Consider the following 56,939-nt stretch of genomic DNA (forward strand, 5'->3'; position numbering starts at 1 on the left):
AATTCGTGAGCTGATGAAAGCGGTTGACGAGTATATCCCTACTCCTGCCCGTGCGGTTGACCAGCCCTTCCTGATGCCTGTTGAAGACGTGTTCTCGATCTCTGGTCGTGGTACCGTTGTGACCGGCCGTGTTGAGCGTGGCGTGATCAATGTTGGCGACAGCATCGAAATCGTTGGCATCAAAGACACCCAGACCACCACCTGTACCGGTGTTGAAATGTTCCGCAAGCTGCTGGATCGCGGTGAAGCCGGCGACAACATCGGCGCCCTGCTGCGCGGTATCGATCGTGAAGCTGTTGAGCGTGGCCAGGTTCTCTGTGCACCCAAGTCTGTGAACCCACACACCAAATTCGAAGCCGAAGCCTATATCCTGACCAAGGATGAAGGTGGTCGTCACACGCCGTTCTTTGCGAACTACCGTCCTCAGTTTTACTTCCGTACCACTGACGTGACCGGCACCGTGACCCTGCCCGAAGGCACCGAAATGGTTATGCCTGGCGACAACCTGAAGTTCGACGTTGAACTGATCGCGCCCATCGCGATGGAAAACGGCCTGCGTTTCGCCATCCGTGAAGGCGGCCGTACCGTTGGTGCCGGCGTTGTGTCCAAAATCACCGATTAAGGTCGAGTTTCCATAGGAAACTCTGGCCAGTGGTGACAGGTGATTTTCCCCACCGGGGAAATCACGGAGACCCACACAGGTGAATTCTACAAAAGGGCGCCCAAAGGGGCGCCCTTTTTGCATTGATACCGCAGCAGGTGGTAGGCACCATACGGAGCAGGAACAGGACGTAGACGGTTCCCGAGGGGAAGACTAAATGCCGGTTTTAAAATTTCTGTTCTGGATGCTGGTGGGGTGGCAAGGGGCGCTGGTGATCTGGCTGTTCAAACTTGTGCCATGGTGGGCTTTCTTTTTTCTGGCCTATTTCCTGCTAAGGCTCATGGGACCAGAGTACACAAAATACCAAATTGCGATGGATAATGTCGTCGCTGATACCGATCCCCCACGCGCGCCGCTTGTTTTGGTCGAAGACTTTGATGCCAGTCGAGATCTTGGTCCGATGGATGAAATTTTGGTTCAGGCCAGATGGTCCGAGGACCTGCCCGCCATCGCTTTTGATGGGGTATCAGTTTTGGACTTCACAGTGCTCCCTCTGTTGTCCACCGCCGAGGATCGGATTGCGGGGCTCGCCTTTGCCGGAAAGAGCGAGCGTGAGCAGCTGTTGCACCTGGTTCGCGCAGGTTTAGAGGCAGGGGCGCAGCTGCCTCTGCATGGGCGCTACGACAACGTGCCTTTTACTGACCAGCGCGTGCAAAAAGAGTTACAGCGCTATCGCAACAGGTTCAATCGCTTGGGTTACGAGATTGGGGAGCATCTGGTCCTCATCAGCCCCTATCTGGACGGGCGCCGTGCAGAATTGGTTCGGGCAGCGGAAGGCAATAGATTCTGGGCGCGTGTGTTGATGGTCCTGGCGGGCCTCAGCCTTGTCTTTGGCATTGTAAAGCTTGTTCAAAAGCGCCGATCTACCGCGGGCAAGGTCAGCATTGGGAGCTCTTGAAAGTCGAACCTCTTAGGTTGAGGCTAAGGGGGCTTCCTGAGGCTGCTCTGCTATCTTGGTTCGGGGGGGCGCCCGACTGCGAGGTCGGCCCGATCGGTGATCTCATCCAGCGCGGCTTGCAGGCTGAGCCGCAGGGTCTCGGCCTCGTCTTCGCTGGGCTTTTTCGGCACCGGATCGGTCCATTCCTGACAAATCAACACGCCGCGTGAAAAGGGCAGGGGCAGCATCTGCTTGTCCCAGGTGGGCAGCTTCAGCACCCGGGGCTGCGCAAAGGCGACGGTAAAGACCCGGCAACCGGTCATCCGTGCCCAGGTGATGGGCACCCCGGATGAGATGCGCGCCGGGCCACGCGGGCCATCGGCAGCGATACCGATAGAACAGCCCTCCTTGGTGCGCCGCAGCACCTCTCGTGACAGGGCGACATGCCGTTTGTGGCTCGACATCGGGATGGTTTCAAACCCCAGCCGCACCAGAATCTGCCCCGCCAGCCGCCCGGCCCGCGCCGCTGATGTCAGCGCGCAGATGCGCCCGAGCGAGGTGTCAAACAGGTAGGGCGCCATGATCAGCCGCTGATGCCAGAGCACAAAGATCACTGGCTCGCCACGGCTCACGGCCGCATCCATGTCCTCAAACCCAGTGCGCTGCCAGCGCGATGTGCGATGGGCGAAATCAACATAGCGGGCAAAAAGCGCCTCGATCATGCGATTGAAGCGAGGGCTGTCGGCAATTTTCTTTCGCAGGCTCAATAGTGGATCCCTTTTTTGCCTGTCATAGAATAGAAACCGTGCAAGAGCCAGTCTGCCGACTGGGCTAGCCCAGACTGAAGGCGGCACAGGGATTCGCCGACAAAAAACCGCACTATTTCTGCTGATTTCCCCCTTGCGAGTCACGCAGAGGTGGCTTAGGTACACCGGCACTGCAGGGGTATAGCTCAGTTGGTAGAGCGACGGTCTCCAAAACCGTAGGTCTCGGGTTCGAACCCTGATGCCCCTGCCAGTAAAATAAGGGACTTACCGCCCTTTTTGATCTCTACCGAAAAATAGTTTCCCACAAAGTTTCCCACGGTCTCGTTTCGTTTCCGTTCTGTTCGCGTAGTGCTTGCGCCTGCTTTGCGAGGACTTTTTGACTCGCGCCGCGTGAATACTTCTGGATCATGGACAAACTTTTGTGCCCCGTGATGGCTGCGATCTGGTGGTCAGTACATCCTGCCTCTGCCAGCTCGGCAGCGGCACTGTAGCGAAGGCCGTGCAGGCTGTATTCTTCCAACCCAAGTATCTTTTTGATTTTGAGAATCTTTTTCTGGATCAGGTCATAGCGCACCTGGCGCCCGAACTTGTCAGATAGGATGTAGTGCAGGCTTTGACGAGGCAGTGATCGAAGGGTCGCACGCAGACTGGCGGTGAACGGAATCCACAACCTTACACCGGTTTTGTTTTGAGTTACCCAAATGCCATCGTCTTCGACGTCGGACCATTTCATTCTAGTTAGGTCAGAGGCTCGCTGTCCGGTTCCAAGCGCCAGTTCAAATGCCAACAAGGGAAGCCCATCAGCGTTCTTACGAAACGTTGCGATTGCAGATTTTGGCCAGGGCTTGTGGCCGTCACCTGTCTTGATTTTCTCAATCCCTTTGGCTGGGTTGTCGCGCTGCCAATCAAGATTGATCGCATGCTCAAACAGAATCGAGAGCATGTGGGGAATGTAATTGGCAAAGCGGGCTCGATGCCGGTTCGCCATCTGGGCTTGGATCACAGCAGACCGGCGCATTTTGGTTGGTTTTTTTTCCCGATGGTGTCTGACAGGTATTCTAGGACTTTAGAATAATCCGACTTTGTGCGCGGCGCCAATCGTCAGCACTTTCCGAATGATGATGACGTGTTTGGATTTGGTCGAATGCGCCAAGGGCCTCTTACGATTCCCATCGAGGTGCGTCAGGTAATCCCGGACCATCCCTGTGGTAATCTTGGTGACATCATGTTTCCCGAAATAGCAGATCAAACCGTCTTTCGACCGATTCAGCAGCTTATTGTCGCCATCCGACCATTTTGACTGACCCTTCTGCATCGCTATCAGCTTCTTGGCGTAGTGTTCAAAGCTGTCCGACATTTGCGATGCAACAGTCCTGCCCGCCAAAGCTGCCATTCGTTCATCGCGCAGCATTTCAACGGGCTCGTCGTCAGTCAGCGGACAAGACAGTGATGGTATTGCGGGATTTTACAATCAACCTTCTGTGCCGCCCCCGCTCCTCGTTTAAATAAATTAATCTTCGACTAAATGCAGTTTCGCCAAGCAAGTGCCAGAGACTGGCGTTCAATATCGCTCAATTCTCCCCCTTCACGGAAGCCGCCCATGACGCGCGCGGAATCGAGCCTGAAGTCGATCTCTCGGGCACGGGTGACTGCTGTCTTGAGCGCCTCTATTGGAACAGTGATGAAAATTTTGTCATCGCCGTAGCGCAAGGTGAGATCCTGTCGCCCGATCGAATGCTGCTGGCCATCAATCGTCAGCTCGACTGCATGGAGAGGCAGGTCGTCTGGGTTTGGATATGACGGCGTTGCAAGATCCATAGTGAACAGAAGGCTCGGCGTTCCTGAACTCTTGCTGCAAAAGGCCGTAATTTGGTCGAGCATCGAGTCAGACCGGTGCGGCCTGGTTGCTCCTACAAGACCATCTCCGTAGGGTTCCATAAACCACTTTTTCAGCCCGCTTCCTGAGGAAATCGAGAGTTCCTCGAGCTCGGCGGTGGTAGGAAAGTAGAGACCATCGCTCGGGGTGGCGGATGCAAAGGCGACGATGCGTGCATCAACGCCCATCTCGATGGCGTAGAGCACAATCTGGCCGGTTAGAGCCTGGGCGATCGATAGGGTACTGGTTTCGATTTCTGTCACCTGCTCTGCTGTGAGCATGTCGCTCCCGCGCTCTGGATTTCCGTAAAACTGATGAAAGCCAAGTAGGCTGGGGCCCGTGGGGTAGTAGGGAGAGTCCACGAACCGCTCACGGCCACCCAGAAACGCATAGGCGCATGAGCTAGCACAGACGCCGGCCTTCACCTCGTCCCACCAAGTGTCGCAGGAGGCGTTGTAACCCTCAAAGACGCGTTCAGTTGTGCCGATATGTGTTGTCAGACCAGCCTGCCGGATCATGCGTCCGAGCTCCATCCCAGCTGCGAGGTTTCGGTTGGACGAAGAAAGCTGTGCACGACAAAGCGAAACATCCTGACGTGGTGGCCGGTGATAGTCACACCACGGACCTTGTCCCCACGCTTGGCACATTCCAATGCAGCCTTCATGAACCGCTTGTACTCTCTGTCCGTGAAGGTGTGCCTCGGGGTGTCAACGGTTTTGATCTTCGGCATGACCGGCAGGACGTTCAGGAGACCGTCTTCAACGGCAATAGTCAGGACTTTCCGAATGATGATGACATGTTTGGATTTAGTCGAATGCGCCAGCGGCTTCTTACGATTCCCATCAAGGTGCGTCAGGTAATCCCGAACCATCCCCGTGGTGATCTTGGTGACATCGTGCTTCCCGAAATAGCAGATCAACCCGTCTTCCGACCTGTTCAGCAGCTTGTTGTCACCCTCAGACCATTTCGACTGGCCCTTCTGCATCGCCATCAGCTTCTTGGCATAATGTTCGAAGCTGGTTGCCTTCACCTTGGCGTGCTCGCTGTTGGCTTTGCTTCGGAAGCTGTCGGCAAACTCATAGGCCACTTCAATCGCATCGAGTCGCGATCTCTCCTTGGAGGAGCGATGGACGTATTTCCCGGCAATCGGATCTCGGAGGCGGATAAGCCAGTATGGGCTGCGGGCCGTCAGGATGGTGGCCAGCCCCTTACGGAGTTGTTTTGATTTGAGTATTCGGTTTTTGGAAACTTTCGCCAAATCAAGCCCGTAAGAAGAGTGTATAACTGTGTGTAACTTTTACGGGGGAATTTCCAGGGCTTCAACAAACCAAATAAATCAACTATTTCAGTGATTTAGTGGTGCCCGGGGGCGGAATCGAACCACCGACACGAGGATTTTCAATCCACTGCTCTACCCCTGAGCTACCCGGGCACGGGAAAGGCTGTTCGCCTTGGGTGTGGGCCTTCTAAGACGTCCATGCGGCAGTGTCCAGAGGCTTTTTGCAAGAAAAGCACTAATGTCGGATTGGCGCTGAACTGTCGCTGGTCGCTTCAGCGCCAATGGGTTCTTCTATAGCTTTTTCAATGTCTTCGGGGTCGTTGCTGGGGATGGCATAGCTGCCATTGAGCCATTTGAGCAAATCCTGATCGGCGCAGCGTTTGGAGCAGAAGGGGCGGTGGCTTGGCGCGGTCGGGGCGCTGCAGATCGGGCAATTCATGTTAAAAGGTCCGCAAGGACGGTGCGACCGCGCTTGCGTTGCAGTTCAAAATTACCAAGATTGGTCCAGCCAACCAGGATGGTGTCTTCGCTGTCGGCGCGCAGGGCCCCGCGCAGCGCACTTTCAAAGGTGCTGCGGTCCTTCTTTGGCATCGGTGCCACGTCAATCACGATCTGGCCGCCAAGGCCGCGCAGGCGCAGGGCGCGGGGCAGGTGTTTGGCGCAGGCGATATTGGCCTTGGTCCCAGCTGCCAGAGAGGTGTCATTGCCGGTGTTCACATCCACAGCGACCAGGGCGCGCGTAGATTCGATGAACAGATAGGCCCCGCCGGGCAGCGGTTCGCGGATGGAGCGCGTTGTTTCCAGCGCATCCAGCACGCCGTGATGTTCGAAATCGCCGGCTTCGCGGTATATATCGGCAGGTGCGCTCCATTCGCGCCAGGCGCGCAGATGCGGGCCATCGCCTTCGGTCAGCACCTCTGTATCGCCCTCGGCATCAGCCAGAATCTGTGCTGCCAGATCGGCCATGGCTTCGATGTCCTCTGCCACTTCATCGGCATCGGCCCCCGCACAGGCAGAGCGCAGGATCATGCCATGGCTGGCGCCTTCCAGCACCCCGTGGGCGATTTCGAGCAGCCGGTCACGCTCTTCCTCGTCGCGGATAGAGCGAGAGATATTGAGCCCTGGCGCATCAGGCGTGGCAATGGCGTAGCGGCTCTTGAACAAGAGCTTCTGCGTCACCGGAATCGCCTTGCCCGGCTCGGCATAGCCGGTGACCTGGACCAAGAGCATCTGTCCTGGGGCCAAGCCCTTGACCTGGCGCAAAAAGGCGGGGCCATCCGGGGTCGACAGGAACATGCCACCTTGGCCTTTTACGGGGCGGTCGGCGCGGGCGCGGTACACGGTGCCGGGCAGCGGCGCATCGCCATCAATGAAGAAGTCTTCAAGCTTGCCATTCACCATCAGCGCAGCGGCTTCGCGGCCTTGAATGTGGTCCAGAATGATTGAGCGGCCCTTCATGCGGTGGCCTCCTTGTAGAGTGTGCAGCCTGCGGCCAGCAACAGATTTGCGGTCTCGGCCAGGGGCAGGCCAACGATGCCAGTGAAAGAGCCGCTGATCCAGGGAATAAAGGCCCCAGCAGGCCCCTGAATGGCATAGCCCCCTGCCTTGCCCTTCCAGTCGTTGCTGGCGAGATAGGCGTTGAGTTCGACATCAGACAGGCGCTTCATCTTGACTTGGCTGACCACCGCGCGCTGCCAGAGCTGATCACCCCGGCGCACGGCAACCGCCGTAATCACCTGATGGCGACGTCCTGCCAGGGTCAGCAGAAACTCGGCAGCCTGGCCCGCATCGGCGGGTTTGCCCAGAATGCGCCGTCCCAGTGCCACTGTGGTATCGGCGCAAAGCACCACGTCGCTGTCCTGGGCAGGCACAGCAGCAACTTTTTCGCGGGTGACCCGGGCGCAATAGGCGCGGGGCAATTCCCCCTTCAGGGGGGATTCGTCGATATCCGGCGGGCATATGTCATCCGGGGTGATCCCCAGTTGCGCCAAGAGCTCCAGCCGTCGTGGACTGCCTGATCCCAGAATGAACGCCATGCTTGGCTCTCCGCTATTCTTTGTGCCGGGCCTCTTTATCAGTCGGCCCTGTCTGTCAGCCTGTCATAAGCGCAGGCCGGAAAAAACAAAAGCCCGGCGGAACAGCCGGGCTTTGGTTCGATTGGTGGATCAACGGCTTACTTGAAGCGATAGTTGATCCTGCCCTTGGTCAGGTCATAGGGGGTCATTTCGACCTGGACCCGGTCGCCAGCCAGAACACGGATGCGATTCTTGCGCATCTTGCCTGCCGTATGTGCGATGATCTCATGGCCGTTTTCCAGCTCGACCCGAAACGTCGCATTGGGCAGGAGTTCCTTCACAACACCGGGAAATTCGAGCGTATCTTCCTTGGCCATGTTGTCTCCATCTTCGCATTACCCCGCCAGTCTGCGGGAACTGCGCCTAAATGATCCCATTTGGCCAATATATCAAGGGCGCAATCACCGCTTGAGGCGGATTCTAGAGGTTTTTATCCTCTGCTCTTGCTCTGGCCAATGGCTTCGGTTGCGTACTACACCGTCGGCGCGCACATCGGCAACGGTTTTTACGTCGACTTCGGCATAGGTCCAACCCGGCCGGTTGAGGTCTCCTTCAGCCAGTACACCGGTGGCGGGAAAACCGGTGTCGGGCGGGCCAAAGACGCCGCCGGTGCCAACATTGATGTCCACAGATGTGGTCCAGGGCGCCGCACCAACAACAGAGGACTGCACGGTCACACATTGGTTTTCCAGCGCTCGCGACATGGCGCCAATCCGCACCCGCCAATACCCGGCCAGGGCCTCAGTGCATGAGGGCATCAAGAGAATATCTGCTTCGGCCAGCGCCCGCCCCAACAGGGGGAATTCGCTATCATAGCAGATCAACACGCCAATTTTTCCAAGCCCCGTGTCAAATATCTTCAGCGGCCCGCCCGCGCCAATTTTCCACGGGTCTCGCTCAAACATTGTCATGATCTGCTTGTCTTGATGATCCCGTTTGCCGCAGGGGCTGTAGAATTCCGCCCGGTTAACGGGGAGATCATACCCCGCATGGACAGGGGCAGAAGCCCCTAGAATATATACATTATGCTCCGCCGCTAGGGCTTGATGCAGAGCTGAGGCCTGTTCCATACGTTCAGATACTGCCGCAATGGATCGCTGCAGGTCCGCCGCGACATCTTCACCTGCCAGGGTCGATAGCTCCATCGCGCCGTATTCGGGAAAGACAAGGAGATCCGCCCCTTGAGCGGCGGCTTCGGCGACCCAGGCAGAGAGCTTGTCTTCGTACTGCGCCCAGCTGTCGAGCCAATCAAGCGGATATGCGGCAGTTGCAATTTTCATCGGATCAGGCCCTCAAGTTATCTCTGGTTTGGCGCAACAAGACAGAGCGGCCGTGAAATGACAACCACTGCCCTGGCTTTGCGCAGGCTAAGCTGTCTGGCAGAGGGGGCATGTTCAAAATTGCAACGGTCTGTGCCTGGCGGTGCGGCTGCCGAAATCTTTCCAGGGGAAACGGATAATGGCTCCTGCCTGCGGACGATAGACGCGTTTGCGCCGCAAGGGGCAAGCGAGGCGTGATTTGTGGGCCGCATGGGCGCACCGGGGTTCTGCCCCCTACAAAAGCGGTGGGGTGAACCAAAGTTGCAGGCCTGGATACTGCGGCAATAGCAGCGATTCGGTGTCGCAACCACTTGGACAAACACTCGGTCAAATACCTGGGCAAAACTCTCGGCGTGGTCGACCAATGGCGTGCCGGTTGCCGCGTCAACCATCCGGACACCACCAAGGCGCTGGTCAGGACATTTCAGCACTATTGTGATAGCTTCGCGGATGGGAGAGACACCGGCGCATCACAGTCCAGCGCGGCGGCCATGTTGTCGGCGTAGAAGGCCGTGAAATGGCTGACGATGATTGTTGGCTTATGTGATCTCTTGCGGGGTGCCCCAGCGTGCGGTGAGATGCTTGATGATCTGGTCGCGGGTCTGGCGATAGCTGTCCAGCTTGGCCGCACGGGTTTCGCCCAGCCCGGTTGGGTCCATGATGGGCCAGTATTCGACCTCTAGATGAAAGACGCGCGTCAGTTCCAGTGCCCGGCGTTGGCTCGCGGGCGAGAGCGCCACCACCAAATCAAAGGAGGACAGATCGTCGCCCCATTGCTCCATCTCGTCGAAAGAGCGTGACCTATGGCGCGATAACTCCACATCGATCTCTTGACAGACCGCAACGCAAAAACCGTCAATCTCAAGATCATTCTTGACGCCAACGGATTGTACATAGGTGCCAGTGCCATAGAACTTTTTCATGATCCCCTCGGCCATGGGCGAGCGGACCGCGTTGTGGTCGCAGCAGAACAGGATGGACTGCGGCAATTCCTTCACCCGTCAGCCTCCGAAATGCAGCACGCAGATGAGCGTAAATAGCCGACGAGCGGTGTCGGTGTCGACCTCTGCTTTGCCCTCCAGGCGCTCTTGCAGCACCCGGCTGCCTTCGTTGTGAATGCCGCGCCGTGCCATGTCGATGGTTTCAATCTGACTGGGCGGCAGAGTCTTTACCGCAGAAAAATAACTCTCGCAGATCTGATAGTAATCCTTGACCACCTGACGGAAGGGAGACAGCGACAGATGAAATTCCGCAGCTTTCGCCCCAGCTTCGGTTTGCAGATCAAAGACCAAGCGCTTTTCACGAATGGCAAGACCCAGATGGTAGGGGCCGTCAATGCTTGGATGCCCGTCGCGGGCGGGCAGGGTAAAGGAGTTTTCCTCAATCAGGTCGTAGATCGCCACCTTACGTTCCTGCTCGATCTCCGCGGTGGGCAGAGGGAGGTTGCGGTCGTCCAACTCGATTTGGCTGATGCGGCTCATGGCGTTTGATCTCTGTCGGGATAGCGTTTCATTCAAGTCCTAAGCTATGGCGTGATCTGGGGCAAATGCCCAGTTTTCAAAACAGGCATTTGCGCATCAGAAAGGCAGCATTATTTCTGCGTCATTTTTCTATGAAAAATGCACGCATGCCTTCGGCGAGGATATTTAGGGCCAAATGAAGCTGGCATTTGCAATCTAATCTCTTTTAGCATGCCTTAGCGGTACATGCGGGGACGCCGATGACCGCGCCAAGTGAAGCCTCCCGGTTTTGTTTTACGGAATCGGGAGGTGAACCAGGTTTCATTTGGCGAAAAATATCCCGGGGGGAATTGGCCAGTGGCCAAGGGGGGCAGCGCCCCTATTTCTTATTCAATGCCTCCAGGCGAGCGGTGACCGAGAGGCCATGCGCTTCAAGGCTCTCGCTCCGTGCCAGGACCTCTGCTGCGGGACCAATGGCGCGCAGCGTATCGGGCGTCATCTGGCTGAGGGTTGTGCGTTTTATGAAATCCATCACTGACAATCCGGAGGAAAACCGGGCTGACCGCGCCGTGGGCAGGACGTGATTTGGCCCGCCGACATAGTCGCCGATGGCTTCAGGGGTGAATTGCCCGAGGAAAATGGCACCAGCGTGGATAGTTTTTTTGCTCAGGGCGCGTGGGTCAGCGACACAGAGCTCTAGGTGTTCTGGGGCGATGCGATTGGACAGGGCGGCGGCTTCGTCCAGGTTCCGCACCGTGATCACGGCGCCATAGTCACGCCAGCTGGCCGAAGCAATGGCCCGGCGTTCCAGGGTTTCCAACCGGGCTTCTACTGCAGCGGCCACGGCGCGGCCAAAGTCGGCATTATCGGTTATCAACAGCGATTGTGCGCTTTCATCGTGTTCGGCCTGGCTCATCAGATCGAGGGCAATCCAGTCAGGCGGCGTGTTTTTGTCGGCGATTACCAGAATTTCAGAAGGGCCGGCGATCATGTCGATTCCCACCTTGCCAAAGACCCGACGCTTGGCCGCCGCGACAAAGGCGTTGCCGGGGCCGGTTATTTTATCGACGGGGGCAATGGTTTCAGTGCCATAGGCCAGAGCCGCAATCGCCTGGGCACCGCCGACGCGGTAAATCTCGGTGACGCCAGCCAGACGGGCCGCCAGCAGTACCAGCGGGTTCAGCACCCCATCCGGGGTGGGGACGGTGATAGCCAGTCGTTCGACCCCGGCGACCTGGGCGGGGATTGCATTCATCAAGACGGAAGAGGGGTAAGAGGCCAGCCCCCCTGGTACATAGAGCCCAGCGGCAGACACTGCGGACCAGCGCCAGCCCAGCGTGGCCCCTGTGGCATCTTGCCATTCAGCGTCTTCGGGTAGTTGGCGGGCGTGGTAGGCCCGGATTCGTTCAGCGGCCAATTCTAGCGCGGCACGATCCTGGGCAGAGACTGTTGCAATTGCCGCGTCTACCTCGGCGGGGGTAATCGCCAATTGATCTGCGCTCAGCTCCAGCCGGTCAAATTTCGCTGTCAGCTCTAACAGGGCGGCGTCACCCCGGCTGCGCACATCGGCGATGATTCCGGCGACGGCGGCGTCCACATCGGGGCTGTCTTCGCGCTTGGCGTTCAGCAGGGCGGCAAAGGCGGTTTCGAAATCGGCGTCAGATGAATCAAGGAAAACGGGCATATTGGCTCTCTCTGGCTGGTAGTGCGGACATATCGCCCCGAGGGGCCGGCGACAAGCGTTAGCGCTTGGTTCACAGCCTTTTGCATATCTGTCGCATCCGTGGCTTTGGCGGATCCTGCGGTGCAGGGCTGTGGTCGTGTCGGCCTCTGGCGCACCTGGTATTCTGGCCATTATCGCGGCTGCACCTGCGCTGATCTTGAAGGCATCAAAGACATTGGCCGGGCGGCCTCAGCTTTCCGCGCTGGTTGCCGCCCTAGCCTATGGGGGGTCCCCGCACAAAGGAATCAGAGATTATGTTCGGGGGCTGATTTTGAAGGTGCCACATAGGGTTTAGTGACATCCCGCAGCGTGACCTCGAGCGCTTCGACCGACAGGCGGATGCTGCCATCGCCTGCAAGGGTCAGCAGCACATGGCCCGCGCCATCCTCGCCGGGTTCAAAGTGAACCGACAGCAGCGACAGCACCAGATCCTTGTTGTTGCGATCAAGCCCCTGCGAGGCCACGCCTAGTACCGTGTCGATAACCAGCAGCGACTGGACCCGTTCATAGGCGCGTGCGCGTTTTTCGGCGCTTGGCTTGTCTTCCCAGCGGAACCGATTCAGCAGCAGGGCAAAGCGGCGCTGCGAGGCCCGCCAGCTCATTTCTGTGACTGGGAAAACCGCGTCCTGTACTAGGCTGGATATCACCTCCAGATCCTCGGGGCTGAGTGCGCCGAGGTTTACCGGAGCTTCGCGGCCATCATGAAAGCTGGCGTCTGACATTGGCCTAGCTCCCTTTGATACGTTCGATTTTGGCCCCAACGGCAGAGAACTTGCGCACGACATGTTCATAGCCACGATCCAGATGGTAAACCCGGTTGACGATGGTTTCGCCTTCGGCGGCAAGGCCCGCCAGGATCAGCGAGACTGAGGCCCGCAGATCGGTGGCCATAACCGGTGCCCCCTTTAGGCGTTCAACCCCTGTTACCGTGGCGTGCCCGCCCTGTACGTCAATCTGGGCGCCCATGCGAATCAGTTCTGGCGCGTGCATAAAGCGGTTTTCGAAGATTTTCTCTTCCAGTACGCTGGTGCCGTCGGCGGTGCACATCAGGGCCATCATCTGCGCCTGCAGGTCGGTTGGAAAACCGGGGAAGGGTTCGGTGGTGACATCCACCGCCTTGACCCTGTCACCGCGGCGCTTGACCATCAGGCCTGCCTTGGTTTCGGTCACATCAATGCCTGCCGCATCCAGTTTTTCGACAAAGGCACCAATCAGATCGAGACGTCCGCCCAGCAGCTCTACCTCGCCGCCACAGATCGCCGGGGCCAGCATATAGGTGCCCAGTTCAATCCGGTCGGTGACCACGGGGTGGGTGGCCCCATGCAGCCGGTCCACACCTTCAATGGTGATGGTCCCGGTTCCGGCGCCATCAATATGGGCACCCATTTTTGTCAAACAGTCCGCCAAGTCGACGATCTCTGGCTCACGGGCGGCGTTCTTGATCACCGTGGTGCCCTTGGCCAGGGTGGCGGCCATCATGATGTTTTCGGTGGCCCCCACCGAGGCAAAGTTGAGCTCGATCATCGCCCCCTTGAGGCCGCCTGGCGCCTTGGCGTGCAGATAGCCGTCTTTCAGCTCGATCTCGGCGCCAAGCGCTTCCAGGCCGTGAATGTGCAGATCCATTGGCCGCGCCCCAATGGCACAGCCGCCTGGCAGCGAGACCACTGCCTGCCCCAGCCGCGCCAGCATCGGACCCAGAACCAGATTGGAAGCCCGCATTTTGCGCACGATTTCATAATCGGCGACGTGGTTGTCGATATTATGGCTGGAGAGCGCCTGAACCTGCCCGTCCTGCAGGCTGGACACCTCGGCCCCCAGGGATCGCAGCAGTTCGGTCATGGTTTTGATATCGCTCAGCCGTGGCGCATTGGTCAGGGTCAGCGGTTCTTCGCTGAGCAGCGTGGCTGGCATCAGGGCGAGGCAGGCGTTCTTGGCCCCCGCAATTGGGATCTGGCCCCTCAGGGGACCACTGCCTTTTACCAAAATCGAATCCATCTCGCCTCTACCTTTCCGACTCTTCGGTCGTCGTCTCTTGTTTCACTGCGCGTGCCTTTGCCTGCGCCTTTCGGCGCGCCATATTGGCTTTCAATGAGGCTTTCAGTCGATCCTCTCGCTGCGAGGCGGCCGGGCTCGGTTTTTGCGGTTTTTTCTCTGCCATAGACCTTCTGTAACTTAGTGTGAAAAAACCGTCCAGAAGCTCTTGCGCCCTTCTGAGTTTATCCCTAAAAGCCCCTTCACCGGCGCTGCTGTAGCTCAGAGGTAGAGCACTCCCTTGGTAAGGGAGAGGTCGAGAGTTCGATTCTCTCCAGCAGCACCAGTAAAGATGTTCAGCCTAAATAGCCATAAAGCCTTGAAGGTCAACGCAATTTAGGATGTGTTAAATCCCCCGATATAGCCAGCCCTAGGATGATTACGCGTGGATTTTCAACGCCGATTCCCGTATTTGCCAAGGGGTTGATCGGGTCTCTGGGGGGCAGAGGGTCGTTCCGTCCCGGTAGACGTCGTGCCTTCAGGGTCCTTGCATTGAAGCCGCCTGCATAGGCGGCTCAGGTTTTACTGAGCCGCCCTGCATAACTACTTCAACAGGTCGCGGGCGATGATGGTGCGCTGTATTTCCGACGACCCCTCGTAGATTCGGAAGATCCGCAAATCGCGCAGGTAGCGTTCCAGCGGAAAATCGCGGGTGTAGCCGTAGCCGCCGTGAATCTGTAGTGCCCGGTCTGCAATGCGCCAGGCCGCTTCGCTGGCATACAGCTTGGCAAAGGCCGAGTCGGAGGAATAGCGCGCGCCCGTGCCCCGTTTGCGAGCGGCCTGCAGTCCCAATGCCCGCGCCGCCGCCAGTTCGGTGGCGCTGTCGGCCAGCATCCATTGTAGCCCTTGGAAATTGCCAATCGGCTGGCCGCCGACCTCGCGTTCCTTGGCGTAGGAGATTGCTGCATTCAGGGCAGCCTGGGCTATTCCGGTTGCCTGCGCGGCCACCTCGATACGGCCATTGTCCAGCACTTTCATCGCGGTGCGGAACCCCGTGCCTTCCTCGCCCAGCCGGTTTTCCTGTGGGACATGACAGTCAAAAGATATCGGGAAGACATGACCGCCGCGCAGTCCCATGGTCTCTTCGTGGCGACCGATCTCTATCCCGTCTGTCTTGCCTGGCTCGACCACAAAGGCGCTGACCCCGCGCGCGCCCGCTGCGCTGTCGGTTTTGGCATAGACCACGATGAAATCCGCTGCACCGGCGTTTGAGATGAAGCATTTGGCCCCTTTCAACCGGTAGCCGTCGTCGTCTCGCGTGGCCGTGGTGCGCATATCTGCCGGGTTGGACCCGGCCTGCGGTTCGGTCAGCGCGAAGGCACCAAGGAGGTCACCCGCCGCGGCCTGCGGAAGAAAGCGTTGTTTCAGCGCCTCATCCGCCCCCAGCAGCAGCGAATCCGTTGCCAGAAAATGCGCCGTCAGCATAGATGCGGTGGAGCCACAGGCCCCGGCAATCGCCTCGACCGCGTAATAAAGCGCTGGTCCGGACAGGCCAGTGCCGCCATAGGATTCGGGCAGGTTCATCCCCATGATGCCCATCTCTGCCAGCGCCGACTGATGCAGCGTTGCGAACTGTGCTTTGGCATCGATACCGGCAGCGGCAGGCACCAGAACCTCGTTTGAAAACCGTTCTATCTGGCCTATGACGGCCTGCTCTTCACTGTTCAGATCATCGGTCATCTGATATTTCCTTCTTTCAACCGTTGCAGAATTTCCGTGGTGTGCGCCCCCAGTTCCGGGGCCGCCTGTCGCCCGCCACGCGGGGCGCCGCTGAAATGCACTGGCTGTTCCGGCACGGTGAATTCCCCGAGGGAAGGATGGGCAACCGTTGTCGCCAGTTCGCGTGCCTGTACCTGGGGCGAATCCCAGGCCTGTCGCACCGAACACAGCGCCGCGGCGGGAATGCCCGCATCTGACAGCGCCGTAACCACGCTCTGCACGTCCTGCGTGGCGGCCCAGCTTTCGATATGCTGCGCCAGTGCCGGTTCATTCTGTCGCCGTAATGTGTCGCTGGCAAAGTGCGGGTCATGCGCCAGGTCCGGCGCTCCGATGGCCGTCGCAAAGGTCGCAAACAGCCGGTCGTTCAGCACCGCAACGGTAAAGCTGCCGTCTTTGGCCGGATAGGTGCCAAAGGGGGCCGAGAGCGGGTGCTTGCTGCCCGTCCGCTTTGGCATCTCTCCGGTCATCAGCGCCCGGCAGGCCCCCACCGGCATCATGGACACCAGGGAGTCATACAGCGCCAGATCGACATGTCGCCCCCTGCCGCTGCGGGTGCGGTCAAACAGCGCCACCATGGCCCCAAAGGCCGCAAACATGCCGCCCGCCACATCCGCAAAGGCATCCCCGGCCATCATCGGCGGGCCGTCCTCGGCGCCGGTCATATCCATCAGACCGCTCATCGCCTGGATGATGATGTCATAGGCTGGCAGGCTTCGGTTCGGGCCGGTCTGGCCGAACCCGGACACCGAGACATAGACCAGCTGGGGAAGGGCTGCGCACAGTTCATCCGGGCCCAGCCCAAACCGGTCCATCACGCCGGGGCGGAAGTTTTCAATCACAATATCGCACTCGGCCGCCAAGGCCCGCGCCGCTGCGGCCCCCTCTGCCGATTTCAGGTCCAGAACAATGGATTTCTTGCCGCGGTTCACCGATTGGAACAGCAGGCTTTCGCCGTCCTGGAACGGGCCGATGTGACGATAGTCATCGCCTGAGGGCGGTTCCACCTTGATCACCTCTGCGCCTAGATCAGCCATCAGCGCGGTACAGTAGGGGCCGGCCAGCACGCGGGAAAAGTCCAAGACCCGGACCCCCTCTAGCGGTCTGTGCCCCGTCGTTTCATCATGTTTGAACATATATCCACCATCAATTGCTTGCTGGAAGATAGCGCTTGTTTGGATATACTCAGAAATACAAGATACATATAAGGGGTATTCAAAATTGAATATACCGCTGAACTTTCGTCAGGTCGAAATTCTGCTGGCGGTTGCGGATACCGGCAGCACTGCTGCGGCAAGCCGCGCGCTGAATACCTCGCAGCCCGCAGTTTCGCTGGCCATTGCCCGCTGTGAAGAGGTCTTTGGGCAGAAGCTTTTTGTCCGCATTCCCGGTCGGGGAATGGAGCTGACCCCCTATGGGCAGCATAAGGTTGCGCAGCTGCGCGAGCTGGAAAAGCAGGCGCGCTGGGTGCTAAGCGGTGGCGAGGGCACACCGGAGTTTCTGAACCTAGGGGTGTTTTCCACCCTTGGCCCGCGCTATGCGCCGCAGTTGGTGCGCCGCTTTAAGGATACCCATCCCAAGGCTGAAATCCGCATCCTTGAAGGCGATCTGCAAACGCTGTTTGACTGGCTTAGCGAAGGTCGCCTTGATCTTGCATTGCTATATGATTTTGGGGTCCCGTCCGATTTTGCCATCACCCCGCTGATGACGGCGGAACCCTATGCATTGCTGCCCCTGGGGCACCGGCTGGCAGGGCAGGCCAACGTCAGCGCGCCGGAGCTGGCGCAGGAGCCGATCATCCTGATGAATCTGCCGCACAGCCGCGGCTATTTCCTATCGCTGCTGCAAAACGCCCGGGTCCCGGTGCGGGTGGCCCATGAAACCGGTTCGATCGAAATGCTGCGGTCGATGGTGGCCAATGGGTTCGGCGTCGGCTTGCTTGCAACAGACCTGTCAAATGGAGTGTGCTATGATGGCAATACGGTTGTCCGGGTGCCGCTGGCAGGTCGGCCACCGCGGCATCAGATCGCCCTTGCGCATCGCGACAGGGCTCTCAAACGGCCCATCATCCAGGCTTTCACCGCCTTTGCCGAAGCCTTTTTCAGTGCGCCCCCTTGAACGCCAGGCTGCCCCGGCGCGGCCCTGGGACCGCATGGATTGCGCAGGCCCGACCCGATGTCAGCGAAGCATCCTGCCCGCATTTGGTCGGTTGCGATGGCGGAGCAGTGTTGCCCGCCCTGATGGGGCGATGGGGCTGGTTTCTGGCAGGTTAGAAATACTTGCCAAAGGCTTTATAGTCGTCCTTGTAGATCTTCATCAGCTTTTGGCGCTGTTTTTCCGTCAGGTCGCTGGGTTTGAATTTTGGCCCCCCGGTCTGTTCCCGGCCAACCGTGAGCGGCTGCCCGGTGCGTTCGGTGAAATCGCTGACAAATTGCGCCATTTCGGAGAGCAAATAGACGCGAGAAAAATAGTCGGCATCGGTGCCCAGGAAGACCACCAGGGGCCGGGTGTGGTGGTGAATAGACGGATGTGCCTTTTGATAGTCTGCCAGCCGGTCAACAAAGAGATCCAGGTCCGGGGTTGGCTCCAGCTGCTGTTCCTCCAGGCCTTTCCGGGCAATCTGAAGTGAGAGTTCTTTATGGGCGATTACCCGGTTGCCATAGGCTGAAAGCAAGCGCGCTATAGGATCCCTGACAAAAGTCGTGCGGAAGTAATCTTTGATGCGGTGCTCTGGGTAGGCATACCGCAACAAGGTGCGATACCCAACGTTGTGGATGTGCTTTTTGTTGCGGTTGATGGTGTAAGCCTCGAATGGTCTGCCATTTTCCAACTCGAAAAACGCCAGCTTCAGAGAAGAGCACGCGATCTTTGGCGCAGCAGCGTAAAAAAATTTGTGCGTGTCTAGGATTACGGTCATGAATGTGTCTTTCCGAAGATCGAATTTGGGGCGGCCTGAGGTGGGGGTTGAGTAGTCGTATTTGAGTGTTAAGGCAATATGGCAGAGCAGGAGTTGCCCTGTGGGGGGCTATCTTTTTGCCGACAGGGTGGTGACGTTGTCGCGACAAAAAACCTTGCCAGAGTGGCTGGCCCTCTCGCAAAACTTGCAGTAATGGGGGCGTCATGCGCAAGACACTGTACCTTCATATCGGACACTTCAAGACGGGCACGACTGCCGTCCAGGCGTTCTTGAATGATAACCCCAGATTGCTCAAACGGCATGACTTTGCTCTTGCCCAGACGAGGCTGCAGTATTCCAAACATTCCGATCTTGCCTACAGCCTGTATAAGGCGGCAGGGGTTAAAAGCTTTCTGCATGGCTACAAAAAGCCAGAGACACCGCAGCAGGTCTGGGCTGCGCTATTTGATGAGCTGCGCGCCAGTAACCGCTCGCGGATGATTGTCAGCTCGGAAGAGTTCATGCGGCTCGCCTGTTTTCCAAAGGCGGTCAAGACGCTGTCCCGGATCATCAAGTCCGCGCGTGATATCGACTTTAAGGTGATCGCCTTCTTGCGCCCGCCGGACAGCCATTTGCAGTCCTGGTACAACCAGCTGATCAAGATGGGCGTAGAGACGCCCCCCTATAATGTCGCGATGACTGATCTGGTAGAGCCGATCCACTATGATTATGCTCTGGCACTGCGGCCTTGGATCGAGATTTTTGGAGCAGAGGCTGTCACCCTGCGTAGCTACAGCGAGGCCAGCCGCGAAAACAATTTGCTATTCAAGGATTTCCTCTCGGCCATTGGTATCACCCTGCCCAAATTCGGCCTGGTCCTGGCCAAGGCGGATCCAAACCCACGTCTGGACGATACCGTGCTTGAGATGGTGCGCATACTGCAAAACGCTGGAATTCCAAACAAGATGGTCCAACCACTGGCAGCGCGCTTCGTGACCCATATGGCCAGCGAAGAGGCGGGCGACCCTGCCGGGGCGGACGATGCGTTTGCGGCCCTTCGTCAAAGAACGCTGGACGGGCTGAAAGAGCTGCAGCGCGTGGCCCCTGAATTTGACGCAACCCTTGCGCCCTTTCACCAGCATCTGCCCAAGGAAGAGACACAGACCGCGCGTGAGGGCTGGCTTGTCGCCGGATACTTGCTGGGTGAATTACATGCGTTGCGCAAAAAGACGCAGCAGCAGAACCAGATGATGACGAAGCGGCTGGACGCGCTTGAGGCGCGGCTGCCCACTGATGATGGCGACCCGTCGTGAGGGTTCTTTACTACAATTGGGTTGATTACCTGGATGCAGAGAACCGGGGCGGTGGGGTGTCGCAATATCAGCGCAATATCCTGCAGGAACTGGATCAGGGCAGCGACATCGACGCGGTGTTTTTGTCTGCGGGGATTTCGTATGACCTGCGCAAGCGGCCGCCACGTTGGGAGCAGACCCGTCACGGTCCGCGACAGGATCGCGCACGGCGCTATGAAATTGTCAACTCTGCGGTCCTGTCGCCTGCGCATTTCTCCTTCGGCAGTGCGGCCCAGTGCGATGACACCGACACCGAAGCGTGCTTTTATGATTTTCTAGAGGCAACTGGCCCCTATGATGTGGTGCATTTCAACAATCTTGAAGGTCTGCCTGCGCGGGTACTGGAGCTAAAAGCCCGCTGGCCTCAAATGCGGCTGATCCTGTCTTTGCACAACTATTACCCGTTTTGCCCGCAGGTGAACCTGTGGTTTCAAGAGCGTGAGAACTGCCTGGATTTCAAAGGCGGCGTCAAATGCGGGAGCTGTCTGCCGCAGGCGCATAACCAAAAGCAATTGCGCCTGGCCCATGCCCTGGCCTATCGGTTGAAGGCTGCTGGATTTGAACCCAACAGCCGGATGTTTCAACTGCTGTACCAGCCGACGATCCGAGTAGGGCGGCGGCTGTCGATTGTGCTGAACGCAGCGCGACGCAGCCTGCGCAAGATCACCGGCACCCGGCGAAAGGTTTCACCAGAGGCGGCGAGCGGCCAGTCCCCGCAGCGCCAGTCGGCCCTGGGCACCGGGCAAAACCCCTTTGCCAAACGGCGGGCCGAGATGGTCTCTTTGATCAACGCGCACTGCGATCAGGTTTTGGCAGTCTCTGACTTTACCGCCGGTGTGGCGCGCCGCTATGGGGTGCATAGCGATCTGTTGCAGACCTCTTATATCGGTACCGCGCTGGCTGACTGCTTCCAACGAACCACACCGCGTCCGCTGCCCATCCAAGAGCAAGAGGTGCTTTCTCTTGGGTATCTGGGCTATATGCGGCGGGACAAAGGGTTCTTCTTTCTGCTGGAAGCACTGAAATCCCTGCCATCGCCCCTGGCGAAACGCATCCGGCTGGTGGTTGCGGCCCGGCGCGGCAATGCGGACACCATGGCAGAGCTCTCGGCGGTGGGGCAGCATCTGGCTGGGTTGGATTATCACGATGGCTATACCCATGACGAGCTGCCGGCGATCTTTGCGCAGATCGACCTTGGGGTGGTGCCGGTGCTGTGGAACGACAACCTGCCACAGGTCGCGATTGAAATGCACGCCAATCATATCCCACTGCTGACCAGCGATCTGGGCGGCGCGCAAGAGCTGTCGAACTGCGACGAGATGGTTTTTGCCGCCGGTGATATCCAGGCGTTCCAAGACCGGCTGCAGGCGATCCTGTCCGGCGCCGTGAACATGGAGGCCTATTGGGCTGGCGCGCGTGTGCCCAGTTCGATGGCGGACCATATGGCGCAGTTGACACAGGTCTATACGTCATCAGACGTCACCGGGTGCGCAGGAACAGGCCTGGGCTAGGTAGGCTGCGCGCACGGCGGGGACTGGGCGCGCAGTTGTTGTTCGGCGTCTGGCCTAGCCTAGGCCTTCTCGAGGCGGGATTTGACAAAATCGGCATCCTGCCAGTGCACCGAAAGCCCTTCTTCATAAATCACATCACGCCCCTCTGACATCAGGGCCAGGTATTTCCGGTATTCTTCCGCATCGTTGAAGTGCTGGCGGCGCGCCACCTCGATCTGGGCCTTGCGATAGAAATCGGCATTGTATTTGAAGTGGCCAAAGATCAGCTCGCGGCTGGACAGTTTGATATCGGTGACAAAGTGATAGCCGGCCGAGATCCGCATCCAGGGCTGATATTTCAGCAGAGCGATTTTCTGTGCCACAAACAGATCCATGCGCGAACCGGCAATCAACCGATGCCGCACGGCACTGGTCCAGGTGGGCATGTTGGAAAAGGGTCCCTGTCCGGTCCAATTGGCCAAAAACGGTTCGCGGTCGACATACCCCGCCTCGGCAAAGGGATCGGTTTGGAAGGTTGCGTCCCCCAAAGAGCCCTTGGGGTACATGTCCAGCATGAAGATGCGGGCGGCATCGGCCCCCTCAAAGGCGGCGGTTTGCAGCAGGGCGGGCAGGCTTTGCTTTTGGGGGGTCTGCCAGACCAGTAATTCATCGGTATCGGCAATCAGACTCCACTTGCCGGGACGGAAGGCTGCAATCATTGCTTGTTGCCAGCCCGCGCCATAGTGCGACAGGCTGTAATCGGTATCGACAGAGAACAGCGCCACATCAGGCTGTTCCATCAGGTATTCCAGGGTGCCATCATCAGAGCAGTTGTCGGCAATGAGAAAGCTCTCGACGCCTAGGCGCCGGTAGTGGGCAAGAAACTGCGGCAGCATGAACATTTCATTGCGCATACAGGCGACCACTGCGACCTCTGCGCTGCGCGCGGCATCCAGCCGATCTTCGCTGCTGATCAGTTCCAGCGCATTGCTTTGATAGACCAGGGCGGCATCCTGATAACTGGGCCAGATTTTCTTCGGCGTCAGGCTTGGCGCTGATAGTTTGGCGCAGGCCTGGGCCTGGCTTGCGTGTTCATCCAGATGCACCATAGAGACCGGCGCGGCCTGACTGGCGTCAAAGCTGTTGACCCAGCGCGAGACCGGTGTCGCCTTGCCCCAGGTGCGGCGGCGAATAGAGGTGCGATAGTCCTCATCCGCAGGATGAATACCCTGTTGTGCCAATAGATCCCCCAGCATCTTGTCTTCCATAAAGGACATCTGGATGAGGTGCTGCCCTTCCGGGCTTTCGCTTGCGGCACAGACTGCGGCCATGGCGGTGCGGCTCAGCGCATAGCCAGTGCCGCCATCGGTGTAGGTTGACGGTTCCGGCGATTTATCCAGTTCCAGTCGCCCTCGATCAGAGGTCGATTTTTCATTGTGCCAGGCCCGGTCCATATCGCCGGGGCGGCGGGTCAGGATCCGGCCGTAATAGTCGAATTTGCGATAGCTTTGCCCGTGAAAGAAGATATCCGGATTCAAGAAGCAGTCGTCATCGATCTTGATAAGATGTGAAAACCGGGTGTTTTCATAGACCCAGGCGATGGTGGCCAGGGTCTTTTGCGGCAACCCTTCGTAGGAGTCGGGTGCATCAAGATGCACGATATCCCCGTCGAGCTGTCCATCGCCATCGCCAACGATGATGACATAGGGGATGTCCAGCGCCTGAAGCAGCGTCAGCCAGCCTGCGCGCATGGCTGGAATGCGGCTGTTCAGGTTGGGCAGGCAGGAAAATACTGTGACAATTGTGTCAAACAGGGGCGAGCCCGCAAGCGCTGGCGCGCCTTCCGGCAACGGGTGGGGCGCTGGCAGGGCCTGGGCGAGATCTGGCAGAATGTCACGAACCCTGGCAAAGAGCGCCTGGCTTTCCGGCGTATCGCGCAGCGCCAATAGTGCCAAACTGGGCGCGGTGGCTTTGCGCATGGCATTCTTTTCTGTTGCGGTCAGATCCTCGATCAGGGCTGTCAGCAGTCCGATAAGGGCCTCCTGCGCCTCTTGCTGGGGCGCATGGGGATGAAGGGCCCGCAGCAGGGCAAGGGTGAGGCCAAGGCCGAGAAACTGACTGCGTTGAGTAGACAACAGGCGCAGATCACGGCCCAGATCCAGGATCTGTGTCGGGGAAATCGGCTGGGTCGCGGCCTGCTTGATCAGCAGGTGACAGCGCTGGCTGACCCTTTGCTGCAATTGGTAATAGGGCGCGCGTGGGATGTCGCGGTAAAACTTGGGCAGGGCGGAGGCGGTGGCAGAGACCAGATCCTGTGCCACAGGTGCCGCACCAGGAAAAGCCATGTGGCGCAGGCCGGCTTCGTCCAGCGGGATCTCGGCACGTTTCAGCGTCTCGACGCTCAGGGGGGCATCCTCGGCCAGGTAGGTGGCTGCGGGGCCAAGCAGCTCTCGGCGCATGCGCACCAGATCGCTACATTGATAGACCTGGAACAGGTCGAGTGCTTGGCTCACCTCGAAAGTTGCCGTTGTCCCGTGTTCGGCGCGGTCGAGCGCGGCTTCGATCACCGCAAAGGCTTGACGCAGCGCCGCTAGCTCGGGGAGGGTTTCCAGGGGGACATGGACATCCATCTGGTGCCAGAACTGTCGGGACAGGCCGTAGGCACGCAGGGTGAATTCCATGATCGGGCGTTGGATATAATCTGTAAAACTGTCGATATTATGCAGCAGATCTACCGCGACACTGGTCAGATCTTGGCAATGGGCCCGTCCCCAGTATTGCCCCGCCTGCCGGTCGACCAGATCCATATAGGCATAGATGATGTGTTCGCGGATCTTTTCCTCGACACCCTTGCCGGTAATTGCCCGGCGTAGCAGCCAGGAAACCGCCGGGGTGACAATCCATCCAGCCGTTGGTTCAATCAAGGAACGCAGTGTCGGGCAGATCTCGCTGTGGCGATCTTCCAGGAACAAAAAGGGCAACAGCGCCGAGCTTTTGTAAAGGTTGCCAGCCTCTGGTGACAGGCTGGCGCGCAACCCTTCGGCGCAATAGAGCTGATGAAACCCGTCAAAATCTTGATCTGGGTGGCTGAAAAACTCGCTGAGGCTGAGAAACAGATAGCAACGTAGATCTTTTGGAATGTCAGGCAGCAGTTCGGTTAGCAGCGCCAGCGGGTCGGTCTCTGGCGTTTTGCGCATCCGCTGGCCAAAGACACCATGGGCGTGAACCACCGGGTCCCGTGGTGCCAGTTCAGGCAGGCTCGCGGCTTCGGGCTGTTGGACGGCGCTGCCTTCAGGAGGTTCGATATAGTCGCTCAGGCCGTAGAACCGCTGTGCGGTTGTAAGGCGGGCGCGGCTTTGGTCGGACAGTTGGGTCTGCAAGCGGCCAAACTGCACATGTTCCAAGACCTGCATGGCGGTGAGAGAATCGCCGCACAGATCCACATCGCTGATAATCTGTTCAATCTGTTCTGCCAGATCCGCTGAGGTCAGGCGCAGGCGCGGGCAGGCGAGGGTGCCATCGGCATGCAGGAGCCCCAAATCCAGGGCGTTATCTTTGGCACGGCCTTCCCAGACACGCCCAGGCAGCAAAACGATGACATCTGCGCTTAGTTCGGTCTTGTCCCTGCGGCGATCTTGGTTGGAAGCCGGGTATAGAATGACCTGTGGCACTGTGTCCACTCCGGGGAGGTCCAGGTGCAGGGCTGGCAGAGTGGATGTGTACTTCACCCGCGCGCGCAGCTCTAGCCGGTTGCTGAGGCACAGCTGCCCTTTGTTGAGTTTGGCCTGGTTGCTCCGGGTGAGCGCCCCAAGAGAGAGCTTCTGGCGCGTGTCATCGCCAAAGTCGATGTCGGCAGCAGCAATACCGCCCTGGTAGGAAACAAAACTGATCTGGTCCAGATTCGGATAAGATCGGCGGATGATATTGTGGCCGAAGCGGAACACACGCACCCCATCTACCGCCACGGTAACATGCGGTGGAGCAAAGGTAATTGTGACTTCAGCCTCGGATTTCGCCAGAGATTTCTTGTAGGTTTTTTCGGCGGCCCATATCTCTCCGGTGCGTTTGTTACAGACGCAGAGTCCCTCGTCCTGGCGCAACGATAAATGGAACAGAATGTTGGCCTGCTCGCGATCAAAAAACGAGATATTGGCGTAGGGCACCTCAGAGAATCTGGCAGTGTAGCGAAACACGGTGGGACCCTGAACTAAGAACGACTGCATCTATTTTTCCATCTGTCTTTACGTGTTTGATCGTATTTCTTGCGCCGGATAGGGCGCCTAGGGACGGCGGCGAAGTTGGGCTTCAATACTAAGTAGGGTGGCTATCCGTTGCCCCTCCCCAGGGTCAAGGGGGCTTTGGGTTCGGGTTAGGCCGCGGCACAGGGCCGCCCAGACTGCGGTGAGGCATAAAAGCCCCAGCTTCAGCCGAGGCAGGGGGGCGCGAATCTGTGCCATGCGCTGCCGCAGCGCGCGCGCAAAGAGACGCCGTTGCCAGCCTTCGGGCAGCTGACAGGACTGACCATCCGCCTGCAACCGGGCAGTCAGTTGATCAAGCGAGCGCACAAAGGCGGCGGTAGTCCGACCAGGGGCATACTGTGCCAGCGCCGCGTCAGATTGGTTCACATCGCAGCCGGGCTGCGCAAAATACAGCGCCTTTGGCGCCAAAAGCGCCGCCTGAAGGGCCAGTTGCCATCCCGGCAAGGTGCCAGTGCCAAAGCCAAGCCCGGCCTGAATAAGAAAGGCACGGCGATAGAGCTTTGGGGAAATCTGGCCATCCAGGGCCAGGGCCAGTTCGGGGGAAAACGCAAAATCAGCGGCGGCCAGCGGCTGCAAGATCTGCGCATCATCGCAATAGATGGCGGCGTGATAGGTGCCGCCCTCTAGTCCCAGACGATAGGCTGAAACGGCAAAATCCGCCTCTGCTGCCAGCATTCCATCCACCCAGTCGTGCAGGGCCATTTCGCCCAATACATCCCCCGGCACAAGGAAGTTGACGTAGCGGCCGCGCGCCGCCGCAAGCCCGGCGGTGCAGGCGGCGGCGATCCCTGTCTCGGTGTGGCGCAGAACGCGCGCCTCTGGGTGGCCGGCCGCAACGAGGCTTGCCTGGGTTTCGGCCTGCTTGGTGTTGCACAGGATCAGGATCTCGCGCCCCGGTGCCCCCTGTTTTGCCAGCGCGTTCAGGCTGATTTCCAGCAGACCCGTATCGCTGCCAGACCAGGGAAGCACCACGCTCAGCGGTAGGATGCCAGTCATTTCGATACCCCAGGCCGCCGAGATATGCGGGTCCCAGTCCGGGCAATAGCGCAGCCCGTGGTGGTCTAGATATCTGGCACAGGCGTCGGCATAGCGGGCACGGCGTTCGGGCACGCGCAGGGCAGTGCTGCGTTCAAACAGCAGGCGGCTGGCGATCTGTTCAAAGGCGGCATCAGCCTCCGCGCGTGGTGCGGTGGCCATCAGGGCCTTGATGCGATCCAGCACCGGGAATTGTTCAAACACCCGGTCGCTGTCGCTGCCCGTTATCTGCCCCTCGCGGGCGCGGGTCTGCAGGTAGAGCGGCGCTTCGATATGCAGCAGGTGATCACTGCGCGCGGCGGCCTGGTAATAGAATTCGTGATCCTCGAACCAGGTCCCTTCACGAAAGCGCAGGTCCGCGATCAAGCTGCGGCGGTACAATTTGTTCCAGGCCGAAGGAAAGTGAACAATCGCCTGCTGCCACGTGGTCAGCGGGTAGGTCCTGCGCAGGCCAGAGCTGTGCCGCGCGGCCTGGCCGTGAATGGCGGAATGGTCACTGTGGCTGCCATCGGGAAAGCAAAAGCGAATACCGCAGGACACCCAGTCGGCGCCAGTGTCCTCAAGCGCCTGCCACAGCTGCGACAGATAGTCCGGGGCCAGTTGGTCATCACTGTCGAGAAAAGCAATGTAATCCGCCTGTGCCAGATCCAGCCCGGTGTTGCGCGCCCCCGACAGCCCCTTGTTGGGCTGTTGCACCAGTCGAAACCGCGGGTCCTGTGCGATGGCCTTGCGCGCCACGTCGGCGCTGTTGTCAGTGGAGCCGTCGTCGATCACCAGGGCTTCGAAATCGCACAGGTCTTGCGCTCGAAGGCTGCGAATGCAGGCCGCCACATGGTCTTCGACGTTATAGACCGGCAGGATGACCGAAATTAGCGGCTTTGGCGTGGAGCTTGGCATTCAGCAGGTTATCTTTTCAAAAGGACCAGGGGGAACCTAGAAACTGCTTTCGTATAGCAAAGGTAGGGGGGCTGTCATCAACCCTGTGGCAACCTGGGCAGAGACCCGCTGCGTACAGGGCGTGGTGGCGTCAAAACAGGCAAACCCAAAAGAAAAGAGGGCGTTCCCGCCCTCTTGCCTTGGTATGCTGCGCCGTATTGCCCGATTGGGTCGACGTTTGATTTACAGGCTGGCCTGCAGTGCGGCCACCACGGCATCGCCCATCTCGCTGGTCGAGATCGGATCAACACCCTCTTCGCCCAGCAGATCTGCGGTGCGTGCGCCATCGGCCAGCACTTTTTCAATGGCGCTTTCCAGCCGGTCAGCCTCATCACCCATGTCAAAGCTGTAGCGCAGCGCCATGGCAAAGCTGAGGATACAGGCGATCGGGTTGGCTTTGCCCTGACCTGCGATATCAGGCGCCGATCCGTGTACGGGTTCATACATCGCCTTGGGGCGACCATTGGCCATGGGGGCGCCGAGGCTGGCAGAAGGCAACATGCCCAGGCTGCCGGTCAGCATCGCGGCGCAGTCGGACAGGATGTCGCCAAACAGGTTGTCAGTCAGGATCACGTCGAATTGCTTGGGGGCCCGCACCAGCTGCATGGCGCCGTTATCGGCATACATATGCGACAGCTCGACCTCGGGGTAGTCCTGGCCCACGCGGGTGGTGACCTCGCGCCACAGGATGCCGCTCTCCATCACATTGGCCTTCTCCATCGAGCAGACTTTTTTGTTGCGACGCATCGCCAGTTCAAAGGCAGAGCGGGCGGCGCGTTCGATTTCGGACTCGGTATACCGCTGTGTGTTGATGCCGACGCGCTCGTTGCCTTCTTCAAAGATACCACGGGGTTCGCCAAAATACACGCCCGAGGTCAGTTCGCGCAGGATCATGATGTCGAGGCCGGCAACGATGTCACGCTTGAGCGAGGAGAAATCTGCCAGCGCGTCAAAGCACTGCGCCGGGCGCAGATTGGCATAGAGATCCATTTCCTTGCGCAGGCGCAGCAGGCCTCGCTCGGGCTTGACGCTGAAATCCAGGTTGTCATAGGCGGGGCCGCCAACCGCGCCAAGCAGAACCGCGTCTACCTCTTGCGCCTTGGCCATGGTCTCATCCGCGAGGGGCACACCGTGCTTGTCATAGGCCGCACCGCCGACCAGATCTTCGCTCACATCGAACTGAATGCTGCGGGCCTCACCAAACCAGGTGATGACTTTGCGTACCTCGGTCATGACCTCGGGGCCGATGCCGTCGCCGGGCAGAATCAGAATCGATGGATTGGACATGTGTGCCTCCTAAAAATCAGTTGGGATTGGCCTACCTCTCTGTGGCTGCGGGGTCAATAACAGGGGACGTTTCGGGAGGCTGAGGCGTTGATTTTTGGGTGTTTTGCAACGCCTTTGCCAAGAGGGACCAGACCCGCCGGATGCGGGGCGTCTCTCGCATCGCGCGGTGAGTGGTCAGCCAGACGGGCAGGGGCGGGATGTCAACGCCAAGGGACAGCTCTTCGATGCCGGGATCGGCGTGGGCAACCGCAGTTTGGCAAAACCCGATGCCGCAGCCCGCCCGCACCAACTGCCAATAGGTCGCCTGATTGTCACAGCGCAGGGCAAAGGCGGTGCGCTCGACCTGCCAGCCGATGGCTTGCATGCTGCGAAGGATCAGATCGTTGCTGTCGTAGCCCACCAGGTCATGCTGCCACAGGTCCTCGGCGCTTTTCGGACGGCCCCGCCTGTCGAGGTAGGATTTGGCAGCAAAGATCCCCAGCGGCCAATCGGTGACATGCTGGGTGATCACATCAAGCTGGCTGGGGCGGTACATGCGCAGGGCAATGTCGGCGGCGCGATACAGCAGGTTCTCGCTGGCATCTGTCGGCACCAGTTCCAGTTCTATCTGCGGCTCGGCGATGCGAATTTCGGCAAGGATGGGTGGCAGCAGATAATGGGCGGCAAAGACGCTGGCGGTGATGCGGACCGTGCCGACCAGCGCTTCGGATTGGCCCGCCGCCTGCAGCGACAGGTGGTACATCTGCTGCTGCATCTCGCGTGCCATTGGCAGCAGGGCGGTGCCAGCGGTTGACAGCTGCACCCCGCGGGGATGGCGTTCAAACAGTTGCTGGCTAAGCTGCGCCTCAAGGCTTTGTATATGGCGTCCCAGTGTGGGCTGGCTGCGCCCCAGCTGCCGGGCTGCCGCGGATAGCGACCCGTGATCTGCAACGGCAAGGAAGCTCTGGATCAGAGACCAATCGGTGATTTTTGTGGCATCCATTCAATAATGAATGGCAGATCAGAATCTTTTGGCAATGTTTAGTTTGTTTTGAATGGGTGAAAGTGCCTGCAGGAGATTTAAACAGGAGACAAGAGGATGACACAGGTTGCACTCATTTTAGGGGCCTCGGGCCGGTTTGGCCGGTCAGCGGCAGAGGCTTTTGCACGGGCTGGCTGGCAGGTGCGGCGCTTTCAGCGGGGGACGCAGGACCTGGCTGAGGCGGCAAGCGGCGTGCAGGTTATCGTCAATGGCTGGAACCCGGCCTACCCGGACTGGGCGGCGCAGGTGCCAGTGCTGCATCGGCAGGTGATCGCTGTGGCCGAGGCCAGTGGTGCGACGGTGATTGTGCCGGGCAATGTCTATGTGTTTGGGCCGCAGACCCCGTCACCCTGGTGTGAAAACAGCCCGCATGCGGCGCAAAACCCGCTGGGGCGCATTCGCATTGAGATGGAGAAGGCCTACCGGGCCTCCAGTGCCCAGGTGATCGTGCTGCGAGCTGGAGATTTTCTGGATACCGAAGCTTCGGGGAATTGGTTTGATACCATGATCACCGCCAAGCTGCACAAAGGGAAATTCAGTTATCCTGGGCGATCGGATATTGCCCATGCCTGGGCCTACCTGCCGGATGTCGCCCGCGCCGCAGTTGGCTTGGCCGAAATCCGGGCCAGTCTGCCGCGCTATCTGGATGTGCCTTTTGCGGGCTATACCCTGTCGGGGCAAGAGATGCTGTCAGCGATTAACAGACATCTGCGCCAACCCGCCCGGCTGCGGCAGATGTCATGGCTGCCGCTGCTGCTGGCCCGCCCTTTCTGGCCCATGGGGCGATGCCTGCTAGAGATGCGCTATCTATGGAATACACCCCACAGCCTGTCGGGGGATCTGCTGCAACAGCTCTTGCCAGATTTCCGCGACACGCCACTGTGTCAGGCCCTGCCGCAGTGCCTGCCAGAGGCGCTTTTGTCGGATCCCGGGCCTGCGCCGCTGGGCAAAGATCTGGCGGTTTGACCCGGCAATTGGGCTAGTCCAGGGTGATATCAACCCAGACCAGCCTGTGGCGGCTGGCCGTTGCGGCAGCAGAGACTGCACCGTCGGGCCAGACCACTCCGCCGCCGGTAACCTGCCAGTCGCGAGATGGCAGCACGTAGTCCACCCGCATACGGCGTTCATCGCCCCAATCGACAGTCTTTGTGCCCGCCTGTGACGAGGCCGGGCGCGGATCCTGCAGCCTGGGGTCTTGCAGCAGGGCAGCAATGGCCGCGCGGTTGCCATCGCCGGTGTCGGGATCCAGATTGGTGCCGCCGACCAGGACAAAGGCCTGTGTTGGTGGCGGCCCAAGCGTGCTTGGCAACTGCCCATCCAGAAACCGCTGCCAGAGGAGGATTTCATCCGCGTTGCGCAGCCCGTTTCGATCTTCGGGGCCATCAAACAGCGGTGGCGCGGCCTGAAAGCTGAGCAGGGTCAGCCGGGTCTCTGCATCCAGGGCGATTGGCAGGACCCAGTGCGCGGTCGAGGACAGGCGTTGGATGGCCTGGGCCTGGGGGGATGGAAAGGCACTGCCATCGGGGTGTCGTGGCAGGGTGGCTCCGGGTATATCGCGCCACAACAGCGGCGTCAGGTCGCTGATCTCTTCGGTTCGGATGGGGTATCTGGACAGCACTGCAATGCCGCCGCGTCCGGTGTAATTGCCATAGCCCTGGGAATCGCCGGCGCCGCCGCGCCGCTGATCGCCGTCCAGATCCAAGGGAGTGGCAAGGCCCGCATTGGGTTGCTGGGCAAAGAGATGCGGATAGGGCGCGCCAGCTGCGGCGAGACGCTGCTCCAGCGCCTTTAGCGCCAGATTGTCATAATCCCAGTCAATCCCCTGCAGCGCCAGAATATCGGGCCGGGTGGCTGCGATAACGGCGACCACTGCGGCGATCTGGGGATCCTTGCCCCGGTTGATATCGCGTAGCAGCAGGCCGGGGCCGGGTCGAGAGAGTTCGGTGTTGAAGGTTGCAATCCGCAGGCTGCCGGGGGCAGGCGCAGGGGCAGGGTCTGTTTGCGGGTCAGCCAGCAGTGTCGGGGGGAACAATAGGGGCAACAGGAGCTGCAGAAACCGCAAGATAGAGAGGGCGCTCTCTGCTGAAGGGCGCATCACACGGCCTGTAGCGTTTCGGCATGGGCATAGGCCGCCCGTCGTTTCTGCGCGATCAGCTCTGCAACACGCAGAAAGGCCAGGCCACGCATGATCATCGACACAGGGATAAAGGCCCAGGCGGCAACCAGCCAGATCAGCATCTGGGGTGTCGTCAGATGCGTAACATCGATAAGGCCGGATATCAGCTTGATACCGGCAGGAATGGCAAAGGGCAGCAAAATCCCCATGATAATATTGATGCGGCCATCACGCTGCAGCCGGGCAACCACATCGCCGCCCGTGGTCGGGTCAAACAGTGGCAGGTTCACCCAGACGTTGAAGGCCCCATTGGCAACGGGCCAGTTTCCCAGACGGATGGCCAGCACAAAGCCCAACACAGTCAGTCCGGCGACGAGATAGGCAATGCTGGCCGCGCTGCGCATCAGCTGCAGGGTCTCGCTTGCGGTGTCCAGCGGCAGCATCAACACGGTCAACTGCACCGGGGAATAACTGAAATCCAGCGCCGCGCCCAGGTGGGTTCCGAAGGCTTGCACCAGCGCGGTCAGCCCGGTGGGGTCCAGCGCATGGCGGGTCAGCAGGCTTAGTAGGCCGACCATGGCAAAGACTGCAATATAGCGCATTCGGTTCAGCGGTGGAGCTTCGCGGAATTCTACAAAGCTGGGATAATTGGAAAAATACTCGGCAAAGGTCAAAGCTCCGCCCAGGATCGCCATCAGGGCGATGATCTCTGGAGATTCTGTGGCAGAAACCGGCAAGAGCAGCGATGGCATTACAATCAGCAATGCAACCAATACCCCGCGGGTTGCTGCGCCTGTTATGCGAGCAAACACTGCTTATTTTCCCTTTCAAACTGGACTGGACGGTACTTTGCCGTGCCTTTGTTCCAACTTGATGCACTCTGGAACTCAGAATGCGCGCCTCAATTTCGCCCTATTTGTGCATGGATTGGCCGCAGGGCTCAAGTTTGCATTGATGCGAAATTCACTTTCGCTCTGCAAACCTCCCGGTCTGGTGCCGGAATGCATCAATATTCCCCTGTCGAAACAGTGGGTTTTGATGTGGTTACTATATCTAGTGTCTGTTTTGCCGCCGTCACCAAGCCCATCGGCGCGGCTGGCAGTGGCGATGAAATGTGGCGTCTTTGTGTCAAATTGACCTCAGCAAGGTGGAATCACCAGTTGGGGTGATGATCGGACGACAGGGGCGTGGCCTGGCACGAAAAAACCCGCCCCAGAGCGCAGGGGCGGGTTTGGTCTGTGTTATTTGGCCAGGGGGCAGGGCCGGTGCATTAGGCCCGGCACCTGATTACCGTCCTCAGACCCAGGGGCGTTCCTGGGCCATCTTGCCTTCATAGCTCTGGACTGCTGCCTGCTTTTGCAGGGTCTGGCCGATGTCATCCAGCCCTTCCAGCAGGCACTGCTTTTTAAAGGCGTCGACGTTGAACTTGATGACTTCACCATCTGAGGTGGTGATTTCCTGGGCTTCCAGATCAACGGTCATACGGGCGTTTTCGCCGCGTTCTGCATCTGCCATCAGCAGGTCGACTTGTTCTTGTGGCAGAACAATCGGCAGGATGCCGTTCTTGAAGCAGTTGCTGAAGAAGATATCGGCGAAGGAGGTCGAGACCACACATTTGATACCAAAATCCGCAATTGCCCAGGGCGCGTGTTCGCGTGAAGAGCCGCAGCCGAAGTTGTCACCCGCAACGAGGATTTCTGCGTTGCGATACTGCGGTTTGTTCAGCACAAAATCGGGAATTTCCGATCCATCACGATTGTAGCGCATCTCATCGAATAGGTTCTTGCCAAAGCCGGTGCGCTGAATGCTCTTCAGAAACGCCTTTGGAATGATCATGTCGGTGTCGATGTTGACCAGCGGCATGGGGGCCGCAACGCCGGTGAGTTTTTCAAATTTGTCCATTACCAGACTCCTAGATTTCGCCCCACAAGACCGTGGGTGCCCCGCACATGGCGGGGAAGATCCGTGCGCTGGGGGCAGGCTGTGTGTCAGCCCCAGCGTGGTTATGGCGGCCCCTTTGGTCTGCCGGGCGAAACGCCCTGACCGGGATTAGGCCGCCCTTATTTCTTTTTGTACGACGCGGAGGAAAAGCGCGGCAAACAGCAGGCCAAAGCCGTTGAACAGCATTTCAACGCCCAGCAAGATGCCAATCAGGTTCAGCAGGGATGCAGGTTCCGCCGCAGCGTTGGTCCAGATTACTCCGGCCAGAAGCAGCGATAGAATGCCCGAAATCAGGGTCGGCCAGTAATACGCGGTGCCGCGCATCTGGAACGACAGGTAGATCCGGGCAAGCCCCCCGACGATGAACAGGATCAGCACCAGAACCGATAGCGAAATGGTGCCTTGCAGCGGATTGGAAATGAACGACCAGCCAAGAAACAGCAGGACAGCCCCCATCAGGATGGAGGCAATCTTGCTGGGGGTGCCTTCGACCGAAAGCCCACCTGCGATCTGCAAGCCGCCGCTGATCAGCAGCAAAATGCCGGTGATTGCGGTGACCGCGATAGAGGCCACAACCGGGGCACCCAAGATGAACACCCCAAAGATGATGGACAAGATCCCCATCAACAACAGTTTTTGCCAATCGTTCATGACGCTTTCCTTCTCAAATTGCTAAATCTGAGATCAACCTACAGCATATTTCGGATATCTGTCAGCTTTCCTGTGAGCGCAGCCGCGGCGGCCATGGCTGGCGATACCAGATGGGTGCGTCCCTTGTAGCCCTGACGGCCCTCAAAGTTGCGGTTGGATGTGGCGGCGCAGCGCTCACCTTCCGACAACTGATCCGGGTTCATCGCCAGACACATGGAACAGCCCGCGAGGCGCCATTCAAAACCTGCCTGTTCAAAGATTTCGGCCAGGCCTTCTTGTTCGGCCTGGGCCCGCACCAGGCCAGAGCCGGGTACAATCATGGCGCGCAGGCCATCCTTGATCTTTTTGCCTTTGACCACTTCGGCCACGGCGCGCAGGTCTTCGATCCGGCCATTGGTGCAAGAGCCGATGAACACGGTGTCGATTTCAATATCGGTGAGCTTCTGCCCAGGGGTCAGCCCCATATATTCGATCGCGCGTCGCGCCGCTTCAATCTTGCCACCCTTAAAGTCGTCGGGGTGCGGGACAACGCCTGTGATCGGCAAAACGTCCTCGGGCGAGGTGCCCCAGGTCACAACTGGCTGGATGTCTTCGCCGCGCAGGGTGACGACCTTGTCAAAATGGGCGCCTTCATCGGTGAAAAGAGTTTTCCACCAGTTCAGAGCAGCTTCCCATTGGGCGCCTTTGGGCGCATGGGGGCGGCCATTGACGTAGGCATAGGTGGTTTCATCCGGCGCAATAAGGCCCGCACGGGCACCGCCTTCGATGGCCATGTTGCAGACGGTCATGCGCCCTTCCATTGACAGATCGCGGATCGCTTCGCCGCAGTATTCGATGACATAACCGGTGCCGCCGCCGGTGCCGGTTTCACCGATCACGGCGAGAGTGATGTCCTTGGCGGTGACGCCGGGGTTCAGCTTGCCGGTGATTTCCACCTTCATGTTGAGCGATTTTTTCTGGATCAGCGTCTGGGTCGCAAGAACATGCTCCACCTCAGATGTGCCGATGCCATGCGCCAAGGCACCAAAGGCCCCATGGGTGGCGGTGTGGCTGTCACCACAGACCACGGTCATGCCGGGCAGGGTCCAGCCCTGTTCGGGGCCGACGATATGCACGATGCCCTGACGGACATCTGATACTGGGTAATAATGCACGCCAAATTCGCGGGCGTTCTTATCCAGGGCTTCGACCTGGATGCGGCTTTCTGCAGTCATCTGTGCAGGATCGTTGCGGCCCTCCGTGGTGGGCACGTTGTGATCGGGCACCGCGATGGTCTTGTCCGGCGCATGCACGGTACGGCCGGCCAGACGCAGACCTTCAAAGGCCTGCGGGCTGGTCACTTCGTGGACCAGGTGGCGGTCGATATAAAGAAGGCAGGTGCCATCCTCTGCTTCATGCGCGACATGCGCATCCCAGATCTTGTCATAGAGCGTTTTGGGGGACATGTGTCCTCTCCCGTATTTTCAGGTGTGTGTAGCTGGCGTAGGGCGTGGGCTGCCGATTATAGGCGTGCCAGGACCGTGCGGGCGGCGCCATAGAATCGCTCGCGCAGGCGGGCGCGATCTTGCAATTCGATATTCTGGGCCAATACGAGGGTCATGCAGATCAGATACAGGCGGGCGGGCGTGCGATCAAGGGCACGCAGGGCGCGATCGGCGCAATCTGCCAATCTTTCCTTTCGAAACCTTGTAAATATGGTGCCTTCCCTCTTTCGGTGGCGGCGCAGATCAGGCAGAGAGTGTCGATGATTCGACTCCCGTTGCTGCTTTCATTGAAATGCGGCGCGGGAATTGCTATTTTTAGCACATCCCCAGCGCCGGGGGAGGGTCGGCGCGCCTTACTGGAGGACAGTGTTCTGTCGACCGAACCTCACGCGGCCCCTGCCGCTGATAGCGAGGCAGCCGAGAGTGCTGCCAAGAGCCGCCCAACCAATGTGGAGTTGCTGGAGCGGATCCTGAGCTCCCTTGACGAAGACAAGGCCGAAGATGTTGTGCAGATCGATCTGCGCGGCAAGACGGCGATTGCCGATTTTATGGTGATTGCTACCGGTCGTTCCAGCCGTCAGGTGGCTGCAATTTCCGAAAAGCTGGCTGATCGGCTGAAGCATGAATATGGTATTCTCAGCAAGATCGAAGGCCGTGATACTGGCGATTGGGTGCTGCTTGATACCGGTGACGTGATTGTTCACCTGTTCCGCCCAGAAGTGCGCGAATTCTACCAGATCGAAAAGCTCTGGCAGTCGGGCATGACCCCAGGCCAGGGTGAGGCCTAAACGGACCAAAGGTCTGATCCAATGCAACGCGGTGGCGCCTGACCTTTCGGCGTCATCTCTTTCTCTTCGCGCTGCGATCTTGTCCAAACGGTCCATCGGGCCGCGTCTTGGGCCGGGCGCATAGTTGGGGCAGGCGGTGCGAGGGCAGGGCCGAACAGAGGTGCTTTTCTGATGCGTCTTCACATCTGCGCGGTTGGACGACTGCGCGCTGGTCCCGAAAAATCCCTGATTGACGACTATCTCAGCCGCTTTGACCGCACCGGTCGGGCGCTGGGCCTGGGCCCTGCGCGCCTGATAGAGGTCGAGGACAAGAAAAACGCCGGTATGGGGGCCGAAGCCAGCCTGCTGCGCAGGGCCCTGCCCAAGGGCGCAGTGATCTGTACTCTGGATGAACGGGGCAAGCTTATGAGCTCGCCTGATTTTGCCAAGCGCCTGGGCGATTGGCGCGATACCGGGCGGCACGATCTGGCACTGATTATCGGCGGTGCCGATGGCATTGATCCTGCACTGCGAGCTGAGGCCGATTTTTCGATCTCGTTTGGCAAGATGGTCTGGCCGCATATGCTGGTGCGGGTAATGCTGGCGGAACAGATCTACCGCGCCGCCACCATCCTGTCCGGCAGCCCCTATCATCGCAGCTGACAGGGGCTGATGCGCGCCCTGAAAATGCCAGGGGCACAGGCTTTGTCAGCCCTCGGAGGGTTCGATCATTTCCATGCGGGTGGCATGGCGGCCGCCTTCGAATTCTGCCGCAAGAAACGCATCAACGATGTCCAGCGCCAACCCCTTGCCAACAACGCGCGCGCCAAGCGACAGCATATTGGCGTCGTTGTGTTGGCGGATCATGCGGGCAGAAAAGGTATCGGCACAGACGCCGCAGCGGATGCCTGCAACCTTGTTGGCCGCCATCATTATGCCCTGGCCGGTGCCACAGACAAGGATACCCAGCTGGCAATCTCCCGACGCAACCCGCTCGGCGGCGGCCCGGCCGTGTTTCGGGTAGTCGGTGCTTTCCGGCGTGGTTGGGCCGATGTCGATGACCTCCCAGCCCTGCTGCGCGATATGGTCGGCAATGGCCTGTCGGAGCGGAATGTCAGCATGGTCGCTGGAAAGAACGATGCGCGGTTTGGCAGTCATTGAGGCGGTTCCCGTGTCCTGTGGTGGCATGGTCTTAGGCGTTGAGCCACTACGGCCCGGCCCTTGAGGCAGTGTATCGCGATGCCCTGTGTCACAGGATAGCATGGGCCGCAAGGTGGGTCACCCATCTGCTGGCCGCGCCATGGGGGGCTCTGGGTCACTCCAGCTGGATGACAACAGTTTCCTGGGCCCATCCATCCAGCAGGCAGCGTGCCTGGATTTGCACCTGCGTAGTGCCTTTGGGCAGGGAGACATCGCCAAGCGATCTGGTGAAGGGCTGTTCGTGTTCATGCGGGTGGGCGAGGGGGCGCAGGCCCAGTTCCTTGCCCTGCATGTTCAGCGCGCGCCAGCCATCTGCGTAGTGTTCCCAGCCGGTATCGGGATGCGATAGCGTGACGGAAAACCGCCAGGTCGCACCGGTGCGTTGCGCGTCGACCGCCTCTATCTTGGGGGAATCTGCCAGCGTGGGCAGCGCCCAGAGGCTAGTGAACAGGCAGACGGACATGGGGAGGCTGTGGTATTTCATGCGGCCAGCCTAGCGGCGCTGCGACAGGGGGGAAGTCACGATGGCGTGTGCCGGGGCGATCGGGGCATCGCATGGGGTAAATCCGGGGGCTGACAACTTCAGGCTTGCCACTTGGGGTGAATTGGTAATATATTTTTACCAAATATCACGCCAATCGGTAGCCCCAAAGGAGAGCCCCATGGAGATGCCCCCCCCAGATCCCGCCATTCTGGCCCGCAAGGCGCATCTTGTTGCGCGATTGGCGGCGGTGCTGCCGGGGGATGCCTTGATCCAGGATCCGCGTGAAACCCGCGCCTATGAATGTGACGGGCTGGCGGCCTATCGCTGCCCGCCGTTGCTGGCGGTGCTGCCACGCAGCACACAGGAAGTCTCGGATATTTTGCGGATCTGCCATGAAGAAGGCGTGCCAGTGGTGCCGCGCGGGGCCGGAACCTCTCTGGCGGGCGGTGCGCTGCCGACGGCGGATAGCGTGATTCTAGGGGTGGCGCGGATGAATGGGGTGCTGGAAACGGATTACGAGGATCGGGTGATCCGGGTGCAGTCGGGGCGCACCAATCTCAGCGTTTCGGGCGCGGTCGAGGAAGAAGACTTCTTTTATGCGCCCGACCCGTCAAGCCAGCTGGCCTGTGCGATTGCCGGCAATATCGCGATGAACTCAGGCGGGGCCCATTGCCTTAAATACGGCGTCACCACCAACAACCTGCTGGGCGTCACCATGGTGATGATGGACGGCACAGTGGTGGAAATTGGCGGCGCGCATCTGGATGCGGAGGGGCTGGATTTGCTCGGGGTGATCTGTGGCAGCGAGGGCCAGCTGGGCGTGGTAACCGAGGCCACCCTGCGCATTTTGCGCAAACCCGAAGGGGCACGGCCCGTCCTGATCGGCTTTGACAGCAATGAGGTGGCAGGAACCTGCGTCAGCGATATCATCAAGGCGGGAGTGCTGCCGGTGGCAATTGAATTCATGGACCGCCCCTGTATCGAGGCCTGCGAGGCCTTTGCCAAGGCGGGTTACCCGATGTGCGAGGCGCTGCTGATCATTGAGGTAGAAGGCAGCGAAGCCGAGATCGCCCATCAGTTGCGCCTGATTGTCGAGATTGCCCAGAGGCACAACCCGGTAGAGCTGCGCGAAGCCTGCGACGCGGACGAGGCGGCGCGCATCTGGCTGGGGCGCAAATCCGCCTTTGGTGCCATGGGGCAGATCAATGATTACATGTGCCTGGATGGCACCATCCCGGTGGGCTCTTTGCCGCTGGTGCTGCGCCGCATTGGCGAATTGTCACAGGAATACGGCCTGGCCGTGGCTAATGTCTTTCACGCGGGCGACGGCAATATGCACCCGCTGATCCTGTTCGATGCCAATAAGCCTGGTGATCTCGAACTCTGCGAAGAATTTGGCGCCGAGGTCCTGAAGCTCTGTGTGGATGTTGGCGGCTGCCTGACGGGGGAACATGGTGTCGGTATCGAGAAACGTGATCTGATGCTGTATCAATATACCCCCCGCGATCTGGAGGCGCAGTTGATGGTCAAAGATGTCTTTGATCCCAAATGGCTGCTTAACCCGGCAAAGGTTTTTCCCTTGTCGATCAGCGAAGATCGGCGTCGCGCGGCGCTGGCGGCGGAATAGTTGGACATGAACAAGATGTTGACCCCTCACAGCGAGGCCGAGCTGGCCGAGTGCATCGCGGCGGCCCATGCTCCGCTTCATATCATTGGTGGCGGCACCCGCGGCTGCGCGGTTGCAGGTGATGCCCTGACAACCCAGGGCCTCAGCGGGGTTGAACTGTATGAGCCCGGCTCTCTGACGCTGGTGGCCAAGACCGGAACGCCCCTAGCCGAGATTGAGACCCTGTTGGCCAGCGAAGGCCAGCGCATGGCCTTTGAGCCAATGGATATGCGCGGCCTGCTGGGTTGCAGTGGCGCGCCAACAATTGGCGGAGCCTTTGCGGTCAACAGCTCTGGCCCCCGGCGTATCCAGGGCGGCGCTGCGAGGGATTACCTGCTGGGCGTGCGCTTTGTCGATGGCAGCGGTCAGGTGATCAAGAATGGCGGTCGGGTGATGAAAAACGTCACCGGCTATGATCTGGTGAAATTGATGGCCGGGGCGCATGGCACCCTTGGCGTGTTAAGCGAGGTTTCGCTGAAGGTGCTGCCGATTCCTGAGGCCAGCGCCACCGTGAGCCTGGCTGTGGCGAATCTGGCTGTGGCGGTTCAGGCGATGTCAGCGGCGCTGGGCTCTCCCTTTGATGTGACCGGGGCCGCCTATGATCCGGCGGTGGGGTTGGTGCATATCCGGCTGGAAGGATTTGCGCCGTCTGTTGCCTATCGCCAGGAAAAGCTGACGGCCGATCTGGCACGTTTCGGCACGGCAGAGACCCGGCACAGTTCTGAGGCGCTCTGGCAGGATATTGGTTTTGTTGCGGCCTTTGCGGGACGTGTCGGGGATGTTTGGCGCATTTCGGTCAAGCCCTCGGATGCGCCGCGTCTTGCCCCGCTGCTCGGGGCCGAAGCGCTGCAGTTTGATTGGGGCGGCGGGCTGATCTGGGCGCTGACGCCAGAGGGCGCAGACCTGCGGACCTGCATGGCGCAGGCCGGGGTGATGGGCCATGCCACCCTGGTGCGCGGCAGTGGCGAAACGCTGGCGACGCTGGGGCGTTTCCAGCCACAGGTCAGACCGCTGGAAGAGATTTCCAAAGGGCTGCGGCAGCGGTTTGATCCGCGTGGCCTGTTGAATCCGGGCCTTATGGATACAGCCTCAATGACACCTGGGGTGATGGGATAGATTATGCAGACGACATTCACCGAAGATCAGCTGAAAGACCCAAGTGTTGCGCGCTCGAACGAGATCCTGCGCGCCTGTGTGCATTGTGGGTTCTGCACCGCTACCTGCCCGACCTATCAGGTGCTGGGCGATGAATTGGACAGCCCGCGAGGCCGGATCTATCTGATCAAGGACATGCTGGAAAACAACCGGGTGCCGGACGCCAAGACGGTCAAGCATATCGACCGCTGCCTGAGCTGCCTGGCCTGCATGACCACCTGCCCGTCGGGGGTGCACTATATGCATTTGGTGGATCACGCCCGCGCCTATATCGACAAGAATTACCAACGCCCGTTGACTGATCGACTGCTGCGGGCGGTGCTAGCGCGCATCCTGCCCTATCCAAACCGGTTCCGTCTGGCCTTGTTGGCGGCCAAGATCGCCAGCCCGTTCAAGGGGATGATGCCGGATCCGCGTCTTAAGGCGATGCTGGAGATGGTGCCAAAGCAGATCCCCCCAGTCAGCTGCAATGATGACCCACAAAGCTTTGCGCCGCAAAGCCCGCAAAAAAAGCGGGTGGCGCTGATGACGGGCTGTGCGCAGAAGGCGCTGAACACCGATATCAATGATGCCACCATTCGTCTGCTCACCCGGCTGGGTTGCGAAGTTGTGGTGGCCGAGGGGGCGGGGTGTTGCGGCGCGCTGACCCATCACATGGGCCGCGAAGACGAGAGCCACGCTACAGCCGCCAAGAATATTCGCGCCTGGAATGCCGAAATAACCAACAAAGGCCTGGATGCGATTGTTATCAATACCTCGGGCTGTGGCACCACGGTCAAGGACTATGGTCATATGTTCCGCAATGACCCTCTCGCTGCCGAGGCGGCGCAGGTTTCGCAGCGCGCTATGGATATATCAGAGCTGCTGATGCAGCTGGATCTGCCGATGGGCAGCGACAAGGATCTGACCGTTGCCTATCACGCCGCTTGCTCGCTGCAGCATGGGCAACAGATCAAGACCCACCCCAAGACCCTGCTGAAACGCGTGGGCTTCAAGGTGGTCGAACCCGCTGACAGCCATCTGTGTTGCGGCTCTGCCGGTACCTATAACCTGATGCAGCCCGAAATCTCGGGCGAGCTGAAGGCGCGCAAGGTGAAAACACTGGAAGCCAAGTCGCCGGATCTGATTGCGGCGGGCAATATTGGCTGCATGATGCAAATCGGTTCGGCGACGGACCTGCCCATCGTGCATACGGTGGAATTGCTGGATTGGGCGACAGGTGGCCCGCAACCACCCGCGCTAAGCGCCGAGTCGCGGCCCTATACCGGGGTGCCCATCCTGCGCTAATCTGCGGGTTCCATGGCAACAGTCCGGTGGCATCAGGGTTTATTTTCACGCCGGGCTGTCATTTGCGCCCGCTTGCCGTATTTTTGCCGGAGCCTGCGGATAAACATGCGGGGAACTGGCGAAGGAGGCAGATGTGCAGGGATTGCGGTTTGGTGCAGGAGTGCTTGGGCTGGTGTTTGGCCTTGTGGTGGCTTTCCCATATCTGGCAGGGGCCAAGGACAGCCGTTTGCAACCCATGGAAACCTCTGAGGCCGGGCGCGGCTGGGAGGCCGTCGGGCGGCTGGATGTCGATGGCGAAGGCTTTTGCACCGGCGCGCTGATTGCACCAGATCTGGTGTTGACGGCGGCCCATTGCCTGTATGATGCGCGTAGTGGCACCCGGATGAAGCCAGAGACCATCGAGTTTCTGGCCGGCTGGCGCAATGGCCGGGCGTCTGCCTATCGCACGGTGGCGCGGGCAGTGGTGCACCCTGACTATATTTTTGATGGCGAGGTTTCGACCGACCGGGTGCGCAAGGATATCGCCCTGTTGCAACTGCAGCGCCCGATCCGCAATACTACGGTGATTCCTTTTCAAACGGATAGCCGCCCGCGCAGGGGCACCGATGTCGGGGTGGTGTCATATGCGCATGACCGCTCCGAAGCGCCCTCGATCCAAGAACTCTGTGCCGTGATGGCGCGGCAAGACGGGGTGCTGATCATGTCTTGCGACGTTGATTTCGGCTCTTCCGGCGCCCCGGTATTTTCCTTTGAAGGCGGCAAGCCGCGCATCGTGTCGGTGGTCTCTGCCAAGGCCGAGGTCGACGGCAAGCGGGTGTCCCTGGGCGCGGCGCTGGCAGAAGAGCTGCAATTGCTGCGCTCCCAGTTTACCTCTGCTCGGATTGGCAGTCGCCTGCCGGCCGGCGTGGGCCGCGTGCAGGTTGGCGGTGCGCGGCCCACTGGTGGGGCCAAATTTATCCGCCCGGGCGGATAAAACCCGGCGCGCACGCCCCTTGAAATCGGGTTGGACATGCATATTTTATCTGCTGTCAGGGTCGCCAAGATGGGGCCCCGACAGCAGCCGCCCGTCCCACTGGGAGGGCCTTTGAATGTCGCTCATATCTGAGGATATAACCATGCGTAGACTAGATTTTGCACCGCTGAACCGCGCAACCATCGGCTTTGATCAGATCGCTGATCTGATGGATCGCGCCCTGACCAATGATGTCAGTCAGCCCAGCTACCCCCCATATAACATCGAAAAAACCGACGATGACAGCTATCGGATCTCGATTGCTGTCGCCGGTTTTAGCGAAGATGATCTCTCTGTTGAGGTGAAGGAAAATGCCCTGGTGGTGTCTGCCCGCAAGGGGGAAGAAGACGAGAGCCGCAGCTTTTTGCATCGCGGCATTGCCACCCGTGCCTTTGAGCGCCGCTACACCCTCGCCGACCATGTACGCGTGACCGGTGCCAGCCACGCCGATGGCATGCTGCACATTGATCTGCACCGCGAAGTGCCCGAGGCCTCCAAGCCCCGGCGTATCGAGATCAGTACGACTGGTCCAAAACAAGCCTCGATCGAGGCCGAAGCGCAGTCTGTGAACTAACGCCTAGCCACGCCAAACCTTGTTCTGTTTGATGGCTTTCTCCAGAGGCCGAAACAGACCGTGCATAGCCCCAGGTCAGCTTCTGTCCTGGGGCTATGTGTGTTTACGCTGCCCTTCTGGGGCACTCCTGCCAGGAAGATGGATAAGCACTTACCAAGTGGTAGGTTGAATGACTTACCATTTGGTAAGTGCTTGGCGCCATGCTAGGATCTGACTGTCCCTTCAGGAGAAAGCGCCCATGCCGACCCTTGCCCCTACCCGTACCCGGCTGTTGCAGGTGGCCAGCATTAGGCTGGCAGAGCGGGGCTATCATGGCACTAGTCTGGCGGCAGTCGCCGAGGATGTTGGGGTTAGCAAGCAGGCCCTGCTGCACTACTTTGGCTCCAAGGCGCTGCTGTATCGCGCCGTGCTGGATCAGCTTGGCCAGGATCTGTTGCAGATGTTGTTTTCAGCCATGCAAGACGGGCAATCCGCCGAACAGCAGCTTGACAGTTTCTTTGCCGAGCTGACCGCAAGAGCGGTGCAGGATCCCTGGCTGCCCTCGCTGTTGCTGCGGGTGCTGATCGAGGACCGGGAGGCTGAATCCGGGGACGCAGCGCTACCGCTGCCCCTGCAGGATTTCCTGGAGCCACTGATTGCGGTGATCCAGGCAACAGAACGCTTGAAGGGCGCCAGCTTTGCGCAGGCTCTGGCCACGGCACTGCATCTATTAGGCGGTGCCTGCCTGTTCCCGGCGGCGCAGGCCGGGTTGGCCCAAAGGTTTGGGCCGGTGGTGGTTGAACAGCTGCGCGACATATCCCTGACCCAGATCCAGGCTTTGCGCGCGACCAGGCAATGAGATACCCTGCACAGCTTTAAGGTGAATTTGGCCAACATTATCACTTGTGCGATGTACCTATTAGCGATTTAGTTGGGGCAAATCTTCAAGCATTGCAACTAAGAGGCCAGGAAATGGATCCGAAGGACATTGAAGAGATGCAGGCAAGTTTTGCGTCAATCTATGGGCGAAAGGCGGAATTTGCGGATCGTTTCTATGTTCATCTTTTTGCCCGGATGCCAGAGGCCGAAGCAATGTTCGTCGGAGATTTTGCCAAGCAAAAAGAGATGTTTGCCGCGATGTTGACCTATTGTCTTAAGGGCATTTCGGACCACAAAAGCCTGGTGCACGCAGGTGATGCCCTGGCCAAGACCCATGCGCGTTTTGACCTTGGCGCACGTGAAGCTGAACTGGCGATTGATGCGATGATGGCGGCCTTTGATGATGTGCTGGGGGGTGATCTTGCCCCAACCCAACGCGAAGTCTGGCGGTTGGCAATTACCCGGATCGCGGGGTTGGTCCTGACGGACACAAGCCAAGAACACTGAATTTTGCCTATAGGGCCTACTGAGCAGCGGATAACCGGGCCGGGTTGTCACTGCGGGCTCCAGTTAATCTACTGGAGCCCGACGCATATCTGGACTGGGTGTTGCTGGTTGGCAGGTCGTTCACACAGCCATGCAGATGTATTTCATTTCCAGATAGTCTTCGATGCCGTGGTGGCTGCCTTCGCGGCCCAGACCGGACTGTTTGATGCCGCCAAAGGGGGCAACCTCGGTGGAAATGATGCCGGTATTGACGCCGACAATGCCATATTCCAGCGCCTCGGCGACCTTGTAGACGCGGCTTAGGTCCTTGGCGTAGAAATAGGAAGCAAGGCCAAAGATAGTGTCATTGGCCAGTGCGATGACCTCGTCTTCGTCGTCGAATTTGAACAGAGGCGCCAGCGGGCCAAAGGTCTCATCAGTGGCAAAAGCCATGTCGCGGGTGGCGCCGGTGACGATGGTGGGTTCAAAGAAGGTTCCCCCCAGATCAGATGCAGCACCGCCCAAGATAACCTCGGCGCCTTTGGCCTTGGCATCGGCGATGTGCTCTTGCACCTTCATCACAGCCTTGTCGGTGATCAGCGGGCCAAAGAGCGTGTCTTCCTCTAGGCCATCCCCGAGCTTCATCTTGGCGACGGCCACTTTCAGCTTGGCGGCAAAGGCATCATAGACGCCGGCCTGCACGTAGATCCGGTTGGCACAGACGCAGGTTTGCCCGTTGTTGCGGAACTTGCACATGATGGCGCCCTCAACTGCGGCGTCGAGATCGGCATCATCAAAGACGATGAAGGGCGCGTTGCCGCCCAGCTCCATCGAGCATTTTGTCACCGTATCTGCGGCCTGGCGCATCAGGATGCGCCCCACCTGGGTTGATCCGGTAAAGGTCAGCTTGCGCACGGCGTTGTTCTCGCAGAACTCCTTGCCGATTTCCGAAGCATCGGTGGAGGGCACAACGCTGAAGACACCAGCCGGAATGCCGGCACGATCAGCCAGAACGGCCAGGGCGGTGGCCGACAGCGGCGTCAGTTCGGCCGGGCGGGCGACAAAGGCGCAGCCCGCAGCCAGCGCCGGACCGGCCTTGCGGGTGATCATCGCATTGGGGAAATTCCACGGGGTGATAGAGGCGGCAACGCCAATGGGCTGCTTCAGCACCGTGATGCGTTTGTCACGCTGATGGCCGGGGATGGTCTCGCCGTAGATACGTTTGGCCTCTTCGGCAAAAAACTCGATGAAAGAAGCGCCATAGGCGATTTCGCCACGCGCCTCTGCCAGGGGTTTGCCCATTTCCGCCGTCAGGATCACCGCCAGATCTTCCTGGTTTTCCATCATCAGATCAAACCACTTGCGCAGTACGGTGGCGCGTTCCTTGCCGGTCCATTTGGCCCAGTCTTTCTGTGCGGCCTCGGCCTGGGCGATAGCGCCGGCAACCTGTGCACGGCTGAGATCGGCCACCTGGGCAATCACATCGCCGCGGGCGGGGTTGGTCACATCAAACTGGTTGTCGCCATCAATGAACGCGCCGCCGATATAGGCGCGGGTTTCCAATAGGGTGGGATCGCTCAAGAGCGATTTCAGCTCGGTGGTTTGTTGCAGCATTGGGGCCTCCCGGAGTGGATATGCAGGCATGGAAAACAGTTGCCCCTTCATATGTCCAGTAAGAACGATAAGTCCAGATTTGATCAAATCCATGCTGAACCGGTGCCAAGCATCTCTTGGGGCAGGGAGGGGCTGGGTCACCCAAGGGGCAGCCCAGTAGATAGTTTGACAATGGCAGGCAGAGCTTGTCACTTAGAGCGGCAAGCAGGAGAGACAGATGACGATCGATTTAGACGACGCCTATGCCAATGGGGCCTATATTGTCGGCGCAGAGGGCTATCCTGCGCGCTGGGCGGCCTCGGCAGAGGATTTTCGCAATAGTCTGCATGAGCGGGCGCGGCTGGATCTGCCCTATGGCGATGGTGCGCGGCAGCGATTTGATCTCTTCCTACCTGAAGTCACCCCAAAAGGCGTTTTGATCTTTGTGCATGGCGGCTATTGGCTAGCCTTTGATAAAAGCACCTGGTCGCATCTTGCGGTGGGAGCGCTCGCCCATGGCTGGGCGGTGGCGATGCCGTCCTATGATCTGTGCCCCGAGGTGCGGATCGCGGATATTACCCAACAGGTGGCCAGCGCGGTGACCCAGATCGCACAGGAACTGCCAGAGGTGCCGATCTCGCTGGCAGGCCACTCTGCGGGCGGCCATCTGGTGGCGCGTATGTTGGACCCGGAGGTGCTGTCGCCTGTCGTGGCAAAGCGGTTGAAGATTGTGGTGCCGATCTCGCCGTTGGCGGATCTTGTGCCGCTGCTGCGCACCACAATGAACAGGAAGTTTCAGATGGATGGCCCGGCAGCCAAGGCCGAAAGCCTGGTTGAAATGCAGGATCGATATAGCGTCGATGTCACCGTCTGGGTCGGCGCCGAGGAACGTCCGGCCTTTCTGGATCAGGCGCAGTGGCTGGCGGATGCCTGGCAGGCGGATCATGTGATTGCCTTTGGCAAGCATCACTTCAACGTGATCGACCCGCTGGCGGATCCGGCCAGTGACCTGGTGCGCCTGCTGACAGATTAGTCTGCCATCTGTGATCCTGGCTTGCTGGACGGGCGGCCGCGAGGCCGGGCTGGACCCGCGCGCAGGAATAGCGGACAGGGGCGGGTGCCGGAATCACTTGCCTCTGGCGCGTTCCAGGGGCATTTTACAGCCAGGCCGGGCGATGGCGTCGCCACATGGCAGTCTTTTGGGCGATATGCAGCACAGGCGCTGCCAGGCCCAATTGCGGCAGCCATGGGTCTTTCTCAACATTCCGTCCTGTACGCCAGGACCTTTCTGTCAAAAGGAAGGATCCAGCATGACTGCACGTCCTGACATGTACCGCTTTCACAACGGTGAAAAAGCACCCCTACAATTTACCACCTCTGAATATGAGGCCCGAATTGCCGGGTTGCGCAAGATTATGGAGCAGACCGGCACCACAGCCGCTGTCTTCACATCGATGCATAATATCTCGTATTATTCGGGGTTTACCTACTGCGCTTTTGGCCGCCCCTATGGGCTGGTCGTCACTGCGACTGAAGCAGTGACCATTTCCGCCGGTATTGATGCGGGCCAGCCCTGGCGGCGCTCTTTTTGCGACAACATCACCTATACCGACTGGCAGCGCGACAATTTCTGGCGGGCCATCAGATCGGTGACGGGCGAAAGCGCAGTGGTGGGCTATGAAAGCGACCATCTGACACTGCTGCAAAAGGCCAAGCTGGAGGCGTTTCTCAGCCCTGACCGGATGGTGGATCTTTATGCGCCGACCATGGTGCAGCGCATGGGAAAATCCGAGGCAGAGCTGGAGATGATCCGCGCCGGGGCTGCGGTGGCTGATGTGGGCGGCTTTGCCATCCGCGAGGCGATCAAGGAAGGCGTGCGCGAAATCGACGTGGCCATGGCCGGACGCGATGCCATGGAGCTGGAAATTGCCAAGCGGTTTCCAGAGGCCGAATACCGCGACAGTTGGGTCTGGTTTCAATCAGGGATCAACACGGATGGGGCGCATAACCCGGTGACGGCGCGCCGCTTGCAACGCGGCGATATCCTGTCGCTGAATACATTCCCGATGATTTCCGGCTATTATACGGCGCTGGAACGCACCCTGTTTGTAGGCGAGGTGGACAGCGAGAGCCTGAAGATCTGGCAGGCCAATGTGGCGGCGCATGAATATGGTATTTCGCTATTGCAACCCGGTGCCAGCTGCGCCGAGATCACCCATAAGATCAATGCCTTCTTTGAAGAGCGCGACCTGTTGCAATATCGGACCTTTGGCTATGGACATTCCTTTGGGGTGCTGTCGCATTACTATGGCCGCGAGGCCGGGCTGGAGCTGCGCGAGGATATCGATACGGTTTTGGAGCCGGGGATGGTGATCTCTATGGAGCCGATGCTGACCCTTGCTGAAGGACAGCCTGGTGCCGGGGGCTACCGGGAGCATGATATCTTGATCATTCATCCGGATGGAAATGAGAATATTACCAAGTACCCTTATGGGCCTGCGTTCAACGTCGTGGGTTAAGGGCCAGCGCTGCGTGACGGGCAGAGCCGAAGGCTCCCGCCCAGGTTTGATCCCTGCCGGGATCGAACCTCGTTGGGCTGGGCACCGCGCCAGTGCGCGGTGCTGTCGGGAGCGATTGCAGGTGGTGCATCTGGCCGCAGGCCGTTGCGCGACCTGCTGCTTTGCGCCGGTTGCACCCTGGGGCAGGGCTTCCCCCTTGCTTTCAAGGACAAACCACTTATGAGTAGCAGCCACCCCCTCTCTTGCAAAAGGGGGCTCTGTTGTGATGCTGTGCTGTACAGCCGCCCCTGTTTGCAGGGGAGACCCGCGTCAACAGATGATACCTGCTTCAGAAAAGTGACCAAGCCGCACCATGGATGACCCCCACGACCGAAGATTGACCGAGTTCGCACTGATTCAGCTATTGCCGAACATCATGACCGTGGGGGCGATCTGCGCCGGACTGTCGGCCATTCGCTTTGGCGTGCAGGGCAATTATGTCCTGGCGGTGCAGCTGATCCTAGCGGCGGCTATCCTAGATGGACTGGACGGGCGGCTTGCCCGCGCCCTGGGCAGTGACAGCAAAATGGGGGCCGAGCTGGACTCGCTGGCGGATTTTCTCAACTTTGGGGTTGCGGCGCCGCTGGTGATCTATTTCTGGGCGCTGCAGGACATGAGCAATGCCGGCTGGATTTCGGTGCTGGTGTTTTCGGTCTGCTGCGTGGTGCGCCTGGCGCGATTCAACGTGGCCACCAAATCGGAAGAGGTGAGCGAGGTCGCCAGCGGCTACTTTGTTGGCATTCCCTCACCTGCGGGGGCACTGCTGGCGATGCTGCCGATGTTTGTCTCTTTTGCCTTTGATACCGGGGGCGGATTTCCCAAGTTGTTGATCTGTTTTCACATGGTTGTCATCGGATTGCTTATGATTAGCCGTATTCCGACTTGGTCGCCCAAGATGGTCCGCATATCGCGCGAAAACGTGAAGTATTTTTTGGTGGCCTGTGCCTTTGCAGGCGCCGCAGTTCTGACCTACGCTTGGACCACATTGGTTGTGCTTTGCCTGAGCTATATTGTTCTGGTGATGTGGGGGTTAATTAAAAAAACGCCGGGGTAAACCCGGTGCCTTGGGAGAATTATACTTTGGATATAAAATCTGTTGAGACCTCGTATGCCCGTTGGGCACCGGTCTATGATAAAACATTTGGGGCCGTGACGAGCGCAGGTCGTCGTCGCACCGTCGAATTTATCAATACCCATGGGGGATCGGTGTTGGAGGTGGGCGTCGGGACGGGCCTGTCGCTGCCCGACTATGGGACAAATATTGCCGTTACCGGCATTGATTTTAGCGCAGACATGTTGGCCAAGGCCCGCCGCCGGGTGGCGGAAAAGGGGCTGAGCAATGTGACAGCCCTACGCCAGATGGATGCGCGTCAGCTGGATTTCCCGGATAATAGTTTCGACACGGTTGCCGCGATGCATGTGCTCTCGGTGGTGCCAGAGCCAGAACGGGTCATGGCAGAGATTGAACGGGTGCTGCGCCCCGGCGGCAAGGTGGTGATCTCGAACCATTTCAAAAGTACGCAAGGCGTACTGGCATCGATCGAGAAGTTTTCGGCCCCCTTTGCCAATGTGTTGGGCTGGCATTCCGATTTCGCGATTGAACGGGTGCTGCAGGAAGAGGGCCTGCGGGTCGAGATCCAGCAAGCCCTGCCTCCTTTTGGCATGATGACCTTTCTGGTGCTGTCGAAACCGCATCGTAACTAGACGGGCCTCTGCCGGGGTGGAGTTCTAGAGACTGGGCGGCAGGGAGACCCGCCAGGGCGGGGCAAGCGGCAGCCCCGGTTATCAGTGGCTAGATGTGCTGGCCATGGCAGAAGAGGAGCCGCACATGTTTGCCTTTCTACGCCTGATGGTGGTGCTACTGATCTGTCTGACCCCAATCTACTGGGGGCTGCTGCTTTACGCCCGGGCGCGATGTCGGGCGCGGCTGTCGCAGCGTTGGCAAGAGAAGGGGTTGACCACAGGTCGGCAGGCCTTCATCCAGCGGGGGTTGAAACGCTATGATCGCTCTTTCCAGCGCAGGCTGGTCTTATTGGTCTATATTCTGCCGCTGGGCGCGATTGCGCTGGTGATCTACCTGGTTAACTTTAGCTGAGAGGCATGTCCGATGGCCTATATCAAATGGGGTGTCCTGATCACGATCTGGTCCATTTTTGCGGGTTTTTTACACTATACCCTGCCGCAATATGATGTGGTGCGGATCGTCAACACATATGAAGAACGCCAGGAGCTGGACAATTGGAAACGTATCTTCTGGTCCACCCCAGATAACCCAACGCAGGCCGCTGTGACGCGTGATGTGCAGTTTATTCAGGCCTTTCGCGCCAATGGCGATGCCATCGTCTATCGCAACGAGGACACCGGCTGGCACTGGCCACCCTATTTCAAGTTCGATACCGCCAATCTGTATTCCGAGGCCAATGACGCGATCTCGACCAAGGATAATCCTGAATGGGTTTCGGTGCTACACTATGGCTGGCGCAGCGTTTTCCTGTCGACCTTTCCCAATGCGATCTCGATCAAGCCAGTGGCCGGCCCTGAGGACAAGCCATTCAATTGGATCAGCACGGTCATCCTGGTGCTATTGGCAGCGCTGTTCTGGGCGATCTATGTGCGCTGGCGCAGATTTCGCCGCAGTCGGATTGACCCGATGTTAGAGGATGTCGAAGACGGGTTTTATGCCGCAGGGGATGCGCTGTCCGAACGGCGCAGCCGTCTGAGGCGGTGGTTGTCCAGCTGGCGCAACTAGCCTGCTGGCGATCCTTGACACGAATGAGAGCTTGCCACGTTCATTTGCAGGCATGCGACGGGCTCTGCTTATTTGATTTCGCATGTCCTAAAAGCTAAAAACCGGCGCCCGCTTTTGCGCGATATGTTCTAGTCGGCAAACAGAAGTGGACTATTGGCCAGGGTCTGTGCAGTTTCCATTGGCAGGCCAAAGACCTCGGCCAATTGGGTAGCGTTGATCTCGGCACTGTCTGACTGGCGTATCAGCCGGTAATTGGCAAAGCCGGCGTCGCGCAGGCGGTCGGCTTCGTAGATGATGTCATTGCGAATGGTCGGCAGCAGCCTCTTCAGCGCCTGTTGTGGCGTGTGTTTCCCCGCAAGGCCAACCCGGTGTGCATGGCCAATCAGATAGTCATCGGAAAAGTCGCATTCGATCTGCAGCGTGCGGGTGGTAGAGCGATCACTGTTGAAGTCATTCATCAGATCCAGCGCAGCCGGGTCCAGGCAAATGACCAGCCGGTTGGTGTCAAAATACTCAAACAGCATCCGCATCAAGGCGCGCCGATGCCGGGTGCGTTTGCCCAGAGAGGCCTGAATGCCGCCCAGATCCGGCAGCGGTGTTGCCTCTTCGTGGAACAGATAGTCAATGGCGGCAATATCGGTGTGTTGCCGCAGCTGGGCGATCAGTCGTTTGGCCACATGCCATTTTTTGCAGACCACGATGATCAGTTCGCGCTCGCGCCCGAGAGAGCTTTCTTTTTCCCAGAACCGGGTGGCAAAGCGGCGACCAATACGGCCGCGCTGTACCAGAAATTTATAGAGACTGCGTCCCTCGTTTGAGACCTGGAAATCAACGCCTTGGGCTGCATATAGCCGCCCAAGGCGCAGTTTCAGCTCTTTCGCGTCTGGGCTGATTTTACGGGCAAACAGAAAATCCTGGCTAAGCAGTAGATCGTAGTGATCATTGTAGAAATTCACCGGCATGCCGTAATCGGTAAACATCAAGAATGTCAGGGTGCGGCTGTCGATTTCAGCATTGGGAACCAGATGGCGCACCAGAGTCTGGAAAAAGGTCTCATCCGGGATCCAGGTGCGCTGGAAAAAGCGCACCACATCTTTTCGCTGCTTTACAAAGTCAACGATGGCCTCAACCGTGCGCCGCCGTAGGCACCACCATTGGCTGCCAATCTGCACCTGAATGTCGGCCGGTATTTGCCGCTGCAGCCCCAGCTTCTGTTGCAGATTGAGGCTGGCGTAGAATAGGGTCTTGTGTTTGCGTTCGTTCAGAAAATGGCGATAAATTAGCCGCTCTTCCTTCAGGCCGGTTTTGATCCAGTCGCTTTCAAAGAAATCAAAGCTCTCGACAAAGTCGCAGTCCCGTCGATCCAGAAAGCCATGGGCGTATTCTGCGGTTTTGATCGCCATGCAGTCGCCAGACAGCATGTAGAAATGGGTGGCCCGCGGAAAGCTGTCGAGGGCGCTGTATAGGGCGTTTAAGGTGGCCTGCACCAGCGACCATTCTCCCCAGCCGCATTTGACGCGGGTCTTGGCAAAACAGACGTTTGGGTTGCCTGACAGGGCCTTGCGAATGCTTGCATAGTCTTCCGCACTGGCACTACGGTCAAAATGGATGGACATGTAGTCGCCCACCGCGGTGAGCTGCTCTGCCTGCAGGATGACCGCCTCTGGATCCTTATGGCAGAGCAAAATATACGCAATTCTTGCCATTTTGGAGACGATGCACCCTGTAGTGAGTTGATTGTTCCCTTGATAAAGGGGCAAGCCCATTGAATAAACCAGATTATTTGAATTTTATCTGTAGATGTGAATTGTACAGGTTCCGCTGTACAAAAGGAGGAAGGCTATATGGGATACCCAGGCACCTGGATGACCGAGTCCGAGAGCGTCATTTACCGCGTGGTGCCAAAATGCGCCTGTTCGACCATTGGCCAGATTCTCTACTATTCGGATCATGGTGCGTTTTTTGACGGTGACATCCATGATGCGCAGAGCGGGCTGCACAAATGGGCGCTAGAGCACAGCAAGGACCCGATCAGCCGCAAGGTGCGAGACAATAGCGGTTATGCTTTCACCTGCGTGCGCAACCCCTATACCCGAGTGCTCAGCTCGTTTTTTGACAAGATCTGCGGCATTCAGCGCAACGGTAAACGCTATCGGGGCAATCTGGTGCCAAAGCTGACCTATGAATATGGCATTGAAGTCGGCGGCGCGGACGGCAAGCAAGAGTTCGACCAGATCAAGAGCTTCCGGCGGTTTTTGCTCTTTGTGCGTGACAGCATCCGGTTTCGCCGCCCGATGGACCCGGATATCCATTGGTCCGCGATGTCGGGCCATGTCTCGACCTATGTCGGCAATGGTGGGCGTTACAACAAGATCTTCTGGACCGAGGATTTCAACAGCGGCATGCAGGATGTACTGGACGCGATTGAAACGCCGCATAGGGTTGATCTGGCAAATATTCCCCGCTTCAACGAAAGCGAAGGCCATGGCCCCAAGCGGGCGCATCCGGTTGCGGATTATTTTGACGATCTATCGATGCACCTGATCTATGAGATCTATAAACGCGATTTCGATCTGTTCCGCTATGATTTTGAGAATCCGGGCAACAAGATGCCCATTGGGGAAATTGACCTCGACGAGATCCACGCCAAGCTCGCAGAATAGCAGGCGTCAAACAGGCGGTAAACAGGAAGGGGAGGCTCCCGCCCGTCCGGCGGGCATTGCAATGCCCTTGTTCCGTTGGGCCCGGCGCCACGCCAAGGCGTGGCGCAGTTGCGCCAGATGGTACGGTGCATCTTTTGTGCTTGTTTTGTGCCTGCCAAAACGTCCGGGTCAAGGGCGGCAAAGCCGCCGCGCGATAGCGCGGGTTACTCTTGAGGCGGTGGTTTTGTCTTATACTTGATAGGGCGCGTTTGGGGCACACCTGCACCTAAACCGCTTCTCAGCAGATCTTTCTATCATTGCTCTTGGGGGGCGGGCTGTTTTTTCTAGGTTGGGTGGCGGCAGGCCCCGCGCCGGGCAGAGCCCGGCGCGGGGCCCAAGGTCGCGGAGGGGTTTTGCCATCAGGCAAAAAGCCTACAGAGAGGGCGGGAGGGCTACGTTGCAATGGCTATAATCGGCTGCAAAAGCCCCCCCCTATATTCAACATGCAGAGGGGGGCGAATTTGCGGTGCTGTTAGCCGTCGTAGTCTTCCGGTAGCTCGCGCACTGCGCCTTTGGCGGCTGATGTGGCCAGCATGCCATAGGCTTTCAGCGCCTTGGAGACCTTGCGCTTGCGTGGTTTGGCAGGCTTCCAGCCGATTGCATCCTGTGCGGCGCGCCGGGTGGCCAGAACCTCATCCGAGACCGCCAGATGGATTGTGCGGTTGGGAATGTCGATCTCGATCTTGTCGCCCATTTCAACCAGCCCGATCGTGCCGCCTTCGGCCGCTTCAGGGGAGGCGTGACCAATGGATAGGCCAGAGGTCCCGCCGGAAAACCGCCCATCGGTCAGCAACGCGCAGTCTTTGCCCAGACCTTTGGATTTCAGGTAGGAGGTTGGATAGAGCATTTCCTGCATCCCCGGACCGCCGCGCGGGCCTTCATAGCGGATCACCACCACGTCGCCCGCCTTGACCTTGCCGGTCAGAATATCGCTGACAGCCTGATCCTGGCTTTCGCAGACATAGGCAGACCCGGTGAATTTCAGGATCGACGCATCTACACCAGCGGTTTTGACGATACAGCCATCCAGCGCGATATTGCCAAACAGAACCGCAAGACCACCATCCTGGCTAAAGGCGTGTTCCTTGCTGCGGATCACGCCGCCTTCGCGGTCGGTATCCACCTCTTTATAGCGGTTCTCGGTGGAAAACGCCTGGGTGGTGCGCACACCACCGGGGGCGGCTTTGAACAATTGTTCGGCCTCGGGGTTATTGGCGACCTTGATGTCCCATTTGGCAATCGCTTCCCCCATAGAGGCCGAATGCACGGTGCTGCAATCGTCGTGCAACAGGCCCGCGCGCGACAGTTCGCCGAGGATCGAAAAGATGCCGCCGGCCCGGTGCACGTCTTCCATATGGACGTTTTCGATATTGGGCGCCACTTTGCACAGACAGGGGACATTTCGGCTCAGCCTATCGATGTCATCCATGGTGAACTTGACCTCGCCCTCATGGGCAATCGCCAGCAGGTGCAGCACCGTATTGGTCGACCCACCCATGGCGATATCCAGGCTCATGGCGTTTTCAAAAGCCTCAAAGCGGGCGATTTCCCGTGGCAATAGGCCTGGCTCATTGCCTTCGTAGTGGCGTTTGGTTA

Annotated in this window: 55 protein-coding genes and 3 tRNA genes (1 of these 58 running past the window's edge); 24 read left to right on the forward strand and 34 right to left on the reverse strand. The window is 59.1% G+C overall.

Going from position 1 to position 56,939, the window contains the following annotated elements:
* Both LRK71_RS08880 and LRK71_RS08885 read left to right on the forward strand, forming a co-directional pair.
* The coding region (locus LRK71_RS08880; protein WP_269751689.1) for an EF-Tu C-terminal domain-related protein at positions 1-622 on the forward strand (622 nt) is incomplete at its 5' end.
* 196 nt (positions 623-818) lie between these two features.
* Positions 819-1,559 carry a hypothetical protein gene (locus tag LRK71_RS08885; RefSeq protein ID WP_232402750.1) on the forward strand — a complete coding sequence of 247 codons (741 nt, stop codon included), beginning with the start codon at positions 819-821 and terminating at the stop codon, positions 1,557-1,559.
* Between the two features lie 50 nt (positions 1,560-1,609).
* Here LRK71_RS08885 and LRK71_RS08890 read toward each other — a convergent pair whose 3' ends face one another.
* Positions 1,610-2,305 (reverse strand): lysophospholipid acyltransferase family protein, encoded by a 696-nt coding sequence (locus LRK71_RS08890; protein WP_232402751.1) that lies wholly within the window; start codon positions 2,303-2,305, stop codon positions 1,610-1,612.
* A 174-nt stretch (positions 2,306-2,479) separates the two neighbouring features.
* Here LRK71_RS08890 and LRK71_RS08895 point away from each other — a divergent pair.
* Positions 2,480-2,555, forward strand: a tRNA-Trp gene (locus LRK71_RS08895).
* 33 nt (positions 2,556-2,588) lie between these two features.
* Here LRK71_RS08895 and LRK71_RS08900 read toward each other — a convergent pair.
* The 15 genes from LRK71_RS08900 to murA all read right to left on the reverse strand — a co-directional run bounded on the left by LRK71_RS08900 (position 2,589) and on the right by murA (position 14,032).
* Complete coding sequence (locus tag LRK71_RS08900; protein WP_232402752.1) at positions 2,589-3,308, reverse strand: tyrosine-type recombinase/integrase; 720 nt, start codon at positions 3,306-3,308, stop codon at positions 2,589-2,591.
* A 63-nt stretch (positions 3,309-3,371) separates the two neighbouring features.
* Complete coding sequence (locus LRK71_RS08905; RefSeq protein WP_232402753.1) at positions 3,372-3,716, reverse strand: phage integrase SAM-like domain-containing protein; 345 nt, start codon at positions 3,714-3,716, stop codon at positions 3,372-3,374.
* 110 nt (positions 3,717-3,826) lie between these two features.
* Positions 3,827-4,699 (reverse strand): hypothetical protein, encoded by an 873-nt coding sequence (locus tag LRK71_RS08910; protein ID WP_232402754.1) that lies wholly within the window; start codon positions 4,697-4,699, stop codon positions 3,827-3,829.
* A complete protein-coding gene (locus LRK71_RS08915) occupies positions 4,696-5,439 on the reverse strand; it encodes a phage integrase SAM-like domain-containing protein (RefSeq protein WP_232402756.1) in 744 nt (247 codons plus the stop codon). Before LRK71_RS08915 ends, LRK71_RS08910 begins: the two co-directional genes overlap by 4 nt.
* 99 nt (positions 5,440-5,538) lie before the next feature.
* A tRNA-Phe gene (locus LRK71_RS08920) sits at positions 5,539-5,613 on the reverse strand.
* Positions 5,614-5,695: 82 nt separating this feature from the next.
* The gene (locus LRK71_RS08925; RefSeq protein ID WP_232402757.1) at positions 5,696-5,899 is read right to left on the reverse strand and encodes a DNA gyrase inhibitor YacG; all 204 of its coding nucleotides are present in this window, start codon (positions 5,897-5,899) and stop codon (positions 5,696-5,698) included.
* Positions 5,896-6,918 carry a ribonuclease E/G gene (locus LRK71_RS08930; protein WP_232402758.1) on the reverse strand — a complete coding sequence of 341 codons (1,023 nt, stop codon included), beginning with the start codon at positions 6,916-6,918 and terminating at the stop codon, positions 5,896-5,898. The genes LRK71_RS08925 and LRK71_RS08930 overlap by 4 nt, the downstream gene beginning before the upstream one ends.
* Complete coding sequence (locus LRK71_RS08935; RefSeq protein WP_232402759.1) at positions 6,915-7,496, reverse strand: Maf family protein; 582 nt, start codon at positions 7,494-7,496, stop codon at positions 6,915-6,917. Before LRK71_RS08935 ends, LRK71_RS08930 begins: the two co-directional genes overlap by 4 nt.
* 137 nt (positions 7,497-7,633) lie before the next feature.
* On the reverse strand, positions 7,634-7,852 hold the full coding sequence (gene infA / locus LRK71_RS08940; RefSeq protein WP_005620785.1) for a translation initiation factor IF-1: 219 nt from the start codon (positions 7,850-7,852) through the stop codon (positions 7,634-7,636).
* 84 nt (positions 7,853-7,936) lie between these two features.
* A complete protein-coding gene (locus tag LRK71_RS08945) occupies positions 7,937-8,815 on the reverse strand; it encodes a carbon-nitrogen hydrolase family protein (RefSeq protein ID WP_232402760.1) in 879 nt (292 codons plus the stop codon).
* A gap of 578 nt (positions 8,816-9,393) precedes the next feature.
* Positions 9,394-9,852, reverse strand: a complete 459-nt coding sequence (locus LRK71_RS08950) for an arsenate-mycothiol transferase ArsC (RefSeq protein ID WP_232402761.1) — start codon at positions 9,850-9,852, stop codon at positions 9,394-9,396.
* Positions 9,853-9,855: 3 nt separating this feature from the next.
* Positions 9,856-10,335 carry a UPF0262 family protein gene (locus LRK71_RS08955; protein WP_232402763.1) on the reverse strand — a complete coding sequence of 160 codons (480 nt, stop codon included), beginning with the start codon at positions 10,333-10,335 and terminating at the stop codon, positions 9,856-9,858.
* 358 nt (positions 10,336-10,693) lie between these two features.
* Entirely contained in the window at positions 10,694-11,998 is a 1,305-nt protein-coding gene (hisD, locus tag LRK71_RS08960; protein WP_232402764.1) for a histidinol dehydrogenase, read from the reverse strand.
* Between the two features lie 284 nt (positions 11,999-12,282).
* Positions 12,283-12,759 (reverse strand): DUF2948 family protein, encoded by a 477-nt coding sequence (locus LRK71_RS08965; RefSeq protein ID WP_232402766.1) that lies wholly within the window; start codon positions 12,757-12,759, stop codon positions 12,283-12,285.
* A gap of 4 nt (positions 12,760-12,763) precedes the next feature.
* Entirely contained in the window at positions 12,764-14,032 is a 1,269-nt protein-coding gene (murA, locus tag LRK71_RS08970) for a UDP-N-acetylglucosamine 1-carboxyvinyltransferase (protein WP_232402767.1), read from the reverse strand.
* Positions 14,033-14,279: 247 nt separating this feature from the next.
* Here murA and LRK71_RS08975 point away from each other — a divergent pair.
* Positions 14,280-14,354, forward strand: a tRNA-Thr gene (locus tag LRK71_RS08975).
* Positions 14,355-14,611: 257 nt separating this feature from the next.
* Here LRK71_RS08975 and LRK71_RS08980 read toward each other — a convergent pair.
* Together LRK71_RS08980 and LRK71_RS08985 are read right to left on the reverse strand one after the other, a co-directional pair.
* Positions 14,612-15,748, reverse strand: a complete 1,137-nt coding sequence (locus tag LRK71_RS08980) for an acyl-CoA dehydrogenase family protein (RefSeq protein WP_232402769.1) — start codon at positions 15,746-15,748, stop codon at positions 14,612-14,614.
* Positions 15,745-16,920, reverse strand: a complete 1,176-nt coding sequence (locus LRK71_RS08985; RefSeq protein ID WP_269751690.1) for a CaiB/BaiF CoA transferase family protein — start codon at positions 16,918-16,920, stop codon at positions 15,745-15,747. Before LRK71_RS08985 ends, LRK71_RS08980 begins: the two co-directional genes overlap by 4 nt.
* 85 nt (positions 16,921-17,005) lie before the next feature.
* Between LRK71_RS08985 and LRK71_RS08990 the strand changes: the two genes are divergently transcribed.
* The gene (locus LRK71_RS08990) at positions 17,006-17,902 is read left to right on the forward strand and encodes a LysR substrate-binding domain-containing protein (protein ID WP_232402772.1); all 897 of its coding nucleotides are present in this window, start codon (positions 17,006-17,008) and stop codon (positions 17,900-17,902) included.
* Positions 17,903-18,053: 151 nt separating this feature from the next.
* Here the strand turns inward: LRK71_RS08990 and LRK71_RS08995 are convergent, their stop codons facing one another.
* Entirely contained in the window at positions 18,054-18,701 is a 648-nt protein-coding gene (locus LRK71_RS08995; protein ID WP_232402773.1) for a sulfotransferase family 2 domain-containing protein, read from the reverse strand.
* A 203-nt stretch (positions 18,702-18,904) separates the two neighbouring features.
* Here LRK71_RS08995 and LRK71_RS09000 point away from each other — a divergent pair, with 203 nt between their 5' ends.
* Positions 18,905-19,993 (forward strand): hypothetical protein, encoded by a 1,089-nt coding sequence (locus LRK71_RS09000; protein ID WP_232402774.1) that lies wholly within the window; start codon positions 18,905-18,907, stop codon positions 19,991-19,993.
* Positions 19,990-21,543: a glycosyltransferase gene (locus LRK71_RS09005; protein WP_232402775.1), complete on the forward strand. Its 1,554-nt coding sequence runs from the start codon at positions 19,990-19,992 to the stop codon at positions 21,541-21,543. Before LRK71_RS09000 ends, LRK71_RS09005 begins: the two co-directional genes overlap by 4 nt.
* Positions 21,544-21,602: 59 nt before the next feature.
* Here LRK71_RS09005 and LRK71_RS09010 read toward each other — a convergent pair whose 3' ends face one another.
* The 4 genes from LRK71_RS09010 to LRK71_RS09025 form a co-directional block, all read right to left on the reverse strand.
* Positions 21,603-25,745 carry a glycosyltransferase family 2 protein gene (locus LRK71_RS09010; protein ID WP_232402776.1) on the reverse strand — a complete coding sequence of 1,381 codons (4,143 nt, stop codon included), beginning with the start codon at positions 25,743-25,745 and terminating at the stop codon, positions 21,603-21,605.
* Positions 25,746-25,802: 57 nt separating this feature from the next.
* On the reverse strand, positions 25,803-27,713 hold the full coding sequence (locus LRK71_RS09015; RefSeq protein WP_232402777.1) for a glycosyltransferase family 2 protein: 1,911 nt from the start codon (positions 27,711-27,713) through the stop codon (positions 25,803-25,805).
* Positions 27,714-27,935: 222 nt separating this feature from the next.
* A complete protein-coding gene (leuB, locus tag LRK71_RS09020) occupies positions 27,936-29,039 on the reverse strand; it encodes a 3-isopropylmalate dehydrogenase (protein WP_232402778.1) in 1,104 nt (367 codons plus the stop codon).
* A 31-nt stretch (positions 29,040-29,070) separates the two neighbouring features.
* Positions 29,071-30,021, reverse strand: coding sequence for a LysR family transcriptional regulator (locus LRK71_RS09025; RefSeq protein ID WP_232402780.1), 951 nt, complete (start codon positions 30,019-30,021; stop codon positions 29,071-29,073).
* 96 nt (positions 30,022-30,117) lie between these two features.
* Between LRK71_RS09025 and LRK71_RS09030 the strand changes: the two genes are divergently transcribed.
* Positions 30,118-31,026, forward strand: a complete 909-nt coding sequence (locus LRK71_RS09030; protein ID WP_232402782.1) for a sugar nucleotide-binding protein — start codon at positions 30,118-30,120, stop codon at positions 31,024-31,026.
* 13 nt (positions 31,027-31,039) lie between these two features.
* Here the strand turns inward: LRK71_RS09030 and LRK71_RS09035 are convergent, their stop codons facing one another.
* The 6 genes from LRK71_RS09035 to LRK71_RS09060 all read right to left on the reverse strand — a co-directional run bounded on the left by LRK71_RS09035 (position 31,040) and on the right by LRK71_RS09060 (position 36,437).
* On the reverse strand, positions 31,040-32,155 hold the full coding sequence (locus LRK71_RS09035; protein WP_408635991.1) for an endonuclease/exonuclease/phosphatase family protein: 1,116 nt from the start codon (positions 32,153-32,155) through the stop codon (positions 31,040-31,042).
* Positions 32,155-32,988, reverse strand: a complete 834-nt coding sequence (locus LRK71_RS09040; RefSeq protein WP_232402783.1) for a hypothetical protein — start codon at positions 32,986-32,988, stop codon at positions 32,155-32,157. The genes LRK71_RS09035 and LRK71_RS09040 overlap by 1 nt, the downstream gene beginning before the upstream one ends.
* Positions 32,989-33,472: 484 nt before the next feature.
* Entirely contained in the window at positions 33,473-34,078 is a 606-nt protein-coding gene (gene leuD, locus LRK71_RS09045; RefSeq protein WP_232402784.1) for a 3-isopropylmalate dehydratase small subunit, read from the reverse strand.
* Between the two features lie 147 nt (positions 34,079-34,225).
* Positions 34,226-34,768, reverse strand: coding sequence for an HdeD family acid-resistance protein (locus LRK71_RS09050; RefSeq protein ID WP_232402785.1), 543 nt, complete (start codon positions 34,766-34,768; stop codon positions 34,226-34,228).
* A gap of 38 nt (positions 34,769-34,806) precedes the next feature.
* Complete coding sequence (leuC, locus tag LRK71_RS09055; protein ID WP_232402786.1) at positions 34,807-36,213, reverse strand: 3-isopropylmalate dehydratase large subunit; 1,407 nt, start codon at positions 36,211-36,213, stop codon at positions 34,807-34,809.
* Positions 36,214-36,269: 56 nt separating this feature from the next.
* A complete protein-coding gene (locus tag LRK71_RS09060; RefSeq protein WP_232402787.1) occupies positions 36,270-36,437 on the reverse strand; it encodes an isopropylmalate isomerase in 168 nt (55 codons plus the stop codon).
* Between the two features lie 186 nt (positions 36,438-36,623).
* Here LRK71_RS09060 and rsfS point away from each other — a divergent pair, with 186 nt between their 5' ends.
* The gene (rsfS, locus tag LRK71_RS09065) at positions 36,624-37,040 is read left to right on the forward strand and encodes a ribosome silencing factor (protein ID WP_232403400.1); all 417 of its coding nucleotides are present in this window, start codon (positions 36,624-36,626) and stop codon (positions 37,038-37,040) included.
* Positions 37,041-37,211: 171 nt separating this feature from the next.
* Complete coding sequence (rlmH, locus tag LRK71_RS09070) at positions 37,212-37,682, forward strand: 23S rRNA (pseudouridine(1915)-N(3))-methyltransferase RlmH (protein ID WP_232402788.1); 471 nt, start codon at positions 37,212-37,214, stop codon at positions 37,680-37,682.
* A 45-nt stretch (positions 37,683-37,727) separates the two neighbouring features.
* Here rlmH and rpiB read toward each other — a convergent pair whose 3' ends face one another.
* Positions 37,728-38,177: a ribose 5-phosphate isomerase B gene (gene rpiB / locus LRK71_RS09075; RefSeq protein WP_232402789.1), complete on the reverse strand. Its 450-nt coding sequence runs from the start codon at positions 38,175-38,177 to the stop codon at positions 37,728-37,730.
* Between the two features lie 157 nt (positions 38,178-38,334).
* Complete coding sequence (locus LRK71_RS09080) at positions 38,335-38,703, reverse strand: hypothetical protein (RefSeq protein WP_232402790.1); 369 nt, start codon at positions 38,701-38,703, stop codon at positions 38,335-38,337.
* A gap of 178 nt (positions 38,704-38,881) precedes the next feature.
* On the opposite strand from LRK71_RS09080, the gene LRK71_RS09085 reads away from it, so the two are divergent.
* The 7 genes from LRK71_RS09085 (at position 38,882) to LRK71_RS09115 (ending at position 45,762) form a co-directional block, all read left to right on the forward strand.
* Positions 38,882-40,330, forward strand: a complete 1,449-nt coding sequence (locus tag LRK71_RS09085; RefSeq protein ID WP_232402791.1) for an FAD-linked oxidase C-terminal domain-containing protein — start codon at positions 38,882-38,884, stop codon at positions 40,328-40,330.
* Between the two features lie 15 nt (positions 40,331-40,345).
* On the forward strand, positions 40,346-41,485 hold the full coding sequence (locus tag LRK71_RS09090) for an FAD-binding protein (protein ID WP_232403410.1): 1,140 nt from the start codon (positions 40,346-40,348) through the stop codon (positions 41,483-41,485).
* Between the two features lie 3 nt (positions 41,486-41,488).
* Positions 41,489-42,811: a glycolate oxidase subunit GlcF gene (gene glcF / locus LRK71_RS09095; protein WP_232402793.1), complete on the forward strand. Its 1,323-nt coding sequence runs from the start codon at positions 41,489-41,491 to the stop codon at positions 42,809-42,811.
* Between the two features lie 133 nt (positions 42,812-42,944).
* Positions 42,945-43,784, forward strand: coding sequence for a trypsin-like serine peptidase (locus tag LRK71_RS09100; protein ID WP_408635992.1), 840 nt, complete (start codon positions 42,945-42,947; stop codon positions 43,782-43,784).
* Between the two features lie 142 nt (positions 43,785-43,926).
* On the forward strand, positions 43,927-44,397 hold the full coding sequence (locus LRK71_RS09105) for an Hsp20 family protein (protein ID WP_232402795.1): 471 nt from the start codon (positions 43,927-43,929) through the stop codon (positions 44,395-44,397).
* A 238-nt stretch (positions 44,398-44,635) separates the two neighbouring features.
* Positions 44,636-45,235, forward strand: coding sequence for a TetR/AcrR family transcriptional regulator (locus tag LRK71_RS09110; protein WP_232402798.1), 600 nt, complete (start codon positions 44,636-44,638; stop codon positions 45,233-45,235).
* A 113-nt stretch (positions 45,236-45,348) separates the two neighbouring features.
* Complete coding sequence (locus tag LRK71_RS09115; RefSeq protein ID WP_232402800.1) at positions 45,349-45,762, forward strand: globin domain-containing protein; 414 nt, start codon at positions 45,349-45,351, stop codon at positions 45,760-45,762.
* Positions 45,763-45,882: 120 nt separating this feature from the next.
* Here the strand turns inward: LRK71_RS09115 and LRK71_RS09120 are convergent, their stop codons facing one another.
* Positions 45,883-47,355, reverse strand: coding sequence for an NAD-dependent succinate-semialdehyde dehydrogenase (locus LRK71_RS09120; protein ID WP_232402803.1), 1,473 nt, complete (start codon positions 47,353-47,355; stop codon positions 45,883-45,885).
* A 223-nt stretch (positions 47,356-47,578) separates the two neighbouring features.
* On the opposite strand from LRK71_RS09120, the gene LRK71_RS09125 reads away from it, so the two are divergent.
* From LRK71_RS09125 to LRK71_RS09150, 6 genes are all read left to right on the forward strand, one after another.
* A complete protein-coding gene (locus tag LRK71_RS09125) occupies positions 47,579-48,367 on the forward strand; it encodes an alpha/beta hydrolase (protein WP_232403414.1) in 789 nt (262 codons plus the stop codon).
* Between the two features lie 277 nt (positions 48,368-48,644).
* Positions 48,645-49,853, forward strand: coding sequence for a M24 family metallopeptidase (locus LRK71_RS09130; RefSeq protein ID WP_232402805.1), 1,209 nt, complete (start codon positions 48,645-48,647; stop codon positions 49,851-49,853).
* Between the two features lie 352 nt (positions 49,854-50,205).
* Entirely contained in the window at positions 50,206-50,946 is a 741-nt protein-coding gene (gene pssA / locus LRK71_RS09135) for a CDP-diacylglycerol--serine O-phosphatidyltransferase (RefSeq protein WP_232402808.1), read from the forward strand.
* 26 nt (positions 50,947-50,972) lie between these two features.
* Complete coding sequence (locus LRK71_RS09140; protein ID WP_232402810.1) at positions 50,973-51,596, forward strand: class I SAM-dependent methyltransferase; 624 nt, start codon at positions 50,973-50,975, stop codon at positions 51,594-51,596.
* Between the two features lie 124 nt (positions 51,597-51,720).
* Positions 51,721-51,987 (forward strand): hypothetical protein, encoded by a 267-nt coding sequence (locus tag LRK71_RS09145; protein WP_232402812.1) that lies wholly within the window; start codon positions 51,721-51,723, stop codon positions 51,985-51,987.
* A gap of 12 nt (positions 51,988-51,999) precedes the next feature.
* On the forward strand, positions 52,000-52,641 hold the full coding sequence (locus LRK71_RS09150) for a DUF1523 family protein (RefSeq protein ID WP_232402814.1): 642 nt from the start codon (positions 52,000-52,002) through the stop codon (positions 52,639-52,641).
* Positions 52,642-52,769: 128 nt separating this feature from the next.
* On the opposite strand, the gene LRK71_RS09155 is transcribed toward LRK71_RS09150, so the two are convergent.
* Positions 52,770-54,347: a DUF5928 domain-containing protein gene (locus LRK71_RS09155; RefSeq protein WP_232402816.1), complete on the reverse strand. Its 1,578-nt coding sequence runs from the start codon at positions 54,345-54,347 to the stop codon at positions 52,770-52,772.
* Between the two features lie 138 nt (positions 54,348-54,485).
* Between LRK71_RS09155 and LRK71_RS09160 the strand changes: the two genes are divergently transcribed.
* Positions 54,486-55,304 carry a sulfotransferase family protein gene (locus tag LRK71_RS09160; RefSeq protein ID WP_232402818.1) on the forward strand — a complete coding sequence of 273 codons (819 nt, stop codon included), beginning with the start codon at positions 54,486-54,488 and terminating at the stop codon, positions 55,302-55,304.
* A gap of 511 nt (positions 55,305-55,815) precedes the next feature.
* On the opposite strand, the gene ilvD is transcribed toward LRK71_RS09160, so the two are convergent.
* Positions 55,816-56,939, reverse strand: the 3' portion of a protein-coding gene (gene ilvD / locus LRK71_RS09165) for a dihydroxy-acid dehydratase (RefSeq protein ID WP_232402820.1). 727 nt of this gene lie beyond the right edge of the window; the window shows 1,124 of its 1,851 coding nt (coding positions 728-1,851); its start codon lies off the right edge, out of view — the gene reads right to left on this strand; its stop codon occupies positions 55,816-55,818.

This window comes from Pseudophaeobacter flagellatus (genome assembly GCF_021228235.1).
In the GTDB taxonomy this organism is placed as follows: Bacteria; Pseudomonadota; Alphaproteobacteria; order Rhodobacterales; family Rhodobacteraceae; genus Pseudophaeobacter; species Pseudophaeobacter flagellatus.

Bases quoted from the DNA above. Each gene is read 5' to 3' on its own strand.
- LRK71_RS08910 (WP_232402754.1), bottom strand. From the start codon at position 4,699: ATGATCCGGCAGGCTGGTCTGACAACACATATCGGCACAACTGAACGC.
- LRK71_RS08905 (WP_232402753.1), bottom strand. From the start codon at position 3,716: ATGCTGCGCGATGAACGAATGGCAGCTTTGGCGGGCAGGACTGTTGCA.
- LRK71_RS08995 (WP_232402773.1), bottom strand. From the start codon at position 18,701: ATGACCGTAATCCTAGACACGCACAAATTTTTTTACGCTGCTGCGCCA.
- LRK71_RS09035 (WP_408635991.1), bottom strand. From the start codon at position 32,155: ATGCGCCCTTCAGCAGAGAGCGCCCTCTCTATCTTGCGGTTTCTGCAG.
- LRK71_RS09160 (WP_232402818.1), top strand. From the start codon at position 54,486: ATGGGATACCCAGGCACCTGGATGACCGAGTCCGAGAGCGTCATTTAC.
- LRK71_RS09000 (WP_232402774.1), top strand. From the start codon at position 18,905: ATGCGCAAGACACTGTACCTTCATATCGGACACTTCAAGACGGGCACG.
- rpiB (WP_232402789.1), bottom strand. From the start codon at position 38,177: ATGACTGCCAAACCGCGCATCGTTCTTTCCAGCGACCATGCTGACATT.
- LRK71_RS09145 (WP_232402812.1), top strand. From the start codon at position 51,721: ATGTTTGCCTTTCTACGCCTGATGGTGGTGCTACTGATCTGTCTGACC.
- leuB (WP_232402778.1), bottom strand. From the start codon at position 29,039: ATGTCCAATCCATCGATTCTGATTCTGCCCGGCGACGGCATCGGCCCC.
- LRK71_RS08925 (WP_232402757.1), bottom strand. From the start codon at position 5,899: ATGAATTGCCCGATCTGCAGCGCCCCGACCGCGCCAAGCCACCGCCCC.
- LRK71_RS09120 (WP_232402803.1), bottom strand. From the start codon at position 47,355: ATGCTGCAACAAACCACCGAGCTGAAATCGCTCTTGAGCGATCCCACC.
- LRK71_RS08985 (WP_269751690.1), bottom strand. From the start codon at position 16,920: ATGTTCAAACATGATGAAACGACGGGGCACAGACCGCTAGAGGGGGTC.
- LRK71_RS09050 (WP_232402785.1), bottom strand. From the start codon at position 34,768: ATGAACGATTGGCAAAAACTGTTGTTGATGGGGATCTTGTCCATCATC.
- LRK71_RS09030 (WP_232402782.1), top strand. From the start codon at position 30,118: ATGACACAGGTTGCACTCATTTTAGGGGCCTCGGGCCGGTTTGGCCGG.
- LRK71_RS09010 (WP_232402776.1), bottom strand. From the start codon at position 25,745: ATGCAGTCGTTCTTAGTTCAGGGTCCCACCGTGTTTCGCTACACTGCC.
- LRK71_RS09025 (WP_232402780.1), bottom strand. From the start codon at position 30,021: ATGGATGCCACAAAAATCACCGATTGGTCTCTGATCCAGAGCTTCCTT.
- LRK71_RS08885 (WP_232402750.1), top strand. From the start codon at position 819: ATGCCGGTTTTAAAATTTCTGTTCTGGATGCTGGTGGGGTGGCAAGGG.
- pssA (WP_232402808.1), top strand. From the start codon at position 50,206: ATGGATGACCCCCACGACCGAAGATTGACCGAGTTCGCACTGATTCAG.
- LRK71_RS08945 (WP_232402760.1), bottom strand. From the start codon at position 8,815: ATGAAAATTGCAACTGCCGCATATCCGCTTGATTGGCTCGACAGCTGG.
- LRK71_RS08955 (WP_232402763.1), bottom strand. From the start codon at position 10,335: ATGAGCCGCATCAGCCAAATCGAGTTGGACGACCGCAACCTCCCTCTG.
- LRK71_RS09105 (WP_232402795.1), top strand. From the start codon at position 43,927: ATGCGTAGACTAGATTTTGCACCGCTGAACCGCGCAACCATCGGCTTT.
- leuC (WP_232402786.1), bottom strand. From the start codon at position 36,213: ATGTCCCCCAAAACGCTCTATGACAAGATCTGGGATGCGCATGTCGCG.
- LRK71_RS09085 (WP_232402791.1), top strand. From the start codon at position 38,882: ATGGAGATGCCCCCCCCAGATCCCGCCATTCTGGCCCGCAAGGCGCAT.
- LRK71_RS08930 (WP_232402758.1), bottom strand. From the start codon at position 6,918: ATGAAGGGCCGCTCAATCATTCTGGACCACATTCAAGGCCGCGAAGCC.
- LRK71_RS09115 (WP_232402800.1), top strand. From the start codon at position 45,349: ATGGATCCGAAGGACATTGAAGAGATGCAGGCAAGTTTTGCGTCAATC.
- LRK71_RS09080 (WP_232402790.1), bottom strand. From the start codon at position 38,703: ATGAAATACCACAGCCTCCCCATGTCCGTCTGCCTGTTCACTAGCCTC.
- LRK71_RS09015 (WP_232402777.1), bottom strand. From the start codon at position 27,713: ATGCCAAGCTCCACGCCAAAGCCGCTAATTTCGGTCATCCTGCCGGTC.
- LRK71_RS09150 (WP_232402814.1), top strand. From the start codon at position 52,000: ATGGCCTATATCAAATGGGGTGTCCTGATCACGATCTGGTCCATTTTT.
- glcF (WP_232402793.1), top strand. From the start codon at position 41,489: ATGCAGACGACATTCACCGAAGATCAGCTGAAAGACCCAAGTGTTGCG.
- infA (WP_005620785.1), bottom strand. From the start codon at position 7,852: ATGGCCAAGGAAGATACGCTCGAATTTCCCGGTGTTGTGAAGGAACTC.
- LRK71_RS08980 (WP_232402769.1), bottom strand. From the start codon at position 15,748: ATGACCGATGATCTGAACAGTGAAGAGCAGGCCGTCATAGGCCAGATA.
- LRK71_RS09155 (WP_232402816.1), bottom strand. From the start codon at position 54,347: ATGGCAAGAATTGCGTATATTTTGCTCTGCCATAAGGATCCAGAGGCG.
- LRK71_RS09090 (WP_232403410.1), top strand. From the start codon at position 40,346: ATGTTGACCCCTCACAGCGAGGCCGAGCTGGCCGAGTGCATCGCGGCG.
- LRK71_RS08935 (WP_232402759.1), bottom strand. From the start codon at position 7,496: ATGGCGTTCATTCTGGGATCAGGCAGTCCACGACGGCTGGAGCTCTTG.
- LRK71_RS08965 (WP_232402766.1), bottom strand. From the start codon at position 12,759: ATGTCAGACGCCAGCTTTCATGATGGCCGCGAAGCTCCGGTAAACCTC.
- LRK71_RS09130 (WP_232402805.1), top strand. From the start codon at position 48,645: ATGACTGCACGTCCTGACATGTACCGCTTTCACAACGGTGAAAAAGCA.
- rlmH (WP_232402788.1), top strand. From the start codon at position 37,212: ATGCGTCTTCACATCTGCGCGGTTGGACGACTGCGCGCTGGTCCCGAA.
- LRK71_RS09110 (WP_232402798.1), top strand. From the start codon at position 44,636: ATGCCGACCCTTGCCCCTACCCGTACCCGGCTGTTGCAGGTGGCCAGC.
- leuD (WP_232402784.1), bottom strand. From the start codon at position 34,078: ATGGACAAATTTGAAAAACTCACCGGCGTTGCGGCCCCCATGCCGCTG.
- murA (WP_232402767.1), bottom strand. From the start codon at position 14,032: ATGGATTCGATTTTGGTAAAAGGCAGTGGTCCCCTGAGGGGCCAGATC.
- hisD (WP_232402764.1), bottom strand. From the start codon at position 11,998: ATGCCCGTTTTCCTTGATTCATCTGACGCCGATTTCGAAACCGCCTTT.